We start from the raw sequence: 55,306 nt of genomic DNA, 5'->3' as shown, positions 1-55,306 counted from the left end.
GCAGCCACGGTTACACCAACTCAACCCAATTCAGTTGCCAATCACCCCGCGAAGCAGCGGCCGTGAATAATCCGGGCTAGAGCCCTGTGCCCCTAGGCAACTGCCCAATCAACAGGCAAGTGTGCTCAATCCGTGTTCAGCAAGACATCCCAATCCAAGAAACACACCCTAGTTGAGAAAAAACGCACCAACGCCAGTGGGGCAGATTGTCGCACCCACGATTTTACTACGTGCCATCGCCCCCCATTACGAAAGCAAAATACGCCCCCCCTGAGAGTTTGGCCCATCGAATGCGTTGGCACGTGCCAAGCGATTGTTCACTCGTAGGACGGTCGCTGTACACAATCACAACGAGGATTTTCAAGCGTGCCATTTCAATTCGGTCCAAAGTTTCTCCTAAAAACTCGGTGGCTCGCCGCAGCCTTTGCGATTGTGCCTCTCTCTTTCGTCGGGTGCTCGTCGGGCGACATCACCCTTGCGGATCTTGAGGCTGCTGCTGCGAAAGTAGACATGTCTGAGATGGACGCGGATGCTTTGATGGCAAGTTCAGACAAAGAGGCGGATCTAGAAAAACGCGACCTGAAATTCGGATTCATCAAACTTACCGACTGCGCACCGCTCGTCATTGCGAAAGAGAAAGGCTTTTTCGCGGACGAGGGTTTGAATGTCGAAGTCGAGTCTCAATCCAACTGGAAAGTTTTGCTAGACCGCGTGATTGACGGACAGCTCGACGGCGCTCATATGTTGGCCGGGCAGCCAATTGGCGCAACGATCGGATTTGGGACAAAAGCAGACATCATCACGGCGTACAGCCTCGACTACAACGGCAATGGCATCACCGTTAGCAATGCGATCTGGGAACAAATGCAGGAGAACGATCCCACCCTAAAATCAGCGACGCCGCAACATCCCATCACCGCAGCTTCCTTGAAGCCAATCGTTGAAAAGTACAAGCAGGAAGGAAGAGAATTTTCGATGGGAATGGTATTTCCCGTCAGTACGCATAATTACGAAATCCGCTACTGGCTAGCAGCTGCTGGAATCAATCCCGGCATGTACACCGAGCAAGACATCACCGGGATGCAAAACGCGGACGTGTTGCTCTCGGTCACGCCTCCGCCGCAGATGCCTGCAACGCTCGAAGCCGGCACGATCTTCGGTTACTGCGTCGGCGAACCCTGGAATCAACAAGCCGTTGTGAAAGGCATTGGTGTTCCAGTGACAACGAACTACGACATTTGGAAGAACAATCCAGAGAAAGTTTTTGGCGTTACAAAACAATGGAACGACAAGAATCCGAATACTCACATCGCTGTTGTCAAAGCTCTAATGCGGGCAGGCAAATGGCTTGACGAAATCGATACCGAGGGCAACTTCGTCAACCGACAAGAAGCTTGCAAAATCCTCAGCAATAAGGATTACGTCGGAGCCGATGAAGATGTCATCGACAATAGCATGACAGGCACCTTCGTCTTTCAGAAAACCGATGTCCGCCCGATGCCCGACTTCAATGTCTTCTTCAAGTACAACGCGACCTACCCGCACTATAGCGATTGTGTTTGGTTTCTGACGCAAATGCGACGTTGGGGGCAAATTACCGAAGCAAAATCAGCGGAGTGGTACGCCGAAACGGCCAAAAAAGTTTACCGGCCTGATATCTATCGCATCGCAGCCGACATGTTAATTAGCGAAGGGAAAATCGATCCCAAGGAAATCCCAGCCCCCGATTATGACGGCTATCGAACACCGAGCGATGAATTCATCGACGGAACAACGTATGACGGAAAAGACCCACTTGGTTACCTCTCGCGTTTCGAGATCGGAAACAAAGAATAGACCGGGCCAATGCGGCTGGTGCGGCTGAGACTTTGCAGTTTTTTGCTGGAACTCTCTGCCACATCGATTTGTTATTCATGCACTACTCTCCCTCTTGCTCTATTCCACTTTCCAAGCCGTTCCTTATGAATTTTCGCAGTAAAGCACTCAAATTTTGCAACATTGCTGGACTCCCGGTCCTCGAACCATTCGTTCGCTTAGCGGCTGGCGAGGATCCAAAAGAACAAATGGCAGGCATTGCCAAGTTTTTGCTCTTGCCGATTTTCACCGTTTGCATCTTCATCGGCTTATGGTCTATGGCGGCGAGAACGGTTGTCACCGGCAGCGCACAATTGCCGGGTCCCAAAGCGACCTTCGACGCAGGCGTTGAGCTTTTCCAGATGCACTTTGCACAAAAGGAAGCAGACTTGGCAATGCGGCAAAAAAAGCTGGGCAGCGCTATCCAGGCGATGGCCAAAGCTCGCGTGCTTGAGCAAGCCGCCACGAACGCAAGCGGCAACAAAAAAACAGAGCTACTTGTAACGGCTATGGCCTACAAACAAGAAGCGGTTCGAGCCGCTAATTTCGTTCCATCAAGTGCTCCGACGTTTGTCGACCAAATTATCACGAGCTTGAAAACGGTGTTTTTTGGATTCGCGATCGCGACATTGATCGCCGTTCCTTTGGGCGTACTATGCGGAATGAGTCCTTGGTTCAACGCGGCCCTGACACCGTTCATTCAAGTTTTCAAACCCGTTAGTCCTTTGGCTTGGTTACCGCTTGCAGGGCTTATCATCATTTGGGCCTACACGGGATCAGATCCGGCAACGAATTGGTTTGAAAAAGCGTTCCTGATCTCTGCTGTCACCGTTTCGCTTTGTTCGCTTTGGCCAACGCTTGTAAACACAACGCTCGGTGTTGCCAGCGTGGACAAAGACTATATGAACGTTGCCAAAGTATTGAAGCTTTCCTGGTCACAACAACTTTTCAAGATCATTTTACCCGCCAGCCTTCCGCTGATGTTCGCCGGTTTGCGAATCAGTCTTGGGGTCGGGTGGATGGTCCTCATCGCTGCCGACATGTTGGCTCAGAATCCCGGCTTAGGCAAATTCGTTTGGGATGAATTCCAAAACGGCAGCAGCCAAACATTCGCGCGTATTGCGTTCAGTGTCATCATCATCGGGCTGATCGGTTTACTGCTGGATCGCATCATGATTTGTTTGCGAAACCTTGTCAGCTTCGGCAACCCAAGTCCCGCCGGTTGATATGCGAACATCTTCCTAGACGCGACAAAACCACAGAGAACAAAACGGATGAACGCAATCATTTCCCCCACAACAACGATGTCCCGCACTGACGCGGAAGCGAGAGTCATTCACACGGAGTCATCGGCGCCGAAGCCGATGATGACGCTGCGAAATGTTTCGAAAGGCTACGGCAGTGGAGCGACTCGAAACGAAGTGCTCAAGGGCATCAACATGAACCTCCGCGATGGAGAGTTCTTGGCAGTGGTCGGATTCTCCGGCAGCGGCAAAACCACTTTGACCCAATTGCTTGCAGGATTGATTCGTCCTGATTCAGGCGAAATCACGATGAATGAGGAAGTTGTCACCGGACCGAGCCCCGACCGCGGACTGGTTTTCCAAAATTACTCGCTGCTGCCGTGGCTGACCGTTCGCGGCAACATTGCGTTGTCGGTAGATCGAGTCTTTCGTCATTGGAGCCGAGCCCAACGACACGAACACGTTGACAAATTCATCGAAATGGTTGGTCTGACTCACGCGGTTCACCGTCGCCCTCATGAGTTGTCCGGTGGAATGCGTCAGCGAGTTTCGCTCGCTCGCACCTTGGCCATGAAACCCAAAGTACTACTTCTCGATGAGCCTCTTTCTGCACTCGATGCATTAACCCGTAGCGTGATGCAGGACGAAATCCTGAAGATTTGGGAAGAAGAGCGGCAGACGTGCTTAATGATTACCAACGATGTGGATGAGGCAATCTTGGTTGCAGATCGTATCGTGCCGCTTAATCCAGGACCAAGTGCCAATCTCGGCCCTGCGTTTACCGTTGAACTCGATCGACCACGAAACAAAACGGAGTTGAACCACAACGAACGGTTCAAGCAACTCCGCAATGCCGTCACGAATTACTTAGTCGCAGTACGGCAAAAATCACGTCGCGACGAAGCGGCACAGTCAACCCAAGTTCGTATCGACCGTCCGAATATCAGCCCCAAAGACTTGTCACTTTCCGGACGCACCCAGCTGTAAATCGCAGGCCACAACGCCCAACAAGAAAGAGAATCACATGCCTGGCTATATCGAGATTTTCAATCTCGGAAAAACTTACGATACTCCCAACGGCCCCGCAATCATCGTTGAAGAATTCAACTTGAACATGACACAAGGTGAGTACATTTGCCTGCTCGGCCATAGCGGGTGCGGTAAGAGCACCGTCTTAACGATGGTCGCTGGACTTAATCCCATTACGACGGGCGGTGTGGTCGTCGAAAACCGAGAAATCGATGGCCCCGGACCAGATCGTGGCGTGGTGTTCCAGTCCCCCTGTTTGATGCCTTGGATGACGGCCATGGACAACGTCATGCTAGGGGTCAATCAAGTCTATCCTCATGCATCGAAATCAGAACGCCGCGATATGGCGGGATATTATCTGACACTGGTGGGACTCGGAAACAGTCTGCACACCCGTGCTGCTGATTTGAGCCAGGGGATGCAGCAACGTGTTGGAATCGCTCGTGCGTTTGCACTCCGCCCCAAAATGTTGCTGCTTGACGAACCGTTCGGCATGCTCGATTCGCTGACGAGGATGGAATTACAGGAGGTGTTGCTTGAGATTTTGGTCCAAGACAAAGTCACCACCATGATGATCACGCACGATGTCGATGAAGCGCTGTTTATGAGCGACCGAGTCGTGATGATGACCAACGGACCAAGGGCGCGCGTCGGCAAACTCATCGACATCCCTTTCGAACGCCCTCGCAACCGAACCGAAGTTCTCGAACACAACGCCTACTACGACATCCGTGGTGACATGATCGGATTCCTCGAAGAACAGGACCACAAGAAACTCAAAACGGATGCTGCCAAGCGAGAAGCCTCTAGAGACCAGGAAGAACAAAGCTGTCTGGCTCCCGCTTAATCCGCATTCATTAGCCCCCACGTGATCATGACATCTGTTTCCAATTTATGCCTTCCCACAAACTGTTTTCTGTCGGACGCTTTTGCGATCGACGTTCGAGACGGTCGTTTAAGCTCGACCGGACATCAATCGGTTGACGATTTGGCTTCACGTACAGCTGCCCAGTCGCGAGCGATGGTCGAGAAAGACACAAGTCGCTTGCCGAGCAACGCGGCCGCGGCGATTTCCATACCAATTTATCGTGAAGGCGAATTGGTTTCGATCGTGGTATTCGTCGCCATGAACGATTCCTCCGACGCTGCGGACGAGTGCGAACCGGTTGGTGTTTTTGAGATTTGGCAACCAATCGGCCTGTATGACGAATTGGCATTGGCTGATGGCTACTACGGAAGAATGGAGCGATTTCAAAATGTCAGTTCGTTTGTCCGTTTCGAGTGCGGCAACGGATTGCCCGGTCAAGTGTGGGGCAAACGCATGGGCGTCATTCACGACGACTTGAGTAACCACCCGGGTTTCTTGCGTGCCGCAGGTGCTTCGGCCGATCTTCTGCAAACGGCGATCGGAATTCCGGTGATCAACGAGGATTTCATTGCCAGTGTGGTGTTAATTAGTTCGCACCGCTCACCCATTGCCCGCGGCTTTGAGGTATGGCAACGCAGTGATGAGTGTTTTGAACTGCTTGGCGGCTCCTACATCGGATTCGACGACGAAGCCTCGCTGGTGGCGGGCACCAAACTTGGGATTGATGACGGTTGGGCTAGGCTTCTTCACGACACCGGTGGCGCTGTCTGCACGGACAACCCCGACGCATTGATGTTCGGTCGCCAGTGCAATTCAGACGCAAATGTCCCCAAAAGTGGCATGGCAATTCCGCAGTATCGCGGTTCACGGCTCGACAGCTTCGTCACGTTGCTTTTCTAAGGAGCCGATTCGGCGGATGTCTACAACGATTACAGAAAATGAACTACGACCACTTGATTGGGACCCCTCCAACGATCAGGCATTCGACCTCGTTGGAATGCTTATTGGAGAGCAGCAACAACTAACGGCTGTTGAAAGATTCAGCAAACTTCATGATGCACAACTTGACGAAACCGAGTTGGCCGATGGCCCCGTTCAAGCAAAGTACTACCGTTCATTGGTACCGGCGACGGCGCCAAGTGAAAACCAACAATTTGCATTTGAAGTGGATCTCGATTCCTGTAGCGGTTGCAAAGCATGCGTCGTCGCTTGCCACACACTAAACGGCTTGGAAGACAACGAAACTTGGCGTCAGGTTGGAACGGTCACGATTGGCCAAACTATCAGTGAAGTCCCTGATACAAACACCGCTGCTTTGCCCGTTGCAATCCAACACGTTACGACCGCGTGCCACCATTGTGAGGATCCCGGATGTTTAAGCGGATGCCCCGTCAAAGCTTATGAAAAGGATTCGGTAACGGGGATCGTTCGCCATTTGGACGATCAATGCATCGGATGCAAATATTGCACGATGATGTGTCCTTACGAGGTCCCCAAATATAGCAAGCGGCTCGGGATTGTTCGCAAATGCGACATGTGCCACAACCGGCTTTCGGTTGGCGAGGCTCCGGCGTGTGTGCAGTCCTGTCCGAATGAAGCGATTCGCATTCGCATTGTTGACCGTGACGCGAAACACTCGACCGATCCATCGGATTCGCTCGCACCCGGTGCTCCCTCCTCAAGCATCACCAATCCAACAACGGTTTACTTGACAAGTCGTGGCGACCAACTTGGCTTGCCACAAGATGCGGGAATGGATGAGGTTGCCGAAAGCCATTGGCCATTGGCAGCGTTGTTGGTCGCAACGCAGCTGAGCGTCGGAATGCTGATCGGTGAACGAGTAATCGCATTTGGATTATGGCTGAGTCATTCCTCCATGCCGCTTGCAATCACGAGCGTCGTTGCCACAGTCGCACTCATCGTCGGAGGAGTCGGACTCAATCTTGCACCACTGCACTTGGGTCAACCGCTTCGAAGTTGGCGAATTTTCTTGGGCCTTCGCACGAGTTGGCTCAGTCGCGAAGCGGTGATACTTGGGAAATATGTCGGAGCGTTGACTGCGGCGGTCGGACTGCTTTGGCTGCCAATGTCGCAATCCTATTTGCCTGATTCGATCACCGAACTCGTTGCGATTTACGTTCCCTCTTGGGCTGGAAAATTGATGCTCGGCATCTCAATTCCAATCGGTTTGATGGGGCTTTATTGCAGTGCCATGATCTACATTGCGACCAAACGCCAACTATGGCGGCACTCGCGAACTCTATTGCGTTGTGGTGGCACAACGATCATCGGGGGAATTGTATTTGCGGTGACGGCCATCGTTGGCACGATAACGCTTGCAGAGATTGACGCTGCTTTCATCACGGCATTTGCAATGCTGGGAATGGTATTTTCCGCGATCGCGGCGACGGCAAAACTGGTTTGGGAAAGGCGTGTTTACCTGGGAAACACACGCGAGACCGATACCCCGTTGGATCGTCGCTGTCGTGCGTTGACGCGAAACAAATTGCCAAAACTTCGAAGTCTGAGACTTGGATCGGGGGTTGCGTCAGTCGCTTGCACAATCGTCTCGACATTGGTCATTGGAACACTCGGTGCGTCGGCTTGGACCACGTTTGCGGCCTGTGTCATAACAAGTGCGTTGGTACTGGCCAGTGAAGGCACTGAACGTTTGCTGTATTTCATGTCAGTCGTCTACGACCGTATGCCAGGAACTCTGAAATAATGTTGCGAAGGAACAGGAACCGATGAGTACTACTCAATCCAAACCGAACGATGGCAGTCAGACGCAGCATGCCAAGGCGACACGCACTTTCGAACTGCCGACGCTGTTGCAACGTCGCGACGGAGAGATGACTCGCGAGCTATTATTGCAACCGGGTCAACATGGACTCGGGATGACGCCTGCGTCGCTTCTAGCCGACACAACCACGACGGCCACGTGCGGTTACTGCGCGACCGGATGCGGATTGCGTTTGCACATTCGCGATGGCGAAGCAGTCGGTTTAACGCCAGAGACGGATTACCCAGTTAACCTAGGCATGGCTTGTCCGAAGGGCTGGGAGGCACTTCGTGTTCTCGACAGTGATGAGCGCGCGACCGCACCAATGATCCGCGATACCAATGGAGATTTTGTCAAGGTTTCTTGGGACGAGGCGTTTCGCCGATTTTGCGAAGGATTCAAGCAGATTCAAGCCGAGCATGGCAACGAATCAGTGGCGTTTGTTTCGACAGGCCAAATTCCCTCCGAAGAGATGACGTTTCTTGGTGCGTTAGCCAAATTTGGAATGAACCTATTGCATGGCGACGGCAATACCCGGCAATGCATGGCGACGGCGGTGACGGCTTATAAAGAATCTTTTGGATTCGATGCACCACCGTATACTTATGATGACTTTGAGCAAAGCGATTGTCTTGTATTTGTGGGTTCGAACCCTTGCATCGGCCATCCGATCATGTGGGAACGTGTGCTGCGGAACAAAAACAATCCGGACATCATCGTGCTCGACCCACGCCGCACGGAAACGGCGATGGCTGCGTCCGAACACGTGCAATTGCGGCCCAAATATGATCTGCAATTACTCTATGCAATCACCAACGAACTAATCAAGCAAGGCTACGTCGACGAGGCCTTTGTAAATGCGCACACCAAAGGGTTTGAAGAACTTCGCAATCACGTTGCCAATTTTCCGATCGACGACGTGGCTCCGCAAGCCGGTGTTGACTCAGTCCAATTGCGACGAGTGGTAGAAAAGATCGGCCGCGGCAAAGCGGTTTCGCTGTGGTGGACGATGGGGGTGAACCAAAGCTACGAGGGAACGCGTACAGCCCAAGCAATGATCAATATTGCGCTGATGACCGGCAACATTGGTCGCCCGGGAACGGGTGCGAATAGCATTACGGGCCAATGTAATGCGATGGGTTCACGATTGTGGAGCAACACCACCAACTTGCTCGGTCATCGCAGCTTCACAAACGACGATCATCGCCGCGAAGTTGCCGAAATTTTAGACATTGATATCGATCGAATCCCCAATCAAAACAGCCTAGCTTATGACCAAATTCTTGATGGGATCCGAGCCGGAAAAATTCGTGGCTTATGGGTAATTGCAACCAACCCCGCGCATAGTTGGATTGACCAAAAGGGGGCTCGCGAACTGCTCGACCAACTTGATTTTTTGGTTGTGCAAGACATGTACGATTCTGCGGACACAGTCAAACATGCGGACTTGGTTTTGCCGGCGGCAGGATGGGGTGAGAAAGAAGGCACGTTCATCAACAGCGAGCGACGTTACGGCTTGCTCAAGAAGGTATGTAAAGCGCCGGGTGAGGCGTTAGCGGATTTTCAGATTTTTCGCGGCATCGCTCACTATTGGGGTGTTGGCGAAATGTTCGCCGAATGGACAGATCCCGAAGCGGTGTTCCGAATCATGCAGAGGCTCAGTGCGGGTCGCCCCTGTGACGTTTCCGGCATCGATGGTTACGAACAAATCGATGCGTGCGGAGGCATCCAGTGGCCTTGGTCATCCGAGGACAACAACGGGTTCGAACCCGAACAGCAACGGCGGCTATTTGGTGACGGTGTGTTCTTTTACGAAGATGGCAAAGCGCGTTTGATTGTCGACGCAATCACTCCCGTGCCGGAACCACCGTGCGATGATTATCCGTTCTGGTTATTGACTGGGCGTGGTACGGTCAGCCAATGGCACACACAAACACGGACAAACAAAAGCCCTGTACTGAGGCAACTGTATCCGAACGAAGCATATATCGAAATCAATCCTGCGAACGCAGCGTCAATGAACGTGAGCAACGGCGATCCGCTTGTGATTCGATCTCGACGTGGCAAGGCGACAGCAACCGCGTTTGTAACCCCCACCGTCGCTTCCGGGCAAGTCTTCATGCCGATGCATTACACGGAGACCAACCATTTGACCCTTTCCCATTTTGACCCTTATAGCCGACAACCCAGTTACAAAGATTGCGCGGTTTCCATTGAACCGGCATCCGCTCGGAACCCCGTAGAGAGAGAAAACATTCAATGAGCTTTAGCGAAGAGCAAAAACAGTATTTGGCCGGCTTCACGATGGGCCACGATGTTGCTCGAGCGGTCAGCGGTTTGCCGGTTGTTTCCGGTAGCGTCGGTGGACTTGGTTCTTCGCTGACCATCGGCGGTGGTGCGGCAAACCTGGACGGACAAGCGATTCCTTATGGTCCCGAACGGATCGCATACGAAGCACAAGATGCCGTCATCGCCGAAGGCAAGAAGCTTTGCAACGAAGAAAAGGCAAAACGCGAAAAGAACCCGCTCGACATGTGGGATGAAATTATCAGCCGAAGTGACGCGAACGAATTCCCAAAAGGTACGGACGTATTTCTGCACAAATTTCACGGCATGTTTCATGTCGCTCCCAACCAAAACGCCTACATGATGCGACTCCGCATTCCGGGTGGATTGATGCATGCTTGGCAACTCGCCGGACTGGCTGATTTAGCGGACAAATCAGCAGGAGGCTATATCGACATCACAACCCGCGCAAACTTGCAACTTCGCGAAATCCAAGCGGATCAAGCACGCAGTGTTTTGTACGGAATCCGCGAATTGGATTTAATAAGCCTAGGTAGCGGCGGTGATAATGTCCGCAACTGTACGGCAAGTTGTTTGTCTGGAATTGATCCCGATGAACTCATTGAAACGATTCCACTTGCCAAGCGAATGCACCACTACATTTTGAATCATCGCGAAGTGTTTGGTTTGCCACGAAAATTCAATATCGCGTTTGATGCTGGGGGCCGGATTGCATCGCTCGATGATACCAACGACATCGGTTTCCGAGCCGCTCGCGTGACAGAGGAAAACGCCGACACGGATTTGTCTTCAGGTGTCTATTTTCAATTGACGCTAGGAGGGATCACTGGTCACAAGGATTTCGCTCGTGACACTGGCGTCCTTTTGACAGCCGATGAGGCGGTCGAGGTGGCAGGAGCGATTTTGCGAGTCTTTGTCAAAAACGGCGACCGGACTGATCGCAAGAAGGCGAGACTAAAATATGTGCTCGACGATTGGGGTTTCGATAAGTTTCTGACGGTCGTTGAAGAGGAATATGGACGAACATTGCGGCGAGTTCCGAAAGACAAGTTGACCTGTGTCGACAACGAAGATCGCGTTGCCCATGTTGGTTTTCACTCGCAACGGCAAACCGATTGTCACTACGTCGGCGTCGTATTTCCGGTTGGGCGAATGACGTCCGATCAAGCTCGCCATTTGGCCGCGATTGCGAACGAATTCGGTAACGGCGAAATCCGATTAACCGTTTGGCAGAACCTCATCATTCCAAACATTGCCTCCGCTGATATCGACGCCGTCAAAGCACGGATTGAAGCGTGCGGTTTGGATTGGCAGGCAACTGCGTTTCAAGCAGGGTTGGTTGCCTGTACCGGCAGCGCAGGCTGCAAATTTGCGGGTGCAGACACGAAAGCCAATGCGATGGTTTTAGCGAGGCATTTGGAATCGCTGTTCGAATTGGATGTGCCGATCAACATTCATTTTACCGGATGCCATCACAGTTGTGCGCAGCATTACATCGGAGACATCGGGCTAATCGCGTGCAAAGTCGAACAAGGTGACGACATGGTCGACGGCTACCACATCGTCCTTGGTGGCGGCTGGGGAGCACGGCAAGGAATTGGCCGCGAAATTTTCCAATCGGTCGTCTTCGACGAGATTCCGATGCTAATTGCATCGCTTATTGCGCACTATTTGGAAGATCGAAAGGCCCAAGAAAGCTTCGTCGACTTCACTCGCCGTCATAGCGACGAAGAACTCAGCAAAGTTCGACTCGCCACATGCCAAAGCTAAAACCCCAGCGCCGAGTTCTAACCAATCCACTTTCATACTTCATCCTTCGAATCTTTCACTTTCATTTATGTCAAGCTTTATTCCCGAATCGGCTCCATTTAACGAAGAACAACGTGCGTGGCTCAATGGTTTTTTCGCGGGTTTGGCGGGTATGCAATCTGGTATGAGTGCCGCCGCAACAGCCACGGCACTCGGTATCACTCCGCCAACTGCGGTCGACGAGGAAGATTTTCCATGGCATGACCCAACACTACCGATTGTTGACCGAATGGATCTAGCCAAAGACAAACCGCTCGAGCGGAAATTGATGGCGTCTATGGCACAGCTTGACTGTGGTTCGTGCGGCTATCTTTGCCAAACCTATGGTGAAGCAATTGCATCGGGTGAGGAAACCAATCTGACACTTTGCAGTCCGGGTGGAAAAGAAACGAAACAATCAATCAAAAGGCTAATTGCCGAATCGAATGCGTCGCCTAAAAATGCCAATGGGAAAGATCGAGTCGTAACTAGCAATCTTACCTCGAATGACAAGCCAGTATATTCTCGGCAAAATCCATTCGAGGCGAAACTGATTGAATCGCGTCCCTTGAACCTAGAGGGTTCGGCAAAGGACACCCGACATGTTGTAATTGACCTGAGTGGATCCAACTTGACTTACAAAGTTGGCGATGCTTTAGGAGTTTACCCAACCAATTGCGAGGAACTTGCCAATCTAATCGTCAGTCAATTGGCTGCTGATCCAAACGCGACGGTGACGACGCCACTCCGCAATCGCAAAACACTAGTGCAAGCATTGTGCAACGATTGTTGTTTAAAAGACCCGAGTGACGAACTGATTGAATTGCTTGTTGATCGCGTGGCTAATGAAAATTCGAAAAAGACATTGGCATTGATGCTTGAAGAGGGTGTCCCGGATGGTTTTGACGTGCTCGATGTCCTTGAAATTGCAGGCCCAGCGACGGTAACACCGACCGAAATATTGGAAACACTCGAACCGCTCAACCCAAGACTCTATTCGATTGCCAGCAGTAGGAAATGCGTTGGCGATCAGGTTCATTTGACGATTGGCAAAGTCGTCTTCGAACGTGAAGGGCGGGTGCGAAAAGGGGTCGCTAGTACGATGCTAGCCGAACGGGTCAAGAGCGATCAAACGGTGCGAGTGTTTGTGCAACCTAATCATGCCGGCTTCACCACCCCTGAGGATCCAAACCAGCCGATGATCATGGTTGGTCCCGGAACGGGCATCGCCCCGTTTATCGCATTTTTACAGGAGCGAGCTGAGACCAAAGCACCGGGAAAAAACTGGCTATTCTTTGGTGATCAGCATGAAGCGTTTGATTTCCTGTACGAATCGGAACTGCGCGAGTACCAGCAATCGGGCATGTTGTCACGATTAGACACTGCCTTTAGCCGTGACGGTAAGAGCAAGGTCTACGTGCAAGACCGAATGCAGGAAAACGGTGCCGAGATTTGGCAATGGCTGCAATCAGGAGCGAGTTTTTACGTTTGCGGTGATGCATCACGGATGGCAAAAGATGTCGATTGTGCCATTTGTGATCTCGTGGCATTGCACGGCGAAATGACGGCAGAAAAAGCTAAGGCGTTCGTGAAACAACTGGCCGCAGACGGCCGATACCACCGGGACGTCTACTAAGCTTTTCATTCCGCTTCATCTCACAATCGAGTTTGCTGATTGATTCGATTGTCTTGCCGCTAAAGCCGAAAGTCTCGGCCAGGGCTTTTATTCAATTCGGTTTGGTGCTGCGATTTACGCATGATTGTCGATATCTCGACAGTCAGCAGACAGTGTGTAGCAGACAGTGTTCCATTACAGCCGGTTCAGTGGACGCATGCACCGATCAGCCTCGTATCAACCTTGGCTTGATAACAATCAGACCAAACTAAGGATTGCCATAACATGAATCCATTTCCACAACGCCAAGGGCGTTTTGTATTCGCCTCAGTTGCTCCGGCCATAGCAGCCACACTGATCGGCTCCGTCAACCTTGTTGCGAACGATGCGTTTGTGGAGACAGGGCTTGAAACGGTAGTCGTCCAGACCGTTGCAATGCAAGAAGCGAATCCCCAACCTGCCCAAGCACCTCAACCGGTCGCGATGCAAGAGTCCGTCGCGACACCACAGGCACCGACTTACCAGAATGCCACGCCGTCACCTTCATGCAACTGTTGTAACACAACCTGTTGCACAAAGAAGAGAAAAGAAGCGGCGACCGCTAAGATGAAATCTGCCTTTGGTGGCCTCTTCTACGCGAATGATTTTTCGTATTTGACGGATCCATGTTACAATGGTCCCGCTTTGCTCGGCGACTCCTTAAAGGACATGAACACGCCGATCGGAAAACTTAGCGTGGGTGGGGAAACACGTTTCAGATATCACAACGAACGAAACCACCGTGGCGTGGGCATTACTGGCAAGGATGACAATTTTTGGCTTAGCCGCCAACGACTTTACGCGGATTGGAAGATCAACGACACCTTTCGGGTCTACGGTGAAGTGCTTGACGCCAATTCCATGGGTGAAACATTTACCCCACGTCCGATCGAAGAAAATGATATGGACGTACTCAACTTGTTCGTCGATATAAAGCTGATCGATAGCGGGTCCGAAAAGTTGACCGCTCGGGCAGGTCGTCAAGAACTACTTTTCGGGGCACAACGTACGGTGTCGCCTCTCGATTGGGCGAACACTCGTCGCACATTCGAGGGCGTTCGAATGCTCTATCAAAATGGCGACACATCGGTTGACGCTTTCTGGACCGAGTTCGTTCCAGTCGATCCAACCGGCGGAGACGTCAGCGACACGAATCAGCAATTTTATGGAGTTTATGCTTCGCAAAAAGGAACCCCGACGGGTGTGTTCGATGCCTACTACCTCGGTTATGACAACCACACCGTGGGCTTTAGCCAGCACACAATCGGCAGCCGCGTTGTGGGTAAAACGGATAGTGGCATGCTCTATGACTTTGAAGGTGCGTTCCAATTTGGTGAAGATGCAACGGCAAGTAGTCATGAAGCAGGTTTCTTTACCGCGGGGTTGGGACGTAAGTACGAGTCAAATTTAGTGAGTCCAACGATTTGGGCGTACTACGACTATGCTTCGGGTGAAGACGACTTCAACCAAGTCGGCCGTGGCGATGGCGGTTACGATCACTTGTTCCCCTTGGCACACAAATACAACGGGTTCATGGACTTGTTTGGCCGTCGCAACTTGCACGATTTCAACGTGCTAACAACCGCGCCGCTGACAAAGAAGATTTCGCTTGTGCTTTGGTATCACTACTTCCGAATGGTTGAAGATACCACACCCTATAGTGTCGTGATGACTCCTTACAACAGCACGACACAAGCAGAGTCGAAAGACCTCGGCCACGAAATCGACGTGCTGTTCAACATCAACTTGAATCCACGCAACAATGTGTTACTGGGCTATTCGCACTTCGCGGGCGGTGACTACTATGACACCCCAGGAATCATGCCGGCAGCGGCTGGCAATGATGCCGATGCGGACTTCTTCTACGGCCAGTTCCAAACCCGTTATTAGGCTTAACGGAACTTTGCCTCAAAAGACTCCCCAAAGTCGATTTGGCCGTTCGCAACGTTGCGAACGGCCTTTTTCGTTTGACCAACCAGACGGACAAAGTCAGTGGAGTGCTATTGAGAACATAAGAACCCAACCACAAGTGATTTCGCCCCGATCCTCGGGTTTGATGAAGTGCAGGTGAGGAACGGTGTTTGCCGCTGTATATGCTGTGTTTGCCGCTGTATATACTGTGCCTTCAATAGCGGCATCACAATCCGATTCTCACCGAGGGAACAACCGAAAAAGACACCTCCGAGTCGATTCATGTGAATGCCATCAGCGATGCCCTTATGAAAGAAAACGAAAAAGGCAATCATCAAGAAGACAGACGTTGCAACTGAGACGTTCTGACACAATTCCACCGTCACTGTGCCAAACTGTCGCAATTCGTCGCTATCAACGATCCGCGGCGCAATGCGACATACGGAATAGTATTTCCGTTTATTCAGAATCCAACACAATTTCCTGCGCAGCGCAACAAACCACTATCAGGCGTTTTCGAGTGACCATTGAACAGCTAGCCGATTCAGCTCCGTCGCCGATTTCACGTTCAGCTTGCGTTTGAGATGTTCGCGATGACTGTCAATGGTGTGTGTGCTTAGGAATAGCTGTTCCGCAATCGTTCCGCTGGTAAAACCTTGTCCGATTAGCCGAAACACTTCGAGCTCTCGATCGGTAAGTTGCTCGATAGGATCCTCCATTGCTGCGTGGCTACCCAGTGCTTGAGTTACCAACCGCTGCATCAGACGTTCACTAACAAAACGCTGGCCACGCAGAACCGTTCGAATGGCCTCGATGACTTTTTCATTCGATTCCTGCTTATTAAGGTAGCCAAGTGCGCCAGCTCGCAAAGCTCGTTCGGCGTAGAGTGTTTCTTGGTATGCCGACACCACCAACATCTTCGCTGCCGGGTTCATCGCATGAACCCGCTTGATCAATTCGATGCCGTTTCCCTTCTTCAACGCGATATCCACAATCAACAAATCCGGGCATACCTGCTTTACCAAGTCGAAAGCCTCATCTTCGGCCGACGCCTCCCCGCATATCTCTAAATCACTTTGGGACGAAACACGCATCGCTAAGCCTTCTCGTACCATCGGATGATCGTCCACCACCAGGATCCTCGCCCGAAACTTAGGTGTCGTCATTTTGATACCCTTGGACTGGAACCGCACACCGTACCATGGTTCCACGGTCACCGTTGCGTTCAATATGGAACACACCTCCAATCGAGTTCGCACGATAACTCATGATACGCAAGCCGAACCCTGCACTTGCCGTACCAAGACGATCTGATATCGATGAATCGATGCCGACACCGTTATCGCTAATTTCCAAAACGATCGTGTTATTTTCCCCCTTAAGTGAAATCAAAACGTGATCGGCATTTGCGTGTCTTAAAGCATTACTTAATGCTTCTTGTGCAATCCGGTAAAGCTGATTCGCAATCGTATTACTTGAGATAGTGATGTCACCGGAGCTGATAAATCGACAAGAGAAATGCTTCTGGGAATCGTTGGTGGCAGCAAGATCCGCTAGCGCCGATCGAAGGCCTTCGTTGTCAATTTGCACTGGCATAATACCGTGCGATAGTTCGCGGACGTGTTGAATCGTCTCCTTTAGTCGGTCCGTCAGTTTGGAAATGGTCTGCTGGAGCATGGAAAAATCGTCATCGGTCAATCTCCATGTGACTCGTTCGCCTGAATTGTGTTGCGATGCATTGTCAAGAATGCTAAGCACGGTGCCAAGAAATAGAGACAATCCCGTTAGCTCTTGCTGCGTTCCATCATGCAGTTCTTGTCCAATTCGCTGCTGTTCGTCAGTTGCGGTTTGCAAAATGCGTTCTTCTAGACGCTTCTTTTCGGTGATGTCGCGTAGAATCCCTGTGAAGAGGTTCAAACCATCGACTTCGCTAAGGGCGATCTCGATTGGGATCGTCGATCCATCTTTACGAAACGCAACAACTTCTCGGAAGCTGTTAACAACTTTTGCAACACCTGTATCCAAATAATGTCGAATGTGGTCGTCATGTTTTTCACGGTGCGCTTGCGGCATCAGTACAGCGACGTTCTGGCCAATTATTTCTTCTTTGTCATAGCCAAACATCAACTCCGTCGCATGATTGACACACTCAATTTTACCCTGATGATCGATTGTCACAATCGAATCGGATGCTGTATCCAAAATGGCCCGCAATCGTTGTTCGCTCTCTTGCAGCGCAATTTCGGCTTGTTTCCGCTCCGTAATATTGATGTGGGATATGACCGCTCCCCGTTGTTCATAGTCTAAAGGCGTCGCGTGCATGATGAACCAACGCTTTTCGGTTACGGAGTGACAGGGGTACTCCATTGTGAATTCATCGATCGTTCCAGCTAACAACTGCCTTAATTTTGTAACAACTTGTGTTGCGTCACCACCGCTCCCGTGATTGTCAGAAGCATTCACGCAAACATCAAGATAATTGCTTCCGACGCCGCACTGCTCCTCGGTTCCGAAGTTCTGGTCAGCGAACCTTTTCCACGCCGGGTTCACTGCCACGATAACTCCATCACGGTCTACCACAGCGATGTGCGCAGAAAGCGAAGCCAAAATGGCTCGCGATCGACCGCGGAGCGTTTCCAATTCCTCGTTCATCGAAATGATGTCTTCAGTAGGCGTTTGGCGTTCCTCTTTTACACCTCCGATTCCATCCACGGTTGTTTCTAACTGCGGCGACTGGCCGACTGTTTGGTCAGCAAACGTGACCAACATCAAACCTTTGGCTTCAGGAGGTGCGGTTACGGGGCGTACGGTAAGAGTGCAATGGACGAGCATTCCGTCTCGGTTGACGCGAGCACACGAATCGCTCACCAATCCATTTTCTCGAATGGATTGGCTACAAGCTGCAAGTAGTTTTTCGCGCAGCTCGGGTCTGGCCACCACCGAAATATTTCCGGTCAATTCTCTTGTCGGGACTTCTAGATATTTGGCTAAAGGCCCCATGCCATACAGGACCTCGAACCGTTGGTTAATCAATACCGTCGCTGGAGCAAATTCACGAAGGACAAATTCATTCGTCAATTCCCGGAAGATTTCGCGACCCACAGCTGAGTCTGTTTTCCGAAGATTTTTTGGTTGCAGGTTCTTAGTCATGACCAGACACTATCCCCAAAATCCGCTGGAGCATCATTAGCAGAGCTGTGAGCGGAATGAAGTGAAGGTTACGAATTAACTAGCTTAACATAATGACCTGTAACACACCGCTGTTTTGAGCCCGCCGTTGCCACATTCAAGAATTTCGCGTCTCACCGCAGCGAGCCAGACTTGTCGGTTGACCTTTTTTGCAACCCCAAAAAATCCAGCAGCCATCTTCGCGGGATCTCTGTTTGATCGACCTGCAACTCACCAAATCACGCCTACCAACGCCGAAAGCACAACGGCCAATCCAGCGAGAAACTTTCCTAGCGTTCCGAAAGTCCGTCCCCAAAACGCGGCATGCCCGACGTTCCAGCTCTCTTTCCATGACCGGCCGTCGGTCCATTCTCCGTAGACGGCGCCAGCCGTAGCGCCGACACCACCGAACAAAATCGCCGCCAAGACGGGACCAACGACGGGAACAGGAAGGCCGACCAGGGCTCCGGTCAGGGCTCCCGCCATTGAGCCCAACACAGCAAAGAACGTCGACCGCCGACTTGCTCCGGCGCGTTTGGCTCCTGCAGCTCCAGCGACGAATTCGATAATTTCACCGAATAATGCAAATAGAAACGCGCAAATCAAGGGTGTCATGCCGATCGACAAACGACCTTCGGAAGGACCGAGCCAAGCGTAAATCGCCATCGCTGCGACCGAGATCCAATTCCCCGGAAGTGTCATCAAATTGGCTCCCCAAGCAATCACACAAACCAGTATCAAAACGATCGCAGCCAGAACCGCACCGGTCGGTCCGAGCCAGCCAAGCCAGCGGTCGTAATCAAAGCTAAACAGGAACATTGATGAAGGATTCACAAAAAATACACGATAGATTGACGCCCAAGATTCTACACGAGCGGGCCCAACAAGACTAAAAATCCGTATCGATTTGCCATTTCTGCCCGCTAGCGAACCCGATCGTGCCCACCGCGTGTCGGAAAAGGACGCGTGGTCTATCGCTTATAGTCGATTACTGCGTGGTTCATTAAACTAGTGATGACGACTCGGCCGGTAGGCGAACGAATTCGTTGGTCGACAGATTCACTTCAGAAGACTCCCTGATTAGCAGAGACGACGGAAGGAACGATCTTGAAAATGTCGCAGAGCAGTGTTTTGGACACAAATGTCCTGGTTCTGAATCGCTTTTATATGGCGATTCGAGTGGTCAACGTACGCCGAACCTTTACGCTTTTGTATCGCCAGTGTGCTGAGGTGATCAGCCACGAAGACGATCAATTCGTTAGCTATGACTTCGAATCTTGGTGTGAACTGAGTCAATTGACATCTCTGGAAAAACAACCAGGCGAGGATTACATTCGCGCCGTGGGCTTTGAGCTACGAGTACCGCGAATTGTTCGCTTGACGCGATTCGATCGGATGCCAACACAAACGGTTCGCTTCAATCGCAAGAACCTGTTTGCTCGCGATGAGCACACTTGCCAATATTGTGGCCGCATCGAACCGGCCAACAAGTTGAGTCTCGACCACGTGATCCCACGATCACACGGCGGGCCGACGACTTGGGAAAACATCGTTTGCTGTTGCTTGCGGTGCAACAGTCGCAAAGGAGGCCGAACGCCACAGCAAGCGCGGATGCAATTGTTGACGCGTCCATCGAAGCCCCGCTTCAATCCGATGTTGGCTCAATCAATGGAAGACCCACGCTACGAGTGTTGGAAAACATTCTTACCCGCAGCGGGGTAATTGATTCGCGTTAATCCCACCCCGATCACTCAAGCGAACTGGCAAACGCTTGTCTCAGTCGCTCGAGTGCTGCGTCGGATTTCTCTTCGTTCACGATCACGTTGACCTGCAACTCGCTCGTGCCGACCATTTCGATATTGATGCCGAGATCGGTCAATTGTTTGAACAGCACCGTCGCAACGTTCGTGTGACTTCTTAGACCAATCCCGCTGACAGTGATCTTTGCGATATCGCTGCCGTCTTGCACATCTCGCATACCATGCTTTTCGCGAATCGCCACAGCCACTTCGAGACCGCTCTTCAAATCCGACTGATTCACGGTAAAGCTAACGCTTGTGGAACCATCTTCACCGTCGTAACCCTGTACGATCATATCGACGAAGATCTTTGCTTCACCAATGGTTTCAAACATATCCGCAGCGATACCAGGTTTATCCGGCACGCCGTAGAGCGTCACGCGAGCCTGCTCTTTTGTTAGTGAAATTCCCGTCAAAGTCAATGCTTCGAGTGCATCGTCTTGTAATCGGCTCACGAGCGTATCGATATCGGCCCGTTCGCCCCGTTCGGCTTTGATTTGGCTCCACGACTTGGCGTCCGTTGGCTTTTCATGAAGGTTGAACACTTGATGAACCGCTCGAAGTGCATCCCCCGCTTGAGCCCGTGGTACGAGCGTTGAAATTTTGATTTCGCTGGTGGTGATCATTTGGATGTTCACGTTCGCATCGGCCAGCGCACGAAACATGGTCGACGCAACATTAGTTTGGCTGGCCATATTCATGCCGACGACGGAGACTTTCGATACTTGATCATCGAAGGTGACAGCATCTGCACCGACCACTGGCAAAACATTTTCCAGCGAAGCGATTGTTGTTTCCAAGTCTTCTTGCCGAACGGTAAATGAGATATCGGCCCGCCCCTTTCGTCCAACATTTTGAACGACCATATCGACAGCGATCTTCTTGTCCGCAATCGCGGACAACACTTGCAAGCTTTTCCCCGGAACATCGGGTACGCCTAACACGGTCACGCGAGCTTCGTCGGGGGTCATTGCCGCGCCGCAAACGGGCGACATTTGGGATTCCGATTCCGCAACGATCATGGTTCCTTCGGTATCCGAAAAACTGCTTCGAACATGAATCGGCACATTGAACTTCTTCGCAAATTCAATACTGCGGCTATGCATCACACCAGCCCCGAGACTGGCCAATTCCAGCATCTCGTCATAGCTGATCACGTCGACTCGACGAGCCTCTGGCAATAGTCGCGGGTCCGTCGTGTAGACACCATCAACGTCCGTATAAATTTCACAGGCATCTGCACCGAGAACACTCGCCAGCGCAACCGCAGTCGTATCGCTGCCGCCGCGGCCGAGTGTGGTGATGTTCAAATCGTCATCAATCCCTTGAAATCCCGCCGCGACAACGATGTTCCCATCGTCAAGAAGTCGCTCGATTCGATCGGTCGAGATCGATTGAATGCGTGCTTTGCTGAAACTATCGTCCGTTTTCATTCCGATTTGACCACCGGTCAAACTAACGGCTTTGGATCCGAGGTCATGAATCGCCATCGCAACCAGCGCAACGCTGACTTGCTCGCCGGTGCTTAGCAGCATATCCATTTCGCGCGCGGGTGGAGTTTGGCATATATCGCCAGCAAGTTTTAGAAGCAAATCGGTGTTCTTGCCCATCGCGCTAACCACCATAACGACGCGATGACCTTGTTTCTGAGCGCGGATCGCTTTACGAGCTGCCGCACGAATCTTTTCGACGTCCGCGACGCTGGTGCCGCCAAATTTTTGAACAATCAGTGACATGAGAGAATGTTTGAAGGCTGAAGGGTGAAGTTTTAGAAAAGTTTAACGCTTGATGAATTTGCCCAACATGTCCCAGCCTTGGTCGAAACGCTCTCCCGAGGCGACTGCGGACATTTCGTCGTACGTGGTTTGTGAATCGGGCGTGATCCCAGTGCCTGTCATCAACAGCGGAACCACACCATGAGTATGCTTCTTGGTACTGCAAAACGTCGGATGATCAGGCGTTACAAGGATGCGATGATCACCGTGTTTTGCCAAAGCCTCGGCAAGGGGGCCAACGATATGTTTATCGATTTGTTCTAACGCTTTGACTTTGGCGTCATGGCGTCCTTCATGTGACGCTTCATCAGGTGCTTCGACATGCACACAAACCACATCGTAGGATTCCAAAGCATCGATCGCTGCGCAGCCTTTCGCGGCGTAATCGGTATCGAGATAGCCCGTGGCTCCTTCGACTTCGATACGCGGCCATCCGACGAGAGCGGCGATGCCACGAAGCAAATCAACGGCTGTAATCATCGCACCCTTGACGCCGTGCAGCTCTTGGATACTCGGCAAATCCGGCGCACCGCCTAGCCCCCACAACCAAATGTTTGTAACGGGCCGTTTGCCTGCGGCGATTCGCTTTTGATTGATCGGATGCGAAGCAAAGAGATCGGCCGATTCATTCATCAACCGTACTAACAAGTCGCTGCCGGGACCGCGAGGAAAACCATCGGCCACAGGCAAATCGGTCAGGTCGTGTGGCGCTTCGGCACGAGTATCCAAAGAAAACGGCGGCGTCACGCTCTGGTCGCCACGGTAAATCAGCAGATTTCGGTAACTCACCCCAGGGACGAATTCCAGCCGCGAAAGAAATGGATCATTTTCCGCTTTTCCGATCAGTTCGGATTGCAGCATACCGAGAAGCTCCGTCGCTTCTTCGGTCGAAACGTGGTCCGCTGTGAAATCGACCATTGTTTGGTCTTGGATCGTCACCAAATTGCAGCGAATTGCCCAATCGTTCTTGCCCAAAGTGATTCCCTGGGCTGCGGCTTCCAGCGGAGCACGGCCCGTAAAGTAGACATTCGGGTCGTATCCCAAAAGGCAAAGGGTCGCGACCTCGCTGCCAGCGGGAAAGTGAGCAGGTGTATTGTTGGCAACCGCCAAAATGCCCTCGGCGGCCAAGCGGTCCATCGCAGGCAGATTGGCCGCTTGCAGTGGCGTAAGACCGCCAAGTGCCGCAATCGGCTCGTCGGCACAGCCGTCAGGAATGACAATCACGTATTTCATGGCAAATCAATAACGAATAACTGGTTAAATGGGCAGTTTCGTTTAGTCGCGGTGGAAACGAAAGGGGAGCAACCCCGGTTTTGAACCACTTTTCGCACCCTCCCTTTTCATGCTTGCAGAGGTTTTACCCATTCTTGGCTTGCTTCGAACTGGTGAAACAATCCACACGACCGTCAGATTTTACGATTTCCGTGCAACTTCTCCCCTCTCTTGATGGATTCTTACCCAGCGCACACCCAAGGCGAATGCATGTTTATGCGAGCAAAGCACGGCGACGGGGTTGCGCGCTCGCGTATCCTCGGAGCACTTCCAATTGTCCCCCCAAGACAGGTCACAATGCCGGATTCCCCCGATTCAAACCTTAGCCCGACGACAGAGCCGGTTCTAAAGCCACATCGCCGGATTGTCGAGCTCGACGCACTCCGCGCGTTGGCGGCGATCAATTTGGTGCTGTTTCACCTGACCCATGTTTACACGGTCAAGTTCGGCTACACCTCGCCGCTGGGATGGGAATGGCCGTATGGGGCCTATGGTGTCGAGATGTTTTTCATCCTCAGTGGCTTTGTCAACAGCATGTCGCTGCTTCGTCGCGGCAAACCGGTCGACTTCGTCGCTGCCAGGTTGATTCGGATCATTCCGATATTCTTGATCGTCATTATTGCCAATTTATGGATCACCCGGCAAATGCCCCTGGCGACCGATCCGATGACGCTCGGCCAATTTTTCGCCAACATGACATTGATGCCTACACTGCTCGGGTACGAATGTGTCGACCCCGTGATGTGGACCTTACAAGTCGAGATGATGTTCTATGTGACGCTCGTGATATTGTTTCGCATCGGAGCTTTGAACAGGTATTTCCTAGGGTGGGGCACGTTGGCGACGTTGTCCTTGATCGTTTGCCCAACGCTCGACGCGATGGAAGCGATACACGCTCAGCAAGCTTGGTTCACGATGGCAACTTCCGTCCGTCGGCTGATGCTACTCGACTTCGTTCCACTCTTCATGATTGGTTTCCTGCTTTACATGATTAAAACGGGCACCGGTCAAAAGTGGAAGAACCTACTTGGAATCGCTTTCGCAGCTCTCGTCTTCCACAGCATCGACCATGGAAAGCACAATCCTGTGGCGACCGCTCTGATCATTGGACTTGTGACTCTTTGTGCTTATGGCAAGGTACCGGTACTGCGGTTCAAGCCGCTTGTATACGTCAGCACGATCTCGTACGCGTTGTATCTGTGCCATAATAATCTTGGCTGCGTTTTGATCTATTGCTTTAACCACGCCGGTCTATCGCCAAACGTCTGTTTAGCGATCACGATCGTCTTCTCGTTTGCGATGGCGATCATTGTCACCACGCGAATTGAGCAACCCATTACTGGATTGCTACGAACCGCTTGGAATCGCTATCGAACAGGAAACGCGAAAACGACAGCAACGGTGCCTGGAATTTTGCGTTTAGACGCTTCGCCGATCGATCCTACGCTGTAGCGGTTAAAGCCAGGACATCAGCGCTGAAAATCAACGCTGGTACTTTAGGCTTTCAAACCTGCTTACTGGTCTTCTTTCACGTTTGCGAAGTCACCGGCGACAGCCGAAACGAATTTGTTCGGATCAACATACTTTCGCAAAGCAGCATTGACCGACTCAACCGTCGCATCTTGAATCTGCTGTTCGTGCTCTGCATAGTATTCCATCGTTCGATCGTTAAAGACCGTTGACAGCAGTTCGCTAGCCAGCGATCGATCATCGGCTCGGCTCACGCGGTTGCGTTGCAAATACGCTTCCTTCGCCTTTTCGAGTTCATCTTCCGTCACGCCGTCATCGAGCAATCGATCAACTTCCTCGCGAATCACACGAATCAACTTCTCACGGTTAGCCGGATTGGTAATCGCATAGATTGTAAAATCGATTCGATTATCTTTGGCGCGAGCGGAAACGCTACTTCGAACACCATACGACAAACCTTCCTGCTGACGAACGCGGTTTGCTAGCCGGCTGCTCAATCCGCCGCCACCTAGAATGTAGTCACCAAGCACCAATGCCGAATACTCGGGACTGGTATCGCTTAGTTCATAATGCTGGCTAGTGAAGAAAAACGCGTTTGCTTTGTCCGGCGTTTCGATCACATCGATCGACCCACTGATTTCAGGGTGCGGTTCACGGTCGACTCGCACATAGGGTTCGCTGACAGTCCAGTCTGCCAATTGTTCGCGCCCGAGCCGATCGAGTTCATCCATATCAAAGTCCCCAACCACCGCAATTTCACCCGCATGGTTACCGAGGAAATTGTCGTGAAGGTCTCGAATCTCTTCGATCGTGACATTCTCGTACATGTCAATCTGTTCGTCGATTGATTGGACGTACAAAACATGATCGGGAGCGTATGGGGCCAATCGTTTACGTACCGACTGTGGTGCCAACGCCTGCGGTTCGTTCATGCTTTGCTGCAAACTAGTAACAACTTGGCGGCGAATCACTTCCAATTCAGATGCTTCCAGACGCGGTTTCCGCAAAACTTTGCCGACTAGCTCCGTCACCTCAGGCAAGAATTCCTTCTTTGTCTTCACCTGAAGCTGCAACAGTCCGATCGTGCTATTGACCGACAACTCAGCTCGCAGCCGAGTCAACTCATCTTGAATTTCCTGGTAATTCATGTCGTCCGTTCCGCGCGACATCAGCATGCCAAGCAGCTCGACCGCACCGACTCTCCCTTTCAAGCTTTGCTCGGTACCAAAGCGAAGCGTAATGATCAGTGTGACGCTGCCACCACGCGTCTTTTTGGGTAGCACCGCGTAACGTATTCCGCCGACAAAATCACCTCGCGAAGTTCGATCTTCGATTGCCAGTGGTGACGGGTCAAATTGCTCGCCCGCTGCGACCGCTTCGCGACCCTTGTAGTCCTTAAACAACGTAATCAAGTCAGGTGATTCAGGGATCTCGATCCGTTGGGCTTCTTCGGTCGGGATGAACAAACCAACCGTTCGGTTGTTGGGGACGAAGTATTTTTCGGCAGCCGCTTGGACTTGCTCCACCGTCAACGCCTCGATGCGATCACGATAGAGGAAATACAATCGCCAATCCCCTTGGGCGGCCCAATCACTTAGTGACACGGCGATTTGATCGGTATCCGAGGCCTGTAATTCACGTTCTTTCAAAATTTGTTGGCGTGCTCGTTCGACTTCTTGCTCGGTAATCGGGTTTTCCGACAGCGACTTTTCGATCGTATCAATCATTGTCTGTCGGCCCAACTCAATCGAGTTATCCTTGGGGACTTCGGCGATCGCCATGAACAGCCCAGGTTCCGACAACCCATACGCCAATGTGTAAACATTACTGGCCAATTCCTTTTCAACCATCTCTTTGTAGAGTCGTCCGCTTGGCTCGTCACCAAGAACGTAGACGAGTGTTTTCATTGCGGGGTAATCTTCATGACTACCCGATGGAATATGGTAGCCAGCACCTGCGTACTGGACATCGCCCACGCGACGAAGCACCACGGTTCGTTCGCCGTCTTGCGGAGGCTCGACTGTGTAGGTGTCATCAAGCGGCACCTCGGGATTGGACAAGACGCCAAAGGTTTCTTCGATCTGGTTGAGGGCAAACTCCGGATCGAATTTCCCGGCAACAATAACCATCACGTTATCGGGACGGTAATACTTTCGATAAAATTTTCGCAGTTTCACAACAGGAACGCGTTCGATGTCGCTGCGGTTACCGATCGTTGATTTGCCATAGTTGTGCCATTCGTACGCGGCGGATTGCATTCGTTGCATCAGAACACGGATCGGAGAATTTTCTCCGCGCTCGAATTCGTTCCGAACAACGGTCATTTCGCTGGCCAAATCTTCGCCGCGAACAAAGCTATTGAGCAAACGATCCGATTCTAGATCCAATGCAAAGCGGAGGTTTTCCTCGCTCGCAGGAAGCGTTTCGTAATAGTTGGTGCGGTCGAGCCACGTCGTTCCATTGAACCGAGCCCCACGGTCCTGCAGCACTTTGGGGACTTCCGGAAAGGTGGGCGTCCCCTTGAAGAGCATATGCTCGAGCAAGTGAGCCATCCCCGCTTCGCCGTAGCCTTCATGTCGCGACCCAACAAAAATGGTCATATTCACGGTGACCACTTCTTTACTGTCGTCGGGAAACAGAAGAACTCGAACGCCATTGTCGAGGACGTATTCGGAAATCCCTTCGATCTCGGTAACTTTCATGGGGGTCTCGTTAGCTTTCCGTTGAGTAGACTCTTGCTGGTCGGATGACGCAGATCCATCCGCAAAGGCTTGTGGGACTAGAATGAGAGACAGAACGCTCGAAAACGCAACGTAACGTACGAATTGCCAACTGAGCTGACTTCGGAAATCCATGACAGCAGGGCTCCATGTTCGGTAAAGTGGCGGTTTGAATTTCAGGAAAAAAGGGGTGCGATGTGCCATCCTTGATCTTGGGCGGCCTGTTATTGTAACGTGATTGACTACCGCTTGATAATGGGCTTTAGAGAGAGACTTCTCGGTGAATGAAAACTGGATTGATGTCGGACCTTCTGAGCAATGCCTTGACGGCACCGCCGTGGAAGTGATTGCCGGTGACCACGTGATCGCGCTGTTTAGGATTGCAGGAAAGCTCTGGGCAATCGACGGGATTTGTGCGCACCAAGGTGGCCCAATCGCACAAGGTGAAATTCACGACGGTTGTGTGACATGCCCTTGGCACGGTTGGCAATACGAATTGGCAACCGGCGTCCAGACAATCAATCGCAAGACCCTACAAAGAGTGTTTCCTGTAAGAGAATGCGAAGGACGCATCGAAATCCAGGTTTCGATGTAGATCGCAAAACTTGCCCCGCCCAGCAAGAAAGCCCGACGCAACAAGGTCCGCGGGCAGGTGCTTGGCTTTTTCGCGTCGATAGCATTTCGCATCAAGCATTTCGCATCAAGCATTTCGCATCAAGCATTCAAGCATCAAGCATTCAAGCATTCAAGGCATTTCGCATGCCATCGACTTTCTAGTGCGACATCCCGTTTCGCCCCGCAAACGTGAACTATATTTCAGCAGGAACAGGCCCGAGATCCGCCCATTGGGATCGGACACCCGACGCCTAACCCCTCCTTGAAACCCTACAACCGTCACAAGCGGAACTAAACCATTGCGCACGGACCTTTCCGTCGAAGCGAAACAGACCTTTCAAGTCGTTGCAGTATTGGCAACGGTCTTTGTGGTGGCGATCCACTATCAATCGGCATCCCCTATTTCGGCTGTGATTGAGGACGCTTCTTGGAACGAAATTTTCCAGGCGTTCCTGCTTGGCGGCGTCGCTCGCGTGGCCGTTCCGCTTTTTGCATTTGCAGCTGGGCTGTTTTATTTCCGAAGCGATGACGGTTCCGTCCGTTGTTATTGGAAAAAGATACGCCAACGCGCACGTAGCGTTGGTGTTCCCTACTTGGTAATCGGCGCGATTGCGATGCTCAGCTGGATCGCGGTGCGGCGTATCGAAGGTGATCCGGTTTCACTGAATTTCGCTGAACTCATTGCGACATGGCTACTCCATCCTCCTGCGGAACAAATGTGGTTCCTGCGCGACTTAATGGTGCTGGTTGCCATTGCTCCGATGATTCGGCTGGTCATCAACAAAGCGCCGGGCATTTCATTAACACTATTGGCCGCATTATGGGTAAGCCACTACCAACCGTTTCCGATCCTCGGTGGATGGTACCTGCTCAGCACCGAAACGTTATTTTTCTTTGCCCTTGGGTGTGCTGCTGTCAACCGCAGCGATCTGCTTGAGCGACTTGGCAATGCCAACACATTGGCTGCATACGGCTTGGTGATCGTTTGGTTTGACCTTGTTGCTGCACGCATCGTCCTTCAGCCGGACTTCAACTCTTGGTACGCCACGAACTATAGCGTGCCGAGTCTACTGATTCACAAATTCTCAATCCTGGCGGGGTGCATGGCGATGTGGGCGGCGGCTTGGCGATTACGGCGTGAATCGTTGTGTAAACTATCGGGTCTATCGTTCTTTGTCTATCTATTTCACGAGTTCCCGCTACGAGCGGTGGCACACCGAATCGCGGCGTTGGGCCTCGACGAATCGGTTTGGTTCTGGACACTTTCGCCCATTATCGTCGTTGGGTGTTATTCCGTAGCCAATCAAGCAAGCCGTTCATTACCGTCGATCTTTGCTTGGATCACAGGCGGCCGTACGCCTGGGTCGGCGATGAAACTCGGCAACACCACGGATGTGTCTCACAACCATCCTCCCTTGTCGTCTGCGGCAACCCGCTGAAGGAACACGATCCATGATTCTATTAATCGCACTTTTTGCTATCGCTGCAATCGTGTGGATGATCCCACTGGTTCAAGCCGGCCGCACGCCCGTCATCGCAGCACTGGTTCTATTAACGGGAACCGTTTTCGGTCAAGCCTTCTATTCAATCGAAGGGCCGATTCAAATCAGTCTCGACCGAGTATTCTTTGTCGGCATGTTCGCTATGGTTGCGATTCGATGGAGAGAAGGCAAACTCCATTTTTCACATTTGTCACGAATTGATTGGTTAGTCGGCGCATTACTCGCTTGGTTTTTTGTCAGTGCAATGACCAGCGGCCCGGCGCCGCAAAACCGCTCACCGATTTCGGATTGGTTGTTTTGTTTCGCAATGCCTATTGGAATGTACTTTGTCGCTCGCGTAAGTGATTTTAGTAAAACCGACTTGCTCTGGGTCCAACGACTGTTACTCGTTCTCGCGTTTTACCTCGCGATCACCGCCGTTTTCGAAGTTTCGGGTTTGCACAACCTTGTTTTTCCTCGCTATATCGTCAACCCAGCCGATTGGGAATTTTTCGGCCGCGGTCGTGGTCCACTAATGAATCCGTCCGGAAACGCGATCGTGATGAGTATCGGACTAGTCATCTCAGGACTGGGCATCGTCAACGCCAATCGTCGCATGAAACTGCTGTATTTGTTCTTTACCCTTGTGATATTGGCAGGCGTTTACTGCACGTTGACGCGCAGTGCATGGATGGGAGCAATTGCTGCAATCGGCGTCGTCGTTTGGGTTTACTCGCCCCGCTGGGTGCGTGTATTGGGGTTGGCGAGTGTGGTAGTGATTGGTGGCGCCGGCGCACTTGGGCTTAAAGATCAAATCCTGCGTATGAAACGCGATAAAAACCTCACCTCAGCCGATGCAGAAAAATCAGTGCAGCTACGTCCGCTGCTAGCGATCGTTGCTTGGGAAATGTTCAAAGACAAACCGATCACTGGTCACGGCTATGGCCACTACTTCACCTACGCGAAACCCTACCATACGAGCCGAAGCTACGGCATGCCACTCGATCAAGCGAGACCCTACGCGCAGCACAACGTCTTCTTATCGATCTTGGTGGAAACGGGACTCATTGGGCTTTCCATGTTCGTCGCCTTTGTGGTGTCGATCTGTGCGATTGGTTGGGAGTTAACTCGGAACATCCGTCACAGTATCGCAATTCGTAGCGGAGGCCTGCTATGGCTTGGCAGTTTTGTCGCCTACTTGTGCAACGGGATGTTTCAGGATGCCTCGATCATCCCGATGGCAAACATGTTCTTGTTCTTTCTCGCTGGATTGACGTTGACGTTGCATCAACGAGGGTTTGCAACCAAACGCGAAATCCAGCCACCAGTCACGATCGCGGGATCCGGTTTTCCGGTCACGGTTGTGAATTAGCTTTCGATCCTATTGAGGATCGCTTCCCAAACGACTTGTGTCCGAGAATCCGCGTCGCGCCGAAAGAATTCAAAATGCGTGGATGGCACTTTTACGATGTCGGCAACGCCTTGGATGACCGCATTTTCTACGGCCACTACGCCGTCCCCTTTGCCTTCGACCAGCTCGTCAAAACCACCCAAAAGTGGTGCGATTCGAGGCCGAATCAGTCGAAACAGGCTGCCATCTTTGTCAAGGTCCACCAGCGTCTGCCGCAGCACGTCAAGTTCCGGCGCACTGACGGTACTCGCTGTTCCAACAATCGTTGTGTAACGAACATTTGGACGGAGTGGACGACGACGCAATTCGTTTAGAAACTCCGAACTGGGCTGCAAATCACGTATCCCTGCTTCGGATGGCCGATGTAGCAGGACGTCGACAAGATCTTCGGCATCGAGCCGCCCTTCGGAAAACAAATCGAGCATCGGTGGTAAGCTAGCCCAATTCGATCCTCCGTGCGGCGATCCTACGGTGATCAGTTGAACCACGTTTTTGCTTACCAGCTTTGGATTTTCAATCCATTCTCGTGCAACCAACCCGCCCATCGAGTGACCGACGAGAACCATCTTCGGTCGACCTTCTCGAGCAAACCGACGCTCAACGATCGAAGCAACTTGCGAGGCCGTGTCGGCAATCGATTGCGAATCATCATAGCCAATCGTTGCAGTCGCAAATTCATTCTGTTTGAGGAAACGCCGGAAATCGTCAAAACGTGATGAGTGGCTTTTCAGGCCATGAAAACAAACCACCAGGGGAAATTTCGTCGAGCGAATTTCCCAATCGTCGTCGACATCCAACACCACCGGCTTTGCGAGTGCCGGCGGTGTTTCGGCACCAAACGCGGTCGGATCGCATCGTAGCAGTAATGATGGTTGGCCAGTCAGGTCATTGCCCATCCGAATCGACATCGAATCGCCCATTGCCATATCGATTCCCATCAAGACGAAGGCACTGGTCACCGAGCGAAGATCCATTTGACCGGTCGGCAAAAGTCGCTCGACCGTCGCTTGGTCGAGCATCATGGACCGAGAAACCAAGACCGCGACATCCGCCCACTGAACGATCCCTTCCTTCGCTGGAATCACCAACTCGATGAACCGCTTGGGCACCTCCGGCGCCAAAGTTTCCGGCGCCGCAGGGCGACGTGGCGTTGCAGGGGGTTGAGCTTGCATCGAAGAAAAGCCGAACAGGAAAAAAAGGCTCAACGCTATCGTGCGACACAAGAGCGAAAAGAAAAGACGCGACACCATAGGCATACCCCAATGCTTACCAAAGAAAAGCCGCTGGTCATTTGAACCAGCGGTGCAATGCTTGAACCAGCGGTGCAATGCTCGAACCAGCGGTGCAATGCTGAAAAAGCTACTCAGCCTTAAGCTCGTAGCACATCAATTTATCTTGTTCACGAAGATAGAGCATTCCGCCAGCGATGACGGGGTGTGCCCAACTTTGCGCTTCTTGGAATGCAGGTTCAAAAGTGCTTAGGACTTCGAATTCTTGCGGATTCACTTTCGTTAAGATAATCGTCCCATCTTCACGACGATAAAGAATGTGTCCGTCAGCGTGAATTAGACTCGTTTCCCCTTTACCTTCCGCACGCTTGGGCCCCCAAGCAATCTCTCCAGTCGCCATTTCCACACAAATCGGCATGCCGTTTCCATTGCCGTGTCCGCAATAGAGATAACCGTCGACCAAAGTAATTCCGCCGTGCTTGTTTTGAAGCTTTCGCCCCTTTAACCAATAAACTTCGGTTACCTGGACACCATCATCACCCTCCGGGGTTAGTTTTAGTAGCGCCGAGCCAGTGTTGTAGCCCGTGCTGGTGAAAACGTAGTCGCCATCGATGATCGCCGTCGGAACATTCGCCGTCGTGTTGCCAACGCGGTTGTATTGCCAAAGGAGCTTGCCGTCGGACGCCCGAATACCGAGCAGCCCGCGGCCGACCAATTGGATGTATTGCTTGACGCCACCACCGTTGGAAATCACAGGCGACGAATAGCCTGCACCCTCGTTTAGTGTTTCATCGTCATTTGAAGGCGTAGGATCGGACATCTTGCATGCCCATACTTCTTCGCCCGTTGACTTGTCGAGTGCGACCACCATGCCTTCGGGGCCACCAGGCGTGCAGATGACTTTGTCCCCATCAACCAAGGGCGATTCGCTAAATCCCCAACCGCTCATCATCTTTCCGTTCCAGTCTTTGAAATCGCGACGCCAAACGACCGCGCCATCTGTGGCTGAAAAGCATGCTACCTTTCCATCGCTACTGACCATGTACAACCGGTCGCCATCAATGGTCGGCGTCGTTCGGCTACCTTCAAAGCCATGTTTGGGCTTCTGGTCCGTGATCGCTTGCTTCCAAATCACTTTCCCCGTCAAGGCGTCAATCGCCACAGTGGATTGGCTGTTGTCAAAATCACCGGTCGTATAGATGCGATCACCCTCAACCGACACATTGGCGTAGCCTCTACCGAGCCCTTCAGCCATCCATTTTAGTGGCGGACCATCATCACCCCATGTTTCGAAAAGACCGGTTTCGCTCGAGTGATTCGCTCGGTCAACTCCGCGCCACTGCAGCCAATCGTCGCTGAGAGCGATCTTGCCAATCAGAGTACTCGATACCAGGACAATCAAGAGCTGAAGGATATTAGGGAAGGGTATGCGTATCATCAGAAGCGTTCCGTTTTCTTTTTTCTTTCCAGGAGGCAAATGATCGCGAACCAAGACACTAGAAAAGGTTCGATCATTCGAATTTGGTAGGACAACCGCGGAGCGGTAACACCGGCGTGAGTTTAGATTGTATGCTGGTTACGCCCGATAACGCTAGCTGCGATCGACATGAAAAGATCGACGTAAAATGCAGCATTGCCCCCCCTCACAGCGATCCCGCCCAAATACTACGGATTCACTCCAATGAAACCCGAGCGATTGTCAACAATTTTCAACTTGTTCTTTTTTGCCGTGGCATTCCAGGCGATATTCTTGGTCAGACCTCTTGCAGCGGTGGAAATTGAGATCTCGCACCCAAGTAGTCAAACTGACTTTGCCGCCGATGCGGTGCGAAACGCGTTTGCCAGTGATTCGCCCAACCAAGAGAGTATCCAAGGCAATTGGCGAATTCGGTTTGTTCTCGATTCGAATGAGCACGCGATCGAACCTGAAGGTTTTCGCATTCAAACGACCACGATCGAGGAAGCGAAACAAGTCGAGATCAGGGCCATTGATGCCGCCGGTCTGCTTTACGGGGGACTGGAAATCGCAGAGGTGGCTCGCACGCGTGGCCCCGAGAAAATTGTCGACGGGATTCATAATCCATATATGGCAATGCGAGGCACCAAGTTCAACATCCCACTTGATGTCCGCAGCCCTAGCTACACCGATGTTTGCGACGCCGCTCAGAACAACATCCCCGAAATGTGGAATTTCGAGTTCTGGAAAGAGTACATCGATACGCTCGCTCATTATCGCTACAACTTTGTCTCGCTTTGGAATCTTCATCCATTCCCATCCATGGTAAAAGTTCCCGAGTACCCAGATGTTGCACTCGATGAAGTATGGCGATCGAAGGGTCCGTGGGACGAACACTATTCACTAAGCGGTCGTGGCTTTGTCACGGAAAAGATTCTCGCGGACGTCGAAGTCATCAACACAATGACGATCAACGAGAAAATCGACTTTTGGAAACGAGTCATGGCGTATGGGAAATCTCGCAACGTCAAATTTTTTGTTGTCACATGGAACATTTTCACTTACGGCGCGGACGACCATTATGGCATCAACGATGACCCCAAAAACGAAACCACCAAAGACTACTTTCGACAAAGCGTTAAGCAGATGTTTTTGACTTATCCCGACTTGGCTGGCGTCGGGCTAACGACAGGCGAGAATATGAATGGCATGGATTTCCAAGCCAAAGAGGATTGGGCAATGGCCACTTACGGCCAAGGTGTCCTTGATGCTGCCAAGGTTGATCCGAATCGAAAAATCACCTTCATCCATCGGCAACACATGGCCAAAGCGAATGATATTTCGCGAACCTTCAAACCGCTAACCGATCAACCGAATGTCGACTTCATCTTTAGTTTCAAGTACGCCAAGGCACATGTCTACAGCGCCACGAAGCAGTATTCTCACCATGCTTTTGTCAAAGACCTCGGCGACCTGGAAACGATTTGGACTCTTCGTAACGATGACATTTACTATTTCCGTTGGGGAGCCCCCAATTTTGTTCGTGAGTTCATTAAAAACATCCCCTACGATGTGTCGCGTGGATATTACTACGGCAGCGACCAATGGATTTGGGGACGCGAGTTCCTTCAACGCGATGCGGACGAACCTCGCCAGTTGGAGATCGACAAGCATTGGATGCAGTGGATGCTTTGGGGACGACTCGGTTTTGACCCGGATCTAGAACGTGAACACCTCGTCGGGCTGGTCGCCGATCGGTTTGGACTAGACCTATTGAATGCGTCCGGTTTACTCGATGCATGGCAGAATGCCTCGATGATCTATCCAACGACGACCGGATTCCACTGGGGTTCGCTTGATTTCCAGTGGTACATCGAAGCGTGCCAGAGCACCGCAAGTTACGCACAGAACAAAACCGGTTTTCATGATGTCAATCGTTTCATCAGCCTTCCGCCACATCCCAACAGCGGTAATCAATCGATTCCGGACTTTGTTGCCGGAAAAGATATTTCGGATCAAACGCGGACGCCGATGCAAGTCGCCGACCAGCTTGACAAGTACGTCCGCGATGCCCAAAAGAGCCTGAGGGACATCCCCGACAGTGGCGAAAACCGCGAACGGGCTCGCACTTTGGTAGACATTCAAATCATCTGCCATCTCGGTTTGTACTACGCGGATAAAATTCGTGGGGCAACGGAAGTGGCTCTATTTCGCAAATCGAAAGCCCCCGACGCTCAGCAGAAAGCGATTGCCCATTTGACGGACGCTGCCGAGCACTTCAAGGCTTACGCTGATCTAGCCGCTGAGCATCATCACAAACCGCTGTGGACCAATCGGGTTGGGTATGTCGATTGGGAAAAGACCTACCAATACGTGCTCGATGACATCCGCATTGCTGGCCAACCGCCACTCGAAAAGTAGCCCCTTCGGCAAGACGCTCGATCGCAGATCACTGAAAAGACCACTTGCCTTGCAACCCGAACCCGTGTACCATGACACCAGTACACGACCCGAGTCGGGAAGAGTGAGGTGATGAATGTTCTTTTCCATCGAACCTGGCGGCGACGTCCCGATCTACGAACAAATCGTTCGTCAGGTCAAATTGGCGGTCGCGGATGGTGTTTTGGTCGGCGGCCAAATGGTGCCGAGTGTCCGGCAATTAGCAAGCGAATTAGCGATCAATCCCAATACGATCGCCCGTGCCTATCAACAACTGCAAACCGATCTTGTTCTCGAGCCGCTCCGCGGCCGCGGCATGATTGTCCGCCGCGATTCGGTCTCGCGGTGCACCAAGGCGCGTAACTCGCTTGTTGGCGACGCCGTTCGGCGGGTACTCGTCGATGCTTTATCGGGCGGAATGACCCCCGAGGATCTCCGCGAACTGTTTGAAGCGGAACTCAGGCGGCAAGCCGAATTGGCTGGCCCCAACGGATCAACAAAGTAACTTCTCTTGAATCAGGACAACGGCCATGCAACCGGTGATTTCTCTTGATCGCGTTTACAAACGCTTTGGTCACACCATCGCACTCGAAGATGTGTCGATCGATATCCCACCAGGAGTCGTTTTTGCCCTGCTGGGTGAAAATGGTGCGGGCAAAACGACGATGATTCGCATCTTAACCGGTTTTTTAAATCCTGATTCAGGAAACGCGACGGTGTTGGGAAAGCCGTGTGAAAAGGCAGGGTTAGACATCCGCCAATCCATCGGTTACGTCTCCGATGCACCGGCACTTTATGAATGGATGCTTCCCGAAGAGATCGGCTGGTTCACCTCCGCGTTCTACCAGGAAGGTTTCTTGGACCGCTACCATCAACTGATTGCAGACTTTGACGTACCCAACGGTGTGCGATTGAAGAATCTAAGTAAAGGTCAACGTGCCAAGGTCGCGTTAGCATTGGCGACGGCACATGACCCCCAATTGTTGATTTTAGATGAACCGACTAGCGGACTTGATCCAATGGTCCGTCGACAATTTTTGGAATCGATGGTCGACCGGGCGGCGTTAGGACGAACGGTTTTGCTTAGCAGTCACCAGATCAGTGAAGTCGAACGAGTCGCTGATTGGATTGGGATCATTCATCATGGCCATCTGAAAATGGTCCAACCTCTTGAAAAGCTCAAGTCATCAACTTGGATCGTCACGGCGACGATGGACGACAGTTGTGCAGTCGCAGTGTTGCCACCGGGAAAGGTATTGACCGAATCGCGGAACGGTCGCCAGATGCGCTGGGTGGTTCAAAATTTGCCCGTGAATTGGAAAAGCGGCTACGGCAGCGATAGCGGCGTGACGAACCTTTCCGCCTCGCAAGCGTCGCTGGAGGATATCTTTGTGGCGGTGTGTGATGATCGCGCGCACCGCCCCGTCGCGGAGGTGACCACATGATGAATACAAGCGCAGCGATGACTCGTTTGATTTGGAAAGACGCGATCACGATCAAACCGCTTGTGATCGCAGTGGTAGCGGGAATCGTTGCCTTTCATTTGATCGCCGTGATTGGCGGTTACCTTGCTGGAACCCAAACTTGGACGATTGGTCCGTTCCTGAGCCTTTGGATTTTGATGCCAAACCTGTTAGCGATCGGTGCTCCGGCGATGTTGGTTGGCACCGAGGAAGACGCTGGAACGCTGCGGTGGCTTCGTACACTGCCGGTGAAGTGGCAACATGTAGTCGGTTCGAAGTTGATCGTCGCGTTCTTATCCTTACTTGGCGTCTGGGCGATTGCGTCCTTGGTCGTGTTTATCGTCAGTATCGCGATTCCACATCAATACGACGCGATGGCATCGGACTTATTTTCGTATGCCGGTGTCGCTTCGCTGCTGTTTTACAGCCTGCTGTTACTGTTGACGGGGTTTGTAACCGCCTACCTGATTCGATCTCCGATCGGAGCGTTGCTATTGCTGATGCCGCTGATGATCGCGCAGTCGATCTTTTCGGGAATTTTCGCAAAGAGCTGGTTCCTGGATCCGTTCCATCGTGCCTATCCGGTCGAACCTTTCGGCGGATTCCCAATGTTGGCGCTGTGCCTTTTGGGTATTGGCTATCTAATCATTCTATGGATGCTGCAACGTTGGTTGGGCAAACGACGCATGATCAATGCCGAGCGTTCCTATTTGCTCGGACTGTCGGATGACCTTGGACGTCCCTATCGACCGCCTGCAAGATTAATTCACGTGAAGGGAAAGCCAACTCCTTATCGAGCTTTGATGTGGCAACAATCGCGGCAAATCGCACCACTTGCGTCCGCCTTGGTTCTGCTTGCGATTGTTTCGTTGCTGTGGCTAAAGCTCGTTCCGATGCCGAGTTACGGCCAACGAAATTTGTTTCAACATTTTCAAGAGCTGGCGTTTCCGATTCTGTTTCTATGCGTGATTTGGCTAGGCGTCTTAGTATTTTACGGGGACAGCGTTCGTCGAAGGTGCAGCTATTTTGCTGACCGTGGCATTAGTCCGACGATGATTTGGTGGACAAGACTGCTTGTCCCAGGTTTGGCATGCCTTGCCATCGCTGCGTTAACCCTCGCTCCGTCGGCGGGCAAGCATCTCGATACATGGCCTGTGAATCTGTCATTCGCAGGAATGCTAGTCGTTGTTTTTGCAGTCAGCCAGTTTGCGAGTCAAATCACGGCTCGCCCAATCTTAAGTTTTCTAGTAGCGCCCATCATTGTCATTTTTTATACGATGCTCGCAGTAGCAACGTTTGCGTTTTACCCGACTTACATTCCGGTGATTGCGATCGCGGTTGTGGTCCTCCTGTTTGCAACATGGCGATTAACGCCCAGGTGGCTTTCGGAACGACCTGAAAAACCGTTTTACATTCGAGCGTTCGGGTACGGTGCGGCAGCAGCTCTGGTTCCGATCTTGACGATCTATGTAGCGAGAGTTTCAACGACACCATCGTTCCGCGAGGATTGGCGAACGGCAATGTTTGCCAAGAGCGATGCGTGGCAGGCTGCATTGCCGCAGAAAATCCAAGACCGCCAGAACGTGGAAATTAGTCCGAACGCATACGGCCGATCGTCGGGCTACTATCTTTTGGTGCCTGAACTCACTGACATCATCCCAAAGCTGAAAAATGAGTTAGCTGACAAAAATGGGATTGGAAACAATGTCGGGTTCTCTCAACTCAAAGCACTATTCACGTCCGATCACGATCTTCTAGCCAATGAACGACTTCGGGACGAGAACCTGACCGAAGCGAAACGTTTGGCACTTCAAGTCTTGGCAAAATGGTCGCATGTGGTTCGCGAGGAAGTTGCCGAGGTACGTGGTGACCTGTACCTTCTGACAGCGATTGCCGATCCTGCTGAAGCATTGTTAATCAATAACATGGATGCGTCGCTCGGCACTCCCGAGCAGATGGCCGAAATCGCAGCCATGATTCCTGACGCTGAACTACGTAAACGATCGCGTGAAGTAGCGTTGGTCCAAGCGTGGCGAAACTATCAGGATCAATCCTGGTATCAAGAAGGTTATGGATACCAGAAGAATTTTTCGAATCAGTCGGTCTCTCATATGATTGCGTGGCTGCCATTCGAACGCAGGCGAGCCGATCGATTCTTGGACGAAGCGGTTAAGATGACACACGATAGAATTGCCACAGGACTGCCGCAGCAAGACTCACTCGAATATCTGGAATGGCAAAAGCTGTGGTCGCAAGTCGGTGTACAACCGACGAGCACTGCGCGTTCGCAATTCGCCAACTGGACCCGCGATCATCAGACCGCTATCGCGAGAATCCGTAAATAGACCGACAGGTCGGCCAATCGGCCCTGCGGAGTCTTTACTCGTTCACAACTCTTTTCATGGCCGGTTTAGCAGCAACGTAGCGGTTGGTATCGTCAGAGCTTTCATTGAGATTGACAAATGTTTGGCGGGCGTCGCAATAGTCGAGTGCGGCCACTCGCGTGGCAACAGGCAGTGCCAAGATTTGCTTGTCCACATGCGGGCTTGTTCCTTCGAGCAGTAAACGCTCGAGCCAACGGTCAGACAATTCTTGTTTGTTCGAATCGAAAAGGCTCGTGACATTTCGCATCAAGCCAGTAATCGGGTTGGGGCTACGTTGATTCGCCATCGCCGCTTTGCGAAGGGCCTCTTCGGATGCGGCGAGCGACTTGGCTGCGTGCATTGCATCATTGTCCCCCTCGCCATAAACCGCGACGACAAAGTTGGCTTTTCCAAGTGTGACCACTTCGCTGTCCCAACCGCCGAACGATTTCTTTTCGCTTTGCGCGATGACCGATACGTCAACCAGACCGCCTCGCCAATTTGCAGGGACGCTCAGTGTGAGTTGGAAGGTCTTTTCACCTTCGAGGACTTGTTGTTCGGTCCATTTCAATTTGAAGTAAACACCGCGACCGCGGTTGATCGTCCCCGACGCAGTCACGGCTTGCACCGGTGCGATTCGATCATATTGCAGCGATTCGAACTTTTTGCTGCCCCGATCCGCTCCCACGTTGCCATGAGCCAAGTTGCCGTAGGCACCGTCGATGGAGAGGCCAACGGATTTGCTGCTTTCATCGGTCGTCTTGATTTGAATCGGACCGGCGATTCCGCTCGCGACCTCGGTTCGCGGAGCGTAGTCGGCGATTTGAACTTCGCTACTGCGAGGTTGGCAGCGAACAATCCACTGGTCGATCTTTTTCGGCTCCGGTGCAACGATCATGGACGAAAGACGAAGTTCGATATCGACTAATCCTCCTGAGCCGCTGCGTGCACAGGGAACCGCTGCGGTGACAATTGGCAAGTCAAAGTAAATCTCAGGTGCATCCGAATGATTGGCGGCCTGGGTTGGTTCGGCGTGCGAGAATGCGATCGAACTGAGAATTGTCGCGAGCGTGAAAGCGAGGGGTTTCCGAAACATGGCAATATCCTTTTTCCGATTCAAACATCCAAACCATCGATTTGCCGGATTCGTTCCGGGTGAACAAAACAGCGTTTTGCTCCGTGTTTCCGTCTTGGAAAAAGATCCGGTTGGTGGCCGGACGTTGGAAATTTAGAACAGGGAAAAAGGTGGTCAACAAGGACCACAAAGGCAAAGCAGATCCGAAACGATCATGGCCACAAGCGTGAAACTTGTAGGCCGCAAGCTCCCGTTGGTCGGTCCTGCCTACTTGAGCCGTGAAACAACGCCTAGCTGTGCATACGCACGAGGCTTGATCCTTCGCGGATGATTTCACTTTCCGAGGCGGACAGTTGGTCCAGTCGTTCTCGGACCGTTTCTCTGGGTGCAAAATGCTCCGCAAGCCGAACGTAGGTCGAATGGTGCCTGGCTTCGCTTTCAAACAGACTCTCGTAAAAATCAGCTAGTTCCGCATCACGGTCGCGAATGTGGTCCGCTAGCAGACTGAACCGCTCACAGCTTCTCGCTTCGATCAGCGATGCGACAAGCAACCGATCGATACCGCGGAGAGGTTCGGACGGGCGAACCAGTTGGTTCAATCGGCGGCCGTACGGTCCGACGGCTAATCGACGAAACACGATCCCACGTTGATCGAGCAGGGCAAGGACCATCTCGAAATGTTCGAGTTCCTCTTCGACGATTCGCTTCATTTCGTGACACAGATCTCGATTTTCCGTGTAGGCATTGATCAAATTCATTGCCGTCGATGCAGCTTTACGTTCGCAGTGAGCGTGATCGATGAGCACTTCTTCAAGATTCGCGTCGACCTGTGTGAGCCAACGTTTTTGGGAAGCGGTTTTCAGATGCAGCATGACGAGTTACTCCGTAAAAAGAGCTCGCGCGAACGAATCGGGATCAAACACGGCGATGTCTTCCACCTTTTCACCGAGGCCGACGAACTTGACCGGCAATTGGAATTGTTCACGAATCGGCAGAATCACGCCGCCTTTGGCGGATCCGTCGAGTTTCGCCAGGATGATTCCGGTACAACCTGCGGCTTCGCTAAATCCTTTTGCTTGACTGATCGCATTTTGGCCGGCCGTGGCATCGAGCACGAGCAGCACCTCGTGCGGAGCGCCTTCGATTTTCTTTTCGACTACGCGGCGGATCTTTTCAAGTTGCTGCATCAAATTGGTTTGCGTTTGCAATCGGCCAGCGGTGTCGATGATGACGACATCGGCCCCCAGGTCGATCGCTTTTTCGACCGTTTGGTACGCCACACTTGCCGGATCGACACCTTCATTACCGGTCACGATGTCGCATCCGATTCGGCCAGCCCAGACGGTCAATTGCTCGACCGCAGCAGCGCGGAACGTGTCGGCAGCACCGAGGACGACTTTGTGTCCGGTGTGGTGAAGGTGGTAAGCGAGCTTTCCGATAGAGGTCGTCTTGCCACTGCCGTTGACGCCAACGACGAGAATCACCGTGGGCGGCGAATCGGCAAGACGAAGTTCCGTTGACTCTTGCGAAAGCATCGACTGAGTCTGCTCGGTGATCGTTTCGAGGACTTCATCGAGCTTAACAACACGGCCACGAAGCCGTTTAGCTACATCATCGCGGATCGTCTCGGCCGGTCCCGTCCCCATATCGGTACGGATCAGTTTGGCGAACAAGTCATCGAGCAAAGCATCATCCACCAAACGACCTTCACTTTTGAACAGGTCGCGTATATCGGTGTTGAGCGTGCTACGGGTTTTTTGGAGTCCCGACCTCATTTTGGCAAGAATCCCCATCGCTTGCTCTGGCTTTTGAGCAGCCGCTGCCGAGTCGGATTCACTGGTTTCGGTGGGATCAGTTTTCTTGGAACGCCAAAACGCCATCGGGAAATTCACTTTGTAATTTGCGGGTAGAAAAACAAAAAAGACGTGTCGAGCCGGTGCCACGATGCTCGCTGGCTAACCGTTTTCAATGCCCAATCCTGTCTTTTCGATGCTCGATTCTGGCGCAGCAGGCTCGTTTCGTACAGATACCGTTAAGAACAAGACCACTCGGAGCGTTTTGTCGAGTGATTTAAGACAGAGCGAGCTAGACAAGTCAATTATCCTGCCTGACTGTCATATTTCCACATATCAAAGCAACCGGACCAAGGGGCATTCTTTTGCTAGATGACAAGGGTTGCGTAGTGATTTCCCATGACACCCCAAGAGGAATTTGGCTCCGAAATTCGCGATAACTTGACGCTTGAAGCCAACCGGCACTCCGATATCCACAGGGAAGACTTAGCGTGGTGCTAGGAAGTCGATTGTCTAAATTGACACAACTTTCGAAAGAAATGTGGGTCAGGCGGAAATCTCGACACCGAGCGACCTGGAGAAACGGGAAAGCCCTTTCCTGTAAATCTCGGTAGCGAACGATTCGTTATTGGGTACCACGCGGCAATTGCAAGACAAAACCACCCGCTACGGATTTTGGGGAGTAAGGAACAAAAGATGAAAATTAGCAAACTCGCAATGATCGCTATGGTTGCCTGCGGTATGAGCGGCGCAAACGCATTTGGCGATCAAGCAAACAATATTTCGCTGGTTTCACACTGTGCAGTAGCTGCATGCGATTGTGGCGAGCCAGTTTGTGGATGTGAAGCGGTTGCACCAAGTTGTGACAGCGGATGCTGCGACAGTGGATGTGATTCAGCCGGTTGTGTTGACCTTGGATGCCTCGCTGGCGACTGCTGCCTCGGAGACCCGTGGGAATTGTTCGGATCGACCGACAGCGGCTGGTCCGCTGGTGGTTGGTTGCAAACGGGGTACTCCAGCAAGTCCATCCCATTGTTCAATAATCGAGACAACGAACTCCAGCTTCAACAAGCTTGGTTGTTCGCTGAAAAGGCAATCGACACAAGCTGCGGTTTCGACATCGGTGGGCGTATCGATTACTTATATGGTACCGATGGACCGAACACCCAAGCTTTCGGCATCGACAACAATAGCTGGGACAATAGCTGGGACAACGGCCCTGATAACTTAGGCTATGGCCAAGCGATTCCTCAGTTGTACATGGAAGCCGGCTACGGTGACTTGTCGGTCAAAGTTGGTCACTTCTACACGATCATCGGTTGGGAAGTGGTTCAAGCGACCGGCAACTTCTTCTACAGCCACGCTTACACGATGAACAACAGCGAGCCGTTTACGCACACGGGTGCTTTGGCAACCTACAACGTCAATGACGACGTCACGGCATACGGCGGATACGTCATGGGCTGGGACAGCGGTTTTGAAGACAACGGCGATGCGTTCCTAGGCGGTTTGTCGGTCGGTCTTACGGATGATTTGACCGTCACTTACGCTACCGTCGGTGGTGTGTTCGCAAACAACCAAAACTCCTATGCAAAAGGCTACATGCAGTCGATCGTTGCGGACTTGGCTCTTTCGGACAACTTGCAGTACATCTTCCAAACCGATTATCTGACTGCAGACAATCGTGATGACAGCAAGCAAAGAGAAACCTTCGATATCAATCAATACCTGATCTACACCGTCAACGATTGCTGGGCATTCGGTGGCCGTTTTGAATGGTACAACGAAGAAGGTATCTATTCGGCAGTTGGCAACGACGCAGACATCTACGCTCTAACGCTTGGTGCCAATTACAAGCCTCACGCCAATGTCACCGTGCGTCCTGAAATCCGCTGGGATTGGGATGACGACCAAGTGGTTGGCCTTGAAGATGGCGACAGCCAAACCACCTTCGGAATCGACTCGATCTTCACTTTCTAAGCAAACGGTTTAGAAATTAAAAAAACGAAAACCCGGTTGTCTGGTATCCAGACAACCGGGTTTTTTCGCGTCTTGACACCCCGAATAGTGTGGAAACATCCCCCATGTTTGCCCCCGTTATTGACTCCATTTCCGAGCCCACTCTTGCTAACCGGCAAACCTTACCAAATAAGCACCAACGGTCTAACCGATAGCCAATTCTCTGACTCAAGTGACTCAACTTACCCTATGGGTCATGCCGATAGTCCCGCCTAGGCGAGAGGTGCTCGCTGTGCCGCTTCAAGGGAAACGGCATCAGAAACAGCGAGTTTTTTAGCGGTGAACGAACCCATTTATGTGGAATGGGTTTCTTTTGCTTGCAAATTACCGATCCAAATCAGTTTCTAGAAGAACGTGATCGGACAAGGCTTACGGATGGGGAGTCCGCAAAAATGAAACGAAACTACTTGGCGTTAGTCGCCATGCTGTGTTGTGGTACCGGCTTTGCCGCCGAAGGCCAACGTGCTTACTATCAAGATGATCTGCAAGGCGTCGATCAAATCGCCCAAGTCGGGTTCTTGGGCGGCGACGATTGTGGCTGTGAAGTCGCCGAACCGACCTGTGGATGTGAAGGGCCCTGTGATTGCCCGGCCGGTGAACCGACCTGTGGCATGGAGTTTATGGACGGCGGATGCGACTCCGGCTGTGACAGCGGATGTGGCAGCATTTTTGATAGTGCATGCGAGTGCAATCTCGGTGATCCGCTAGTCCTCTTTGGCGAGTGCGGAAACTTTTCCGTGGGTGGATGGGCCAGCATTGGCTACCATACCGCAGCACTTCCGCTATTCAACAGCAAACCAAGCGAAGTACAACTTCACCAAGCATGGTTGTTCGCTGAGAAAGCACTCGATACCGAATGCGGTTTCGACATCGGCGGACGCATCGACTATATCTACGGCACCGATGGCCCTGACACACAAGCCTTCGGAATCGACAACGATCACTGGGACAACAGCTGGGAAACGCAAGACCAATACGGCCACGCAATCCCACAATTGTATGCCGAAGCTGGCTACGGCGATTGGTCGGTCAAAGCAGGGCACTTCTATACGACCATCGGTTGGGAAGTCGTGCAATCGACCGGCAACTTCTTCTACAGCCACGCATACACGATGTACAACAGCGAACCGTTTACCCATACCGGTGCGTTGGCAACTTTCTCGGGAATGGAAAAGCTTTCGCTCTTCGGCGGCTACGTAATGGGCTGGGACAGCGGTTTTGAAGATAATGGTGACGCGTTCCTAGGCGGAGCTACCTTGACACTCAGCGACGATGTCGCGGTGACCTATTCGGCCGTTGGCGGTATCTTTGCCAACAACCAAGCTGGATTAGAAAAAGGCTACATGCATTCGATCGTTGCTGACGTCTCGCTGACGGACAACCTTCAATACGTTTTCCAATCTGACTTGCTCAGCAGCGAAAATCGAATGGGTGGCACCGTTCGCGACACCTTTGGTGTCAACCAGTACCTAATTCGCACCATCAACGATTGCTTGGCTTTGGGTGGTCGGTTTGAATGGTACAACGCGGAAGGAACCGCCGGAGTTCCAGTCGGAACCGACGCGGACATCTATGCTTTGACCCTGGGTGTCAATTACAAGCCACACGCCAATGTCACCGTTCGACCGGAAATCCGTTGGGACTGGGATGACAGCAGGTTGGTTGGTTTGAGAGATGGCGACAAGCAAACGACATTCGGAATCGACTCGGTTATCACGTTCTAGTCATCTGACAAAAACGACTACCATCCTGAAAAGGCGGGTTCTTGCGAAAGCAAGGGCTCGTCTTTTTTTCGTTTGCTACGCGCCAAATTGGCCTTCCGACGGCTGCGAATATCGACGCAGTCATTGCCTGCCTGCTATCCAGGCACCACCTATATCAAATGCCTAAGCACTGGGCTTTGACTCTTCCGGTTTTGGCGAAAACAACGGCAAATCAAGAAAAATTCAATTTCTTAAGTCTTTTACCTACAGCCACTTAGACACAACACCTCCGCGAAGGCACGAAAGTTTGGCCCAGCGCGTGCTAACCCTTTTGGCGTGGAATGGCGGAACCTGTTTTCTACAGCGATCGGCTCGCGAGCGATTATTTATGGCCCGGGCAGGAGTTGATAGTGAGAAACCTTGAACATCCGCCGCTTCCTCAGCAAGTATCAGGCAAACAACCGTTGTGGTTGTTCGTTCCTCCAATTGGTTTCACATCGCAAGAGAAGAAAGAAAGTAGGCGAGTTCTATGTTACAAAATTTACGAGCACCAATGCTCACCCTGTTCGTGTGTTTGGGGATGATGGGAGTCGGCTTGACGTTCGCGTCGGTCGCATCGGCTCAGGATGAGTCTGCGGCAGTCACGGAGGTTGCAGATGCAACCGACGCGGACGCAGTCGATGCAGCTGTAGTTGAGATGGACCAGGCGGCAAACAATAAATTTGCCATCGAAAACATCATGCTGTTTATTTGTGCGGTTTTGGTTGTGTTCATGCAAGCAGGCTTCGCGATGGTCGAAGTCGGCATGAACTCTGCCAAGAATACCGTCAACATCCTTGCAAAGAATGTGATGGACTTGGGTGTGGGAGTGATTCTTTTCTTTGGTGTCGGATACGCGATCATGTATCCGGGATTCACCGAAGAAGTCACTCAAGGCGAATACTTAAGCATTGATTCGAGCCGCATCTTTGCGATCGCCCCTGGTTCTCAAACCGATACGTTTGACCCCCAGGTCGACTTTTTGTTCCAAGTTGCCTTCGCGGCGACGGCGGCAACAATCGTTTCCGGCGCAGTGGCTGGCCGAATGAAGTTCGGTGCTTACTTGATCTACAGCGCGTTGTTGACGGGTTTGATTTACCCAGTCAGCGGTTCTTGGAAGTGGGGTTACGGCTGGCTTCACGACATGGGCTTCCATGACTTTGCGGGCAGTGCAGTGGTCCACGCAGTTGGCGGCTTCGCTGGCTTAGCCGGTGCGATCATCCTTGGCCCCCGGATTGGACGATTCACAACCGATGGTAAGAGCGTTCCTCTTCCCGGACATAACGTTACATTTGCGGCCTTGGGTGTATTCATCCTTTGGATCGGTTGGTACGGATTTAACCCCGGTAGCGTCTTGGCCTTCGGCGATTACGACTCGGTCGTCAATACCATGCTCGTCGCCGTCAACACGACACTTGCACCTGCTGCGGGAGCAGTGAGCTGCTTGGCAGCCGCATGGCTCCTGTTTGGCAAGCCTGACTTAACGATGGCACTCAACGGTGCGCTCGGTGGCTTGGTTGGGATTACCGCCAACGCCGACTGTGTTACGAACATTAGCGCCTTAATCATCGGAGCCATCGCTGGTCTGTTGGTTCTCCTCGGTGTGCTGTTGCTTGACAAAATGAAGATTGACGACCCTGTGGGTGCTTGGCCTGTTCATGGTCTCTGCGGAATCTGGGGCTGTCTTGCTGCAGCTGTTTTCGGCGGCAAACCATGGATCGCTCAAATCGTTGGTACGAGCGCAATCTGCCTATGGGCATTTGTCACAATGTTCATCTTGTTCGCAATCCTGAAAGCCATCGGAATGCTTCGAGTTTCGCCGGAGGAAGAGCAAGCTGGTTTGGATATCTCCGAGCACGGCATGCATGCTTACCCTTCGGATGCAATTTCAGGCGGATCGATCGCATAGTTTGCGACGATTGTCTGAGTACAGAACTACCTACCGCAGCTCCGCCGGAGTCACACGAGAAAGGATCTCAAGGTTGTGCCCGGCGGAGCAGCCCGGTAAGTAAAAATAGCCTGACGCCACAGTCAGCGAATCAACTAACGCTTGACTTCTTGGCTCTTGCCTGGGCCAGAAGAAGCCCCAATGGCCCGCGGCGGATGTCCGCCTCATTCGTCCGGGTCGGGGTTTTCTTACAAAGCTTCGGCATCTAAGAACGTCACGATCGAGCCGACCCGCGTTTACGCGGGTCGGCTCTTTTTCTCTTTTCAGTTGGTCTGATCGGATCGATCCAAACGCGCGCCATGAACCCCTGACCAAGGATGCCATTTCCAACTAAAATAAGCACGCCCTTTTGGCACCGTCCTCCACGCTTGAAGAAATCCCGTGAAGCTCATCATCGCCATCATCCAACCGAGTAAACTTGAAGCGGTCAAAGAAGCGCTAACCAAAGTCGATGTCTTTCGATTGACGGTGATGGATTGCCAAGGCTTCGGACGCCAAAAAGGTCAAACGGGTGTCTACCGTGGCCATGAATTCAGCATCAACTTGCTTCGCAAAGTCCAATTGCAAATTGCGGTAAACGAGGAATTCGTCAAACCCACCGTCGATGCGATCTTGGCTGGCGGTTACTCTGGTGAAATTGGCGACGGTAAGATATTCGTCTTACCGATGGATGATTGCATTCGAATTCGAACCGGCGAACGTGGCTCCGAAGCGATCTAGAGCAATCGATTTTCAACTCAACAAAGGCGACCTCAAAGATGACGACACAGGCCCCTCTGCCGCTGAGCGGAAAACGTGTTCTCCTTTTCACCGGCGAAATCTACGAGGACCTTGAACTTTGGTACCCAAAGCTCCGGCTTGAAGAAGCAGGTGCGACCACGGTGATGGCCGGGCCGAAAGCGAAAACGCATTACAACGGAAAGCATGGCTATCCTTGCACAAGCGACAAATCATTCGAAGAGGTATCCGAACGAGAATTTGACGCGTTGATCGTGCCTGGCGGATTCATGCCCGACAAGCTGCGACGCGACCCATTGGTACTGCAATTGGTGCGAGATTTTGACATTGCACTTAAACCGATTGCCGCGATTTGCCACGGTGGATGGATTCCCATTTCCGCTGGTGTGTACCGTGGCGTACGAGTGACCGGGTCACCTGGAATCAAGGACGACCTTGTCAACGCAGGTGCGATTTACGAAGACGCTAGTGTCGTCGTCGACGGTCATCACATCAGTAGCCGGCGCCCGGACGATTTACCCGACTTCTGCCGAGCGATTATTGCCCGAATGAGCTAATCGCATTGGGGATAGACACAAACAGGTCACACGGCCAAGTCACACGGCCAAGTCACACGGCCAAGCCACACGGCCAAATCACGCGGCCAGCCAAGACCTACATACCTCACCCATCGACATTACTATCGCCGGTGATTTTGTCTTTGTACGTTGCCAATCGCCCCAACGCCATGTCGATATCGCGATCGGTCGCCCCATGCTCACGAGCTGCTTCGGCAAAGTGCGTGCAAAATTGGGCAAAATGATGAGCCCGAATGCCGCGGTTTCGATGGGCGGCCGTCAATTCGACGCCGGCGTAATTCAGCGGTCCATCGAACGCGCCTGCTAAAAACTCAAACTGCATTTTTCGAATCCGATCCATGTTGGCATGTTCAAAAATCGGAGCGAGCTCGGGATCCGCTAACACTTTTTCGTACATCGAGTTGACAATATTCGTCAAACCCAAGGTACCGCCAATCCGTTCAAACAGTTCTTCGGAGTCTTCACTCATTTCTTCACGCCAAAAGGGGGAGAACGCTTCTAGGAGCACCAACGCGCTTCCACAGTTCCCCTTAGTTTAACGAATGAACCTACCAATCGGTTATACCGGGATGCATTTTTCAAGTGTGGTGACTTGTCGCCTCCAAGCACGGTTTTTCTGCGTTTACCGGGCCTTGGCAAAAGCTGCCGCAGCATCACAATCTGTAAATCGCGTTTTCGTTCTGTTTTCACTCCTGCCCCTGTGATTGACCACCATGGCAAAAGCTCCCAAAACCGCCATCCAACCGACTCGCGCCGAAGACTACCCCGAGTGGTACCAACAAGTGATCCGAGCAGCAGATTTGGCTGAAAATTCACCGGTTCGCGGCTGTATGGTCATCAAACCGTGGGGATACCGGTTATGGGAGAACATGCAGCGAGCACTCGATGACATGTTTAAAGCGACAGGGCATCAAAACGCTTATTTCCCGCTGTTCATTCCGATGAGCTATCTCGAGAAAGAGGCTGAGCACGTCGAAGGCTTTGCCAAGGAATGTGCGGTGGTCACACACCACCGCCTCGAACCGGATCCCAACGGTGGCCTCATGCCGGCCGGCAAACTCGAAGAACCGCTCATTGTGCGCCCCACTAGCGAAACGATCATCGGTGCAACCTACGCCAAATGGGTTCAAAGCTACCGCGACTTGCCGATCCTGATCAACCAATGGGCCAACGTCGTTCGCTGGGAAATGCGGACGCGGATGTTCCTTCGCACCGCCGAATTCCTCTGGCAAGAAGGACATACGGTCCACGCGACATCCGAAGAAGCCATTGAAGAAACCGAACGGATGGTCGATGTCTATGCGGACTTTGCCGAAAATTGGATGGCGATGCCAGTGATTGTCGGCAGTAAGACGCCAGCGGAGCGATTCCCAGGAGCCATCGAAACGCTGTCGATTGAAGCGATGATGCAAGACCGCAAGGCGCTGCAAGCGGGAACAAGTCACTTCTTGGGCCAGAATTTTTCGAAGGCTCAAGAGATCATGTTCCAAGCTGAAAATGGCGAACGCGAATATGCCTGGACCACAAGCTGGGGCGTGTCAACGCGGTTGGTCGGCGCGATCATTATGTCGCACAGCGATGATGATGGGTTCGTCATTCCGCCACGATTGGCTCCGGCTCAAATCGTGATTCTGCCAATCTATCGCGACGATGCTCAGCGAACCGAAGTGATCGAATATGTCGAGTCGCTTCGCAAAGAACTCACCGATCAAACATACGCAGGCATGCCGGTACGAGTGGAGGTCGATGATCGTGATGTCCGAGGCGGTGAAAAGAAATGGTATCACGTCAAACGTGGCGTACCAGTTCGTGTCGAAGTAGGACCGAAGGATATTGGAAAAGGGTCTGTCTTTGTTGGCCGTCGTGATCAACCAAAGAGCTACGGAATAGGCCGCAATGAATTTGTTAGCTCGATTGCTGAATTGCTCGGCGAGATGCAGCAAGGCCTATTCGATCGAGCATTGAAAATGCGCGAAGACAACACGGTGGAGATCACCAGCGAGAAAGCCTTCCGCAAGTTCTTTACGCCCAAAAACGAAGAACAGCCTGAGATTCACGGTGGTTTCGCCAACTGCTTCTTCTCGAGCGAGGAAAAGGTCGATGCACTACTGAAAGAGTTGAAAGTTACAATCCGCTGCGTTCCGCGAAATGCGAAACAGGAAAGTGGCGTCTGCTTTTTGACCGGTGAAGAGACCACGCAAAAAGCAATCTTTGCCAAGGCCTACTAGCAGAGAATTGCCCCGATCAGAAAAAAAGGGGAACTCTTTGCGAGTTCCCCTTTGTTCCCTAATCGCTTCTAGCGGCGTCTGCCTCGTCCGCGTCCGCCACCACCGCCGCCTCGAGCGGGTGATTTTTTGTGGTTTTCAACGTTGGAATCAACAAGCACCGAGACGGTCTCAAGCCATGTCGGGACATTGGGCCGCGGTTCGGCCTGTTCTCTGCTTTCCGATTCACCACCTCGACCACGTCCGCGGCCGCGCCTTCGACCGCGTGGTTCGTCGTCACGACCTTCATCGCGTGATGATTCATCGCGAGACGCTCTCTCACCACGATCGTCTGCCTGATCACGACCTGCCTGATCACGACCTGATCGCGATCGTCTACGGCCTCGGCGAATCTCTTCCACTTCTTCGGCATCTTCATGATCGTCGTCAAACGCCGATGAGCGACCGAGCGTATCATCCACTTCGTCTAGACGCTCTTCGCGTGGGCCATCGGTTTGCTCCTTTGCACCATCGCGACCACGACCTCGGCGTCCCCCTCGACGTCCCCGGCGACGCGATCGCCCACGAGTTGTTTCTTCGTCATCGTCCGACGCTTCACCGCTTGCGGTCACGGACGCTTCAACATCATCGTCGTCAACAAACAAGTCCGATGGCAAGTCCTTATCATCATCGTCTACGAGCTCACCCGCGAAACTCGGTTTTCGACTGCGTGATCCCCGCTTTGATTCGCGAACTGGACGATCCTCGTCTTCCTCCGAGCGAGACGTTCTGGACCGATCTACGTTTTCTCCTTGCGAGCTTTCTTCTTCGCTGATCCGTTGTCGAACACCACGACGTCGACCACGGCGACGTGGTCGCGAACCTTCTTCGCGGTTTTCACGACTTTCTCGGGCTTCGCGAGTCTCGCTGGAAGCTTCGCTTTGCACCTCGTCCTCGGTATCGTCATCATCAAACGCTCGTGGCTTCGACAAGACTTCATCAAGTTTCGCGGCCGGCTCTCCACGACGCCCACGATTCGGTCGGCTATCATCGCGTGAACCGCGGTCTCGATTTCGGTTACGACCGCGACTATTGCCGTCTTCACGATCCTGCTTCGGAGGCTCGCTAACGACATTCGACGCGAAATCATCGTCGCTCTCGTCCTCAACCGACTCAGGCCCAAGATCGACTCCCAGTCCGGTTCCAAATTCGTTTGATTTGGATGGAGGTTTTGCCGCTGGTCGTCGGGTTTCTCGACGGGGTGTGTCTCGACGGGGCTTTTCTTGAGTCGCTTCTAGCGATTCATCCGCGGCCATCTTGTCAACCTTGACGCCTAGTTGACTCGCCAGGCTACCCCAAGCTTGATCCATCTCTTCTGGATCATCTTCGCCCTCGAAAACCGAGTTGGGTGCCGATGCAGCGGGCTCGTCTTTAGGCTCATCGAACTTCGGTTTCGCCGGTGGAGCGTTTACCGATGGGCGGCTGGAAGAAGGCGTGCTTGACGCGACGACCGATTTTTTCGGCGGTCCGAAGCCCGGAATGACTGCTGGAGGCTTCACCGAACGCAACGCTTCGATGACATCTTCGACCGATTCGGGCATGTCCTCTTCGGGTTCTTCTGGAGCCACTGCCGGTTGCTCAACGTTCTCTTCGGGCTCGACAGGCTGCGTTTGAGCAGCGGGTTCCTCTTGTTCCTCCGATTGCTCCTCCATTTGAGGAGACTTTTGTTCAGGTTCCGTCGCAGGTTCTTCCGATTTTGGCGGTTCGGCTCCGGCAGGGGTTCCCAGCAAATTGGCTAGGAAGTTCCAGTGATCTGATCTCATAAGAAAGGCTGTTCGTTGTATTTTGTTGTTTTGGACGGGGATTTGCAGGTTGCAGCTGGCGGAAACGCGAAAAACGCCTGCCAAGTGTCGTCAAATATGCCACTTGGCATCAAAAGGAGACGATTCGCTTGGGGTTATGGCGGCGCATGACCTGCAGAACAATTCAGTCTAGTGGCAAATTGCAGCATAACAGTGGCCATTTAGACTTTGGAAACCGCTTCGTGCACACTTTTTGCACCTTTCGGTTTAGCCTTATGTATAGCTTGGTGACATTTTTCCCCCAAGGCCGAAGCTAGAAATCCAGCCTGAATGTGGAGGAAAAAGGGCCCAAAGGCCCCCTTTGCACTGTCAATTGTGAAGAATACTCCTTTTTCGTGCCGCGTCAGACGAATCTTTTGGCGACCCGATTCATTGAAAGTCGGCAGATTTGGCGAAAATCAGCTCAGCGTCATAATCATCGTTAGCAAACCCGCCCCCCAACTTGATTGGATATCGATCATGCGAAGCGTCGTACTTACGTTATTGACCCTGACTCTCGTTCATGGAATTGCGAACCGGTGTGCTGCCGATTCGCCAAAGCCGCTTCGGCTGATCTTTATTACCTGTTCTGTGGAGGCAAAGTTTTTTGAGCCGGTTAAAAAGGGGATGCGAGACGCCAGTGAACAATTGGGGGTGTCGAGCGAGTTCATCGGAACCGTCGGCGTTGACTTTCCGAAGCAAGCCGAGATGGTTCGCCAAGCAGTCAAGGATGGTTACGACGGAATCGCATTGAATCTGGTTCACCCCGAAGCATTCGACCAAGTGGTTGCCGAGGCAATCCAAGTGGGCGTTCCCGTCGTTGGCTTCAATACCGATGACCGTGGAACCGAAAATGCCCGATTGAGTTGTGTCAGTCCGCTGCTGTATGAGGCAGGTCGTCATTTGGGGGAAACGGTATTGGATCAAATCCCCAAAGGATCACACGTTCTGATGACCATGCACGACCCCGGTATTTCGTCCTTGGAAAATCGCTTGCGAGGCGAGCAAGATGTTTTGAAAACCAAGAACATCAAATGGACTGTCATTAACACTGGCACCGATGCGGCCGAAGGAGCACGAAAGATCACCGAAACGCTTCGTCAGAACCCTGAGATCCATGTCGTCATGGCAACCGGCCAAGCCGACACGGAGGCAGCAGGCCGCGCGATTGCGGAAAACTTTTCGGAGGAACAAGCCAATCGCAAGTATTGGGCGGCTGGCTTCGACTTGTCACCCAAGACACTCGAGTTAATTCAATCGGGACACATTC

Annotated in this window: 40 protein-coding genes (1 of these 40 only partly in view); 26 read left to right on the top strand and 14 right to left on the bottom strand. The window is 52.2% G+C overall.

Annotated elements, in window-relative coordinates:
- Positions 1-226 precede the first annotated feature (226 nt).
- Positions 227-373 carry a hypothetical protein gene (locus CA13_RS35490; RefSeq protein WP_419194703.1) on the bottom strand — a complete coding sequence of 49 codons (147 nt, stop codon included), beginning with the start codon at positions 371-373 and terminating at the stop codon, positions 227-229.
- A gap of 59 nt (positions 374-432) precedes the next feature.
- On the opposite strand from CA13_RS35490, the gene CA13_RS22515 reads away from it, so the two are divergent.
- From CA13_RS22515 to CA13_RS22470, 10 genes are all read left to right on the top strand, one after another.
- Positions 433-1,836 carry a CmpA/NrtA family ABC transporter substrate-binding protein gene (locus tag CA13_RS22515; RefSeq protein WP_473087511.1) on the top strand — a complete coding sequence of 468 codons (1,404 nt, stop codon included), beginning with the start codon at positions 433-435 and terminating at the stop codon, positions 1,834-1,836.
- 125 nt (positions 1,837-1,961) lie between these two features.
- Complete coding sequence (locus CA13_RS22510) at positions 1,962-3,080, top strand: ABC transporter permease (RefSeq protein WP_146400491.1); 1,119 nt, start codon at positions 1,962-1,964, stop codon at positions 3,078-3,080.
- Positions 3,081-3,158: 78 nt separating this feature from the next.
- A complete protein-coding gene (locus CA13_RS22505; protein ID WP_146400489.1) occupies positions 3,159-4,085 on the top strand; it encodes an ABC transporter ATP-binding protein in 927 nt (308 codons plus the stop codon).
- 37 nt (positions 4,086-4,122) lie between these two features.
- On the top strand, positions 4,123-4,974 hold the full coding sequence (locus tag CA13_RS22500) for an ABC transporter ATP-binding protein (protein WP_146400487.1): 852 nt from the start codon (positions 4,123-4,125) through the stop codon (positions 4,972-4,974).
- 27 nt (positions 4,975-5,001) lie between these two features.
- Positions 5,002-5,895, top strand: a complete 894-nt coding sequence (locus tag CA13_RS22495; RefSeq protein ID WP_146400485.1) for a GAF domain-containing protein — start codon at positions 5,002-5,004, stop codon at positions 5,893-5,895.
- Between the two features lie 16 nt (positions 5,896-5,911).
- The gene (locus CA13_RS22490) at positions 5,912-7,720 is read left to right on the top strand and encodes a DmsC/YnfH family molybdoenzyme membrane anchor subunit (protein WP_146400483.1); all 1,809 of its coding nucleotides are present in this window, start codon (positions 5,912-5,914) and stop codon (positions 7,718-7,720) included.
- 22 nt (positions 7,721-7,742) lie between these two features.
- Positions 7,743-10,040: a molybdopterin oxidoreductase family protein gene (locus tag CA13_RS22485; protein WP_146400481.1), complete on the top strand. Its 2,298-nt coding sequence runs from the start codon at positions 7,743-7,745 to the stop codon at positions 10,038-10,040.
- Entirely contained in the window at positions 10,037-11,854 is a 1,818-nt protein-coding gene (locus CA13_RS22480; RefSeq protein WP_146400479.1) for a NirA family protein, read from the top strand. The genes CA13_RS22485 and CA13_RS22480 overlap by 4 nt, the downstream gene beginning before the upstream one ends.
- A gap of 67 nt (positions 11,855-11,921) precedes the next feature.
- Positions 11,922-13,508 (top strand): sulfite reductase subunit alpha, encoded by a 1,587-nt coding sequence (locus CA13_RS22475; protein WP_146400477.1) that lies wholly within the window; start codon positions 11,922-11,924, stop codon positions 13,506-13,508.
- A gap of 264 nt (positions 13,509-13,772) precedes the next feature.
- A complete protein-coding gene (locus CA13_RS22470; RefSeq protein WP_419194702.1) occupies positions 13,773-15,416 on the top strand; it encodes an alginate export family protein in 1,644 nt (547 codons plus the stop codon).
- 527 nt (positions 15,417-15,943) lie between these two features.
- Here the strand turns inward: CA13_RS22470 and CA13_RS22465 are convergent.
- The 3 genes from CA13_RS22465 to CA13_RS22455 all read right to left on the bottom strand — a co-directional run bounded on the left by CA13_RS22465 (position 15,944) and on the right by CA13_RS22455 (position 19,439).
- The gene (locus tag CA13_RS22465; protein ID WP_146400475.1) at positions 15,944-16,603 is read right to left on the bottom strand and encodes a response regulator; all 660 of its coding nucleotides are present in this window, start codon (positions 16,601-16,603) and stop codon (positions 15,944-15,946) included.
- A complete protein-coding gene (locus tag CA13_RS22460) occupies positions 16,590-18,587 on the bottom strand; it encodes a PAS domain-containing sensor histidine kinase (protein WP_146400473.1) in 1,998 nt (665 codons plus the stop codon). The genes CA13_RS22465 and CA13_RS22460 overlap by 14 nt, the downstream gene beginning before the upstream one ends.
- Before the next feature lie 249 nt (positions 18,588-18,836).
- Complete coding sequence (locus tag CA13_RS22455; RefSeq protein ID WP_419194701.1) at positions 18,837-19,439, bottom strand: DUF456 domain-containing protein; 603 nt, start codon at positions 19,437-19,439, stop codon at positions 18,837-18,839.
- 279 nt (positions 19,440-19,718) lie between these two features.
- Here CA13_RS22455 and CA13_RS22450 point away from each other — a divergent pair, with 279 nt between their 5' ends.
- A complete protein-coding gene (locus CA13_RS22450; RefSeq protein WP_146403834.1) occupies positions 19,719-20,327 on the top strand; it encodes an HNH endonuclease in 609 nt (202 codons plus the stop codon).
- Positions 20,328-20,352: 25 nt separating this feature from the next.
- Here CA13_RS22450 and CA13_RS22445 read toward each other — a convergent pair whose 3' ends face one another.
- Both CA13_RS22445 and CA13_RS22440 read right to left on the bottom strand, forming a co-directional pair.
- Positions 20,353-22,140 carry an aspartate kinase gene (locus CA13_RS22445; protein WP_146400471.1) on the bottom strand — a complete coding sequence of 596 codons (1,788 nt, stop codon included), beginning with the start codon at positions 22,138-22,140 and terminating at the stop codon, positions 20,353-20,355.
- A gap of 42 nt (positions 22,141-22,182) precedes the next feature.
- A complete protein-coding gene (locus CA13_RS22440; protein WP_146400468.1) occupies positions 22,183-23,412 on the bottom strand; it encodes a cofactor-independent phosphoglycerate mutase in 1,230 nt (409 codons plus the stop codon).
- 336 nt (positions 23,413-23,748) lie between these two features.
- Between CA13_RS22440 and CA13_RS22435 the strand changes: the two genes are divergently transcribed.
- Entirely contained in the window at positions 23,749-24,903 is a 1,155-nt protein-coding gene (locus tag CA13_RS22435) for an acyltransferase family protein (RefSeq protein ID WP_419194700.1), read from the top strand.
- 62 nt (positions 24,904-24,965) lie between these two features.
- Here the strand turns inward: CA13_RS22435 and CA13_RS22430 are convergent, their stop codons facing one another.
- Positions 24,966-27,623 (bottom strand): M16 family metallopeptidase, encoded by a 2,658-nt coding sequence (locus tag CA13_RS22430; RefSeq protein ID WP_419194699.1) that lies wholly within the window; start codon positions 27,621-27,623, stop codon positions 24,966-24,968.
- A gap of 298 nt (positions 27,624-27,921) precedes the next feature.
- On the opposite strand from CA13_RS22430, the gene CA13_RS22425 reads away from it, so the two are divergent.
- From CA13_RS22425 to CA13_RS22415, 3 genes are all read left to right on the top strand, one after another.
- The gene (locus CA13_RS22425; protein WP_146400465.1) at positions 27,922-28,236 is read left to right on the top strand and encodes a Rieske (2Fe-2S) protein; all 315 of its coding nucleotides are present in this window, start codon (positions 27,922-27,924) and stop codon (positions 28,234-28,236) included.
- Positions 28,237-28,555: 319 nt separating this feature from the next.
- Positions 28,556-29,695, top strand: coding sequence for an acyltransferase family protein (locus CA13_RS22420; protein ID WP_146400463.1), 1,140 nt, complete (start codon positions 28,556-28,558; stop codon positions 29,693-29,695).
- A gap of 13 nt (positions 29,696-29,708) precedes the next feature.
- Positions 29,709-31,109: an O-antigen ligase family protein gene (locus CA13_RS22415; protein ID WP_419194698.1), complete on the top strand. Its 1,401-nt coding sequence runs from the start codon at positions 29,709-29,711 to the stop codon at positions 31,107-31,109.
- Here CA13_RS22415 and CA13_RS22410 read toward each other — a convergent pair.
- The gene (locus CA13_RS22410) at positions 31,106-32,320 is read right to left on the bottom strand and encodes a lipase family alpha/beta hydrolase (RefSeq protein ID WP_419194697.1); all 1,215 of its coding nucleotides are present in this window, start codon (positions 32,318-32,320) and stop codon (positions 31,106-31,108) included. The two genes, CA13_RS22415 and CA13_RS22410, sit on opposite strands and share 4 nt — an antisense overlap.
- Positions 32,321-32,507: 187 nt before the next feature.
- Positions 32,508-33,815, bottom strand: a complete 1,308-nt coding sequence (locus CA13_RS22405; protein WP_146400457.1) for a PQQ-binding-like beta-propeller repeat protein — start codon at positions 33,813-33,815, stop codon at positions 32,508-32,510.
- Positions 33,816-34,058: 243 nt separating this feature from the next.
- On the opposite strand from CA13_RS22405, the gene CA13_RS22400 reads away from it, so the two are divergent.
- From CA13_RS22400 to CA13_RS22385, 4 genes are all read left to right on the top strand, one after another.
- Positions 34,059-36,254: a beta-N-acetylhexosaminidase family protein gene (locus CA13_RS22400; RefSeq protein WP_146400455.1), complete on the top strand. Its 2,196-nt coding sequence runs from the start codon at positions 34,059-34,061 to the stop codon at positions 36,252-36,254.
- Between the two features lie 115 nt (positions 36,255-36,369).
- Positions 36,370-36,777 carry a GntR family transcriptional regulator gene (locus CA13_RS22395; protein WP_146400453.1) on the top strand — a complete coding sequence of 136 codons (408 nt, stop codon included), beginning with the start codon at positions 36,370-36,372 and terminating at the stop codon, positions 36,775-36,777.
- A 25-nt stretch (positions 36,778-36,802) separates the two neighbouring features.
- Positions 36,803-37,717 (top strand): ABC transporter ATP-binding protein, encoded by a 915-nt coding sequence (locus CA13_RS22390; protein WP_146400451.1) that lies wholly within the window; start codon positions 36,803-36,805, stop codon positions 37,715-37,717.
- Complete coding sequence (locus CA13_RS22385) at positions 37,714-40,080, top strand: ABC-2 transporter permease (RefSeq protein ID WP_146400449.1); 2,367 nt, start codon at positions 37,714-37,716, stop codon at positions 40,078-40,080. The genes CA13_RS22390 and CA13_RS22385 overlap by 4 nt, the downstream gene beginning before the upstream one ends.
- A gap of 34 nt (positions 40,081-40,114) precedes the next feature.
- On the opposite strand, the gene CA13_RS22380 is transcribed toward CA13_RS22385, so the two are convergent.
- The 3 genes from CA13_RS22380 to ftsY form a co-directional block, all read right to left on the bottom strand.
- On the bottom strand, positions 40,115-41,194 hold the full coding sequence (locus CA13_RS22380) for a hypothetical protein (RefSeq protein ID WP_146400447.1): 1,080 nt from the start codon (positions 41,192-41,194) through the stop codon (positions 40,115-40,117).
- 269 nt (positions 41,195-41,463) lie between these two features.
- Complete coding sequence (locus CA13_RS22375) at positions 41,464-42,045, bottom strand: MiaE family protein (RefSeq protein ID WP_146400445.1); 582 nt, start codon at positions 42,043-42,045, stop codon at positions 41,464-41,466.
- A gap of 6 nt (positions 42,046-42,051) precedes the next feature.
- Positions 42,052-43,053 (bottom strand): signal recognition particle-docking protein FtsY, encoded by a 1,002-nt coding sequence (ftsY, locus tag CA13_RS22370; RefSeq protein WP_146400443.1) that lies wholly within the window; start codon positions 43,051-43,053, stop codon positions 42,052-42,054.
- Between the two features lie 609 nt (positions 43,054-43,662).
- On the opposite strand from ftsY, the gene CA13_RS22365 reads away from it, so the two are divergent.
- The 5 genes from CA13_RS22365 (at position 43,663) to CA13_RS22345 (ending at position 49,970) form a co-directional block, all read left to right on the top strand.
- On the top strand, positions 43,663-44,946 hold the full coding sequence (locus tag CA13_RS22365; RefSeq protein WP_146400441.1) for a porin: 1,284 nt from the start codon (positions 43,663-43,665) through the stop codon (positions 44,944-44,946).
- A gap of 431 nt (positions 44,947-45,377) precedes the next feature.
- Positions 45,378-46,709 carry a porin gene (locus tag CA13_RS22360; protein WP_146400439.1) on the top strand — a complete coding sequence of 444 codons (1,332 nt, stop codon included), beginning with the start codon at positions 45,378-45,380 and terminating at the stop codon, positions 46,707-46,709.
- A 559-nt stretch (positions 46,710-47,268) separates the two neighbouring features.
- A complete protein-coding gene (locus tag CA13_RS22355; RefSeq protein WP_146403832.1) occupies positions 47,269-48,636 on the top strand; it encodes an ammonium transporter in 1,368 nt (455 codons plus the stop codon).
- Between the two features lie 420 nt (positions 48,637-49,056).
- Positions 49,057-49,395 (top strand): P-II family nitrogen regulator, encoded by a 339-nt coding sequence (locus tag CA13_RS22350; protein WP_146400437.1) that lies wholly within the window; start codon positions 49,057-49,059, stop codon positions 49,393-49,395.
- Between the two features lie 38 nt (positions 49,396-49,433).
- Positions 49,434-49,970 carry a type 1 glutamine amidotransferase domain-containing protein gene (locus CA13_RS22345; protein ID WP_146400435.1) on the top strand — a complete coding sequence of 179 codons (537 nt, stop codon included), beginning with the start codon at positions 49,434-49,436 and terminating at the stop codon, positions 49,968-49,970.
- A gap of 106 nt (positions 49,971-50,076) precedes the next feature.
- Here the strand turns inward: CA13_RS22345 and CA13_RS22340 are convergent, their stop codons facing one another.
- Complete coding sequence (locus CA13_RS22340; protein WP_146400433.1) at positions 50,077-50,460, bottom strand: group I truncated hemoglobin; 384 nt, start codon at positions 50,458-50,460, stop codon at positions 50,077-50,079.
- 244 nt (positions 50,461-50,704) lie between these two features.
- On the opposite strand from CA13_RS22340, the gene proS reads away from it, so the two are divergent.
- On the top strand, positions 50,705-52,219 hold the full coding sequence (gene proS / locus CA13_RS22335) for a proline--tRNA ligase (protein WP_146400431.1): 1,515 nt from the start codon (positions 50,705-50,707) through the stop codon (positions 52,217-52,219).
- 68 nt (positions 52,220-52,287) lie between these two features.
- Here proS and CA13_RS22330 read toward each other — a convergent pair whose 3' ends face one another.
- Positions 52,288-54,018, bottom strand: a complete 1,731-nt coding sequence (locus tag CA13_RS22330; RefSeq protein ID WP_146400429.1) for a hypothetical protein — start codon at positions 54,016-54,018, stop codon at positions 52,288-52,290.
- A gap of 498 nt (positions 54,019-54,516) precedes the next feature.
- On the opposite strand from CA13_RS22330, the gene CA13_RS22325 reads away from it, so the two are divergent.
- Positions 54,517-55,306: the 5' portion of a substrate-binding domain-containing protein gene (locus tag CA13_RS22325; RefSeq protein ID WP_419194695.1), read on the top strand. It continues 170 nt past the right edge of the window; 790 of the gene's 960 nt are visible here — the first part of the coding sequence; it begins with the start codon at positions 54,517-54,519; the stop codon falls past the right edge of the window.

The organism is Novipirellula herctigrandis, assembly GCA_007859835.1.
GTDB classification, from domain to species: Bacteria; Planctomycetota; Planctomycetia; order Pirellulales; family Pirellulaceae; genus Novipirellula_A; species Novipirellula_A herctigrandis.
This window is presented reverse-complemented; position numbering and strand designations above follow the sequence as displayed.

Bases quoted from the DNA above. Each gene is read 5' to 3' on its own strand.
- CA13_RS22355 (WP_146403832.1), top strand. From the start codon at position 47,269: ATGATGGGAGTCGGCTTGACGTTCGCGTCGGTCGCATCGGCTCAGGAT.
- CA13_RS22390 (WP_146400451.1), top strand. From the start codon at position 36,803: ATGCAACCGGTGATTTCTCTTGATCGCGTTTACAAACGCTTTGGTCAC.
- proS (WP_146400431.1), top strand. From the start codon at position 50,705: ATGGCAAAAGCTCCCAAAACCGCCATCCAACCGACTCGCGCCGAAGAC.
- CA13_RS22495 (WP_146400485.1), top strand. From the start codon at position 5,002: ATGACATCTGTTTCCAATTTATGCCTTCCCACAAACTGTTTTCTGTCG.
- CA13_RS22415 (WP_419194698.1), top strand. From the start codon at position 29,709: ATGATTCTATTAATCGCACTTTTTGCTATCGCTGCAATCGTGTGGATG.
- CA13_RS22465 (WP_146400475.1), bottom strand. From the start codon at position 16,603: ATGACGACACCTAAGTTTCGGGCGAGGATCCTGGTGGTGGACGATCAT.
- CA13_RS22375 (WP_146400445.1), bottom strand. From the start codon at position 42,045: ATGCTGCATCTGAAAACCGCTTCCCAAAAACGTTGGCTCACACAGGTC.
- CA13_RS22360 (WP_146400439.1), top strand. From the start codon at position 45,378: ATGAAACGAAACTACTTGGCGTTAGTCGCCATGCTGTGTTGTGGTACC.
- CA13_RS22395 (WP_146400453.1), top strand. From the start codon at position 36,370: ATGTTCTTTTCCATCGAACCTGGCGGCGACGTCCCGATCTACGAACAA.
- CA13_RS22445 (WP_146400471.1), bottom strand. From the start codon at position 22,140: ATGTCACTGATTGTTCAAAAATTTGGCGGCACCAGCGTCGCGGACGTC.
- CA13_RS22330 (WP_146400429.1), bottom strand. From the start codon at position 54,018: ATGAGATCAGATCACTGGAACTTCCTAGCCAATTTGCTGGGAACCCCT.
- CA13_RS22510 (WP_146400491.1), top strand. From the start codon at position 1,962: ATGAATTTTCGCAGTAAAGCACTCAAATTTTGCAACATTGCTGGACTC.
- CA13_RS22435 (WP_419194700.1), top strand. From the start codon at position 23,749: ATGCCGGATTCCCCCGATTCAAACCTTAGCCCGACGACAGAGCCGGTT.
- CA13_RS22385 (WP_146400449.1), top strand. From the start codon at position 37,714: ATGATGAATACAAGCGCAGCGATGACTCGTTTGATTTGGAAAGACGCG.
- CA13_RS22410 (WP_419194697.1), bottom strand. From the start codon at position 32,320: ATGCAAGCTCAACCCCCTGCAACGCCACGTCGCCCTGCGGCGCCGGAA.
- CA13_RS22440 (WP_146400468.1), bottom strand. From the start codon at position 23,412: ATGAAATACGTGATTGTCATTCCTGACGGCTGTGCCGACGAGCCGATT.
- CA13_RS22485 (WP_146400481.1), top strand. From the start codon at position 7,743: ATGAGTACTACTCAATCCAAACCGAACGATGGCAGTCAGACGCAGCAT.
- CA13_RS22490 (WP_146400483.1), top strand. From the start codon at position 5,912: ATGTCTACAACGATTACAGAAAATGAACTACGACCACTTGATTGGGAC.
- CA13_RS22365 (WP_146400441.1), top strand. From the start codon at position 43,663: ATGAAAATTAGCAAACTCGCAATGATCGCTATGGTTGCCTGCGGTATG.
- CA13_RS22345 (WP_146400435.1), top strand. From the start codon at position 49,434: ATGACGACACAGGCCCCTCTGCCGCTGAGCGGAAAACGTGTTCTCCTT.
- ftsY (WP_146400443.1), bottom strand. From the start codon at position 43,053: ATGGCGTTTTGGCGTTCCAAGAAAACTGATCCCACCGAAACCAGTGAA.
- CA13_RS22500 (WP_146400487.1), top strand. From the start codon at position 4,123: ATGCCTGGCTATATCGAGATTTTCAATCTCGGAAAAACTTACGATACT.
- CA13_RS22450 (WP_146403834.1), top strand. From the start codon at position 19,719: ATGTCGCAGAGCAGTGTTTTGGACACAAATGTCCTGGTTCTGAATCGC.
- CA13_RS22460 (WP_146400473.1), bottom strand. From the start codon at position 18,587: ATGACTAAGAACCTGCAACCAAAAAATCTTCGGAAAACAGACTCAGCT.
- CA13_RS22405 (WP_146400457.1), bottom strand. From the start codon at position 33,815: ATGATACGCATACCCTTCCCTAATATCCTTCAGCTCTTGATTGTCCTG.
- CA13_RS22505 (WP_146400489.1), top strand. From the start codon at position 3,159: ATGTCCCGCACTGACGCGGAAGCGAGAGTCATTCACACGGAGTCATCG.
- CA13_RS22470 (WP_419194702.1), top strand. From the start codon at position 13,773: ATGAATCCATTTCCACAACGCCAAGGGCGTTTTGTATTCGCCTCAGTT.
- CA13_RS35490 (WP_419194703.1), bottom strand. From the start codon at position 373: ATGGCACGCTTGAAAATCCTCGTTGTGATTGTGTACAGCGACCGTCCT.
- CA13_RS22380 (WP_146400447.1), bottom strand. From the start codon at position 41,194: ATGTTTCGGAAACCCCTCGCTTTCACGCTCGCGACAATTCTCAGTTCG.
- CA13_RS22475 (WP_146400477.1), top strand. From the start codon at position 11,922: ATGTCAAGCTTTATTCCCGAATCGGCTCCATTTAACGAAGAACAACGT.
- CA13_RS22340 (WP_146400433.1), bottom strand. From the start codon at position 50,460: ATGAGTGAAGACTCCGAAGAACTGTTTGAACGGATTGGCGGTACCTTG.
- CA13_RS22400 (WP_146400455.1), top strand. From the start codon at position 34,059: ATGAAACCCGAGCGATTGTCAACAATTTTCAACTTGTTCTTTTTTGCC.
- CA13_RS22430 (WP_419194699.1), bottom strand. From the start codon at position 27,623: ATGAAAGTTACCGAGATCGAAGGGATTTCCGAATACGTCCTCGACAAT.
- CA13_RS22480 (WP_146400479.1), top strand. From the start codon at position 10,037: ATGAGCTTTAGCGAAGAGCAAAAACAGTATTTGGCCGGCTTCACGATG.